Source organism: Acinetobacter legionensis (assembly GCF_048551735.1).
GTDB lineage: Bacteria > Pseudomonadota > Gammaproteobacteria > Pseudomonadales > Moraxellaceae > Acinetobacter.
On sequence record NZ_JBIMBV010000017.1, the window covers coordinates 57,672 to 105,619 of the forward strand.

44 protein-coding genes, 4 tRNA genes and 2 pseudogenes are annotated in these 47,948 nt (G+C 38.4%); 34 read left to right on the forward strand and 16 right to left on the reverse strand.

The annotated features are described in order from the left end of the window. Positions 1 to 74: 74 nt before the first annotated feature. The 9 genes and pseudogenes from bioA to ACG9ZL_RS15430 all read left to right on the forward strand — a co-directional run bounded on the left by bioA (position 75) and on the right by ACG9ZL_RS15430 (position 8,032). Positions 75 to 1,409 carry an adenosylmethionine--8-amino-7-oxononanoate transaminase gene (gene bioA, locus ACG9ZL_RS15390; RefSeq protein WP_336954348.1) on the forward strand — a complete coding sequence of 445 codons (1,335 nt, stop codon included), beginning with the start codon at positions 75 to 77 and terminating at the stop codon, positions 1,407 to 1,409. Further along, a complete protein-coding gene (locus tag ACG9ZL_RS15395) occupies positions 1,406 to 2,575 on the forward strand; it encodes an 8-amino-7-oxononanoate synthase (RefSeq protein WP_419328390.1) in 1,170 nt (389 codons plus the stop codon). Before bioA ends, ACG9ZL_RS15395 begins: the two co-directional genes overlap by 4 nt. 7 nt (positions 2,576 to 2,582) lie before the next feature. Then, entirely contained in the window at positions 2,583 to 3,359 is a 777-nt protein-coding gene (gene bioC / locus ACG9ZL_RS15400) for a malonyl-ACP O-methyltransferase BioC (protein WP_336954350.1), read from the forward strand. Continuing rightward, positions 3,356 to 4,000, forward strand: coding sequence for a dethiobiotin synthase (bioD, locus tag ACG9ZL_RS15405; protein ID WP_336954352.1), 645 nt, complete (start codon positions 3,356 to 3,358; stop codon positions 3,998 to 4,000). The genes bioC and bioD overlap by 4 nt, the downstream gene beginning before the upstream one ends. Positions 4,001 to 4,115: 115 nt before the next feature. Then, positions 4,116 to 4,574, forward strand: coding sequence for a hypothetical protein (locus ACG9ZL_RS15410; RefSeq protein WP_419360665.1), 459 nt, complete (start codon positions 4,116 to 4,118; stop codon positions 4,572 to 4,574). 241 nt (positions 4,575 to 4,815) lie between these two features. Continuing rightward, complete coding sequence (locus tag ACG9ZL_RS15415) at positions 4,816 to 5,157, forward strand: YegP family protein (protein ID WP_336954354.1); 342 nt, start codon at positions 4,816 to 4,818, stop codon at positions 5,155 to 5,157. Positions 5,158 to 5,794: 637 nt separating this feature from the next. Next, complete coding sequence (locus ACG9ZL_RS15420) at positions 5,795 to 6,259, forward strand: YybH family protein (protein ID WP_336954398.1); 465 nt, start codon at positions 5,795 to 5,797, stop codon at positions 6,257 to 6,259. Between the two features lie 177 nt (positions 6,260 to 6,436). Further along, positions 6,437 to 7,605 (forward strand): annotated as a pseudogene (locus ACG9ZL_RS15425) (low temperature requirement protein A). Positions 7,606 to 7,627: 22 nt separating this feature from the next. Beyond that, positions 7,628 to 8,032: an NUDIX hydrolase gene (locus ACG9ZL_RS15430; protein WP_336954356.1), complete on the forward strand. Its 405-nt coding sequence runs from the start codon at positions 7,628 to 7,630 to the stop codon at positions 8,030 to 8,032. 143 nt (positions 8,033 to 8,175) lie between these two features. Here the strand turns inward: ACG9ZL_RS15430 and ACG9ZL_RS15435 are convergent, their stop codons facing one another. The 3 genes from ACG9ZL_RS15435 to ACG9ZL_RS15445 all read right to left on the reverse strand — a co-directional run bounded on the left by ACG9ZL_RS15435 (position 8,176) and on the right by ACG9ZL_RS15445 (position 13,466). Further along, on the reverse strand, positions 8,176 to 10,563 hold the full coding sequence (locus ACG9ZL_RS15435) for a glucose/quinate/shikimate family membrane-bound PQQ-dependent dehydrogenase (RefSeq protein ID WP_419360666.1): 2,388 nt from the start codon (positions 10,561 to 10,563) through the stop codon (positions 8,176 to 8,178). A 153-nt stretch (positions 10,564 to 10,716) separates the two neighbouring features. After that, on the reverse strand, positions 10,717 to 11,970 hold the full coding sequence (locus ACG9ZL_RS15440; RefSeq protein WP_336954358.1) for a carbohydrate porin: 1,254 nt from the start codon (positions 11,968 to 11,970) through the stop codon (positions 10,717 to 10,719). Between the two features lie 377 nt (positions 11,971 to 12,347). After that, positions 12,348 to 13,466: a CaiB/BaiF CoA transferase family protein gene (locus tag ACG9ZL_RS15445; protein WP_336954359.1), complete on the reverse strand. Its 1,119-nt coding sequence runs from the start codon at positions 13,464 to 13,466 to the stop codon at positions 12,348 to 12,350. A gap of 211 nt (positions 13,467 to 13,677) precedes the next feature. Here ACG9ZL_RS15445 and ACG9ZL_RS15450 point away from each other — a divergent pair, with 211 nt between their 5' ends. The 6 genes from ACG9ZL_RS15450 (at position 13,678) to ACG9ZL_RS15475 (ending at position 21,175) form a co-directional block, all read left to right on the forward strand. Then, positions 13,678 to 14,688 carry an AraC family transcriptional regulator gene (locus tag ACG9ZL_RS15450; protein ID WP_004724010.1) on the forward strand — a complete coding sequence of 337 codons (1,011 nt, stop codon included), beginning with the start codon at positions 13,678 to 13,680 and terminating at the stop codon, positions 14,686 to 14,688. Between the two features lie 148 nt (positions 14,689 to 14,836). Further along, positions 14,837 to 15,298, forward strand: coding sequence for a GNAT family N-acetyltransferase (locus ACG9ZL_RS15455; protein ID WP_336954360.1), 462 nt, complete (start codon positions 14,837 to 14,839; stop codon positions 15,296 to 15,298). Between the two features lie 114 nt (positions 15,299 to 15,412). Then, positions 15,413 to 15,931 (forward strand): GNAT family N-acetyltransferase, encoded by a 519-nt coding sequence (locus tag ACG9ZL_RS15460; protein ID WP_419360668.1) that lies wholly within the window; start codon positions 15,413 to 15,415, stop codon positions 15,929 to 15,931. A gap of 153 nt (positions 15,932 to 16,084) precedes the next feature. After that, positions 16,085 to 17,290 carry an acetyl-CoA C-acetyltransferase gene (locus tag ACG9ZL_RS15465; RefSeq protein WP_419360670.1) on the forward strand — a complete coding sequence of 402 codons (1,206 nt, stop codon included), beginning with the start codon at positions 16,085 to 16,087 and terminating at the stop codon, positions 17,288 to 17,290. Between the two features lie 11 nt (positions 17,291 to 17,301). Next, positions 17,302 to 19,434: a 3-hydroxyacyl-CoA dehydrogenase NAD-binding domain-containing protein gene (locus ACG9ZL_RS15470; RefSeq protein WP_336954362.1), complete on the forward strand. Its 2,133-nt coding sequence runs from the start codon at positions 17,302 to 17,304 to the stop codon at positions 19,432 to 19,434. A gap of 745 nt (positions 19,435 to 20,179) precedes the next feature. Further along, positions 20,180 to 21,175: a DUF2804 domain-containing protein gene (locus ACG9ZL_RS15475; RefSeq protein WP_336954363.1), complete on the forward strand. Its 996-nt coding sequence runs from the start codon at positions 20,180 to 20,182 to the stop codon at positions 21,173 to 21,175. A 28-nt stretch (positions 21,176 to 21,203) separates the two neighbouring features. On the opposite strand, the gene ACG9ZL_RS15480 is transcribed toward ACG9ZL_RS15475, so the two are convergent. Both ACG9ZL_RS15480 and ACG9ZL_RS15485 read right to left on the reverse strand, forming a co-directional pair. Further along, entirely contained in the window at positions 21,204 to 22,079 is an 876-nt protein-coding gene (locus ACG9ZL_RS15480) for a metal-dependent hydrolase (protein WP_419360671.1), read from the reverse strand. A gap of 71 nt (positions 22,080 to 22,150) precedes the next feature. Then, the gene (locus ACG9ZL_RS15485; protein WP_336954365.1) at positions 22,151 to 23,026 is read right to left on the reverse strand and encodes a metal-dependent hydrolase; all 876 of its coding nucleotides are present in this window, start codon (positions 23,024 to 23,026) and stop codon (positions 22,151 to 22,153) included. Between the two features lie 154 nt (positions 23,027 to 23,180). Here ACG9ZL_RS15485 and ACG9ZL_RS15490 point away from each other — a divergent pair, with 154 nt between their 5' ends. Beyond that, positions 23,181 to 24,215: an AraC family transcriptional regulator gene (locus ACG9ZL_RS15490; protein WP_419360673.1), complete on the forward strand. Its 1,035-nt coding sequence runs from the start codon at positions 23,181 to 23,183 to the stop codon at positions 24,213 to 24,215. A 159-nt stretch (positions 24,216 to 24,374) separates the two neighbouring features. Here the strand turns inward: ACG9ZL_RS15490 and ACG9ZL_RS15495 are convergent, their stop codons facing one another. Continuing rightward, the gene (locus ACG9ZL_RS15495) at positions 24,375 to 25,706 is read right to left on the reverse strand and encodes a Na+/H+ antiporter NhaC family protein (protein ID WP_336954369.1); all 1,332 of its coding nucleotides are present in this window, start codon (positions 25,704 to 25,706) and stop codon (positions 24,375 to 24,377) included. A 421-nt stretch (positions 25,707 to 26,127) separates the two neighbouring features. Between ACG9ZL_RS15495 and trpA the strand changes: the two genes are divergently transcribed. From trpA to ACG9ZL_RS15515, 4 genes are read left to right on the forward strand one after another with little or no spacing between them, the layout of a single operon-like run. Further along, a complete protein-coding gene (trpA, locus tag ACG9ZL_RS15500) occupies positions 26,128 to 26,931 on the forward strand; it encodes a tryptophan synthase subunit alpha (protein ID WP_004723986.1) in 804 nt (267 codons plus the stop codon). Beyond that, the gene (accD, locus tag ACG9ZL_RS15505) at positions 26,928 to 27,824 is read left to right on the forward strand and encodes an acetyl-CoA carboxylase, carboxyltransferase subunit beta (RefSeq protein WP_419360675.1); all 897 of its coding nucleotides are present in this window, start codon (positions 26,928 to 26,930) and stop codon (positions 27,822 to 27,824) included. Before trpA ends, accD begins: the two co-directional genes overlap by 4 nt. After that, positions 27,821 to 29,110 (forward strand): bifunctional tetrahydrofolate synthase/dihydrofolate synthase, encoded by a 1,290-nt coding sequence (gene folC / locus ACG9ZL_RS15510; protein ID WP_419360677.1) that lies wholly within the window; start codon positions 27,821 to 27,823, stop codon positions 29,108 to 29,110. The genes accD and folC overlap by 4 nt, the downstream gene beginning before the upstream one ends. Next, entirely contained in the window at positions 29,101 to 30,111 is a 1,011-nt protein-coding gene (locus ACG9ZL_RS15515) for an SPOR domain-containing protein (RefSeq protein WP_336954374.1), read from the forward strand. The genes folC and ACG9ZL_RS15515 overlap by 10 nt, the downstream gene beginning before the upstream one ends. Before the next feature lie 10 nt (positions 30,112 to 30,121). Here the strand turns inward: ACG9ZL_RS15515 and ACG9ZL_RS15520 are convergent, their stop codons facing one another. The 5 genes from ACG9ZL_RS15520 to ACG9ZL_RS15540 form a co-directional block, all read right to left on the reverse strand. Further along, positions 30,122 to 30,727 carry a dual specificity protein phosphatase family protein gene (locus tag ACG9ZL_RS15520; protein ID WP_419360679.1) on the reverse strand — a complete coding sequence of 202 codons (606 nt, stop codon included), beginning with the start codon at positions 30,725 to 30,727 and terminating at the stop codon, positions 30,122 to 30,124. Further along, a complete protein-coding gene (locus ACG9ZL_RS15525; RefSeq protein ID WP_419328404.1) occupies positions 30,720 to 31,538 on the reverse strand; it encodes an MBL fold metallo-hydrolase in 819 nt (272 codons plus the stop codon). Before ACG9ZL_RS15525 ends, ACG9ZL_RS15520 begins: the two co-directional genes overlap by 8 nt. Positions 31,539 to 31,643: 105 nt before the next feature. Next, complete coding sequence (locus ACG9ZL_RS15530) at positions 31,644 to 32,099, reverse strand: hypothetical protein (protein WP_419328405.1); 456 nt, start codon at positions 32,097 to 32,099, stop codon at positions 31,644 to 31,646. A 357-nt stretch (positions 32,100 to 32,456) separates the two neighbouring features. After that, positions 32,457 to 33,074 carry an L-threonylcarbamoyladenylate synthase gene (locus ACG9ZL_RS15535; RefSeq protein WP_336954379.1) on the reverse strand — a complete coding sequence of 206 codons (618 nt, stop codon included), beginning with the start codon at positions 33,072 to 33,074 and terminating at the stop codon, positions 32,457 to 32,459. Positions 33,075 to 33,158: 84 nt separating this feature from the next. Further along, complete coding sequence (locus tag ACG9ZL_RS15540) at positions 33,159 to 33,821, reverse strand: elongation factor P hydroxylase (RefSeq protein WP_419360681.1); 663 nt, start codon at positions 33,819 to 33,821, stop codon at positions 33,159 to 33,161. A 97-nt stretch (positions 33,822 to 33,918) separates the two neighbouring features. On the opposite strand from ACG9ZL_RS15540, the gene ACG9ZL_RS15545 reads away from it, so the two are divergent. The 6 genes from ACG9ZL_RS15545 (at position 33,919) to lysM (ending at position 37,720) form a co-directional block, all read left to right on the forward strand. Then, positions 33,919 to 34,482, forward strand: a complete 564-nt coding sequence (locus tag ACG9ZL_RS15545; protein WP_336954381.1) for a YceD family protein — start codon at positions 33,919 to 33,921, stop codon at positions 34,480 to 34,482. A 74-nt stretch (positions 34,483 to 34,556) separates the two neighbouring features. Beyond that, a complete protein-coding gene (rpmF, locus tag ACG9ZL_RS15550) occupies positions 34,557 to 34,742 on the forward strand; it encodes a 50S ribosomal protein L32 (RefSeq protein WP_004723964.1) in 186 nt (61 codons plus the stop codon). 164 nt (positions 34,743 to 34,906) lie between these two features. Further along, positions 34,907 to 35,893 carry an ACP S-malonyltransferase gene (fabD, locus tag ACG9ZL_RS15555; RefSeq protein ID WP_336954383.1) on the forward strand — a complete coding sequence of 329 codons (987 nt, stop codon included), beginning with the start codon at positions 34,907 to 34,909 and terminating at the stop codon, positions 35,891 to 35,893. Beyond that, the gene (gene fabG, locus ACG9ZL_RS15560) at positions 35,890 to 36,624 is read left to right on the forward strand and encodes a 3-oxoacyl-ACP reductase FabG (protein WP_336954385.1); all 735 of its coding nucleotides are present in this window, start codon (positions 35,890 to 35,892) and stop codon (positions 36,622 to 36,624) included. Before fabD ends, fabG begins: the two co-directional genes overlap by 4 nt. 86 nt (positions 36,625 to 36,710) lie before the next feature. After that, on the forward strand, positions 36,711 to 36,947 hold the full coding sequence (gene acpP / locus ACG9ZL_RS15565) for an acyl carrier protein (RefSeq protein ID WP_004723957.1): 237 nt from the start codon (positions 36,711 to 36,713) through the stop codon (positions 36,945 to 36,947). 299 nt (positions 36,948 to 37,246) lie between these two features. After that, positions 37,247 to 37,720: a peptidoglycan-binding protein LysM gene (gene lysM / locus ACG9ZL_RS15570; protein ID WP_336954387.1), complete on the forward strand. Its 474-nt coding sequence runs from the start codon at positions 37,247 to 37,249 to the stop codon at positions 37,718 to 37,720. 202 nt (positions 37,721 to 37,922) lie between these two features. Here lysM and ACG9ZL_RS15575 read toward each other — a convergent pair whose 3' ends face one another. Next, entirely contained in the window at positions 37,923 to 38,561 is a 639-nt protein-coding gene (locus tag ACG9ZL_RS15575) for a peroxiredoxin (protein ID WP_336954388.1), read from the reverse strand. 336 nt (positions 38,562 to 38,897) lie between these two features. Between ACG9ZL_RS15575 and secA the strand changes: the two genes are divergently transcribed. The 8 genes from secA (at position 38,898) to ACG9ZL_RS15615 (ending at position 45,298) form a co-directional block, all read left to right on the forward strand. Then, positions 38,898 to 41,615, forward strand: a complete 2,718-nt coding sequence (gene secA / locus ACG9ZL_RS15580) for a preprotein translocase subunit SecA (protein WP_336954390.1) — start codon at positions 38,898 to 38,900, stop codon at positions 41,613 to 41,615. A gap of 148 nt (positions 41,616 to 41,763) precedes the next feature. Beyond that, positions 41,764 to 42,126 carry a hypothetical protein gene (locus ACG9ZL_RS15585; protein WP_336954391.1) on the forward strand — a complete coding sequence of 121 codons (363 nt, stop codon included), beginning with the start codon at positions 41,764 to 41,766 and terminating at the stop codon, positions 42,124 to 42,126. Between the two features lie 165 nt (positions 42,127 to 42,291). After that, positions 42,292 to 43,512: a bifunctional glutamate N-acetyltransferase/amino-acid acetyltransferase ArgJ gene (argJ, locus tag ACG9ZL_RS15590; protein ID WP_419328406.1), complete on the forward strand. Its 1,221-nt coding sequence runs from the start codon at positions 42,292 to 42,294 to the stop codon at positions 43,510 to 43,512. A gap of 149 nt (positions 43,513 to 43,661) precedes the next feature. After that, complete coding sequence (gene nadA, locus ACG9ZL_RS15595; protein ID WP_336954393.1) at positions 43,662 to 44,729, forward strand: quinolinate synthase NadA; 1,068 nt, start codon at positions 43,662 to 43,664, stop codon at positions 44,727 to 44,729. A 152-nt stretch (positions 44,730 to 44,881) separates the two neighbouring features. Beyond that, positions 44,882 to 44,958 (forward strand) — tRNA-Pro (locus ACG9ZL_RS15600). A 45-nt stretch (positions 44,959 to 45,003) separates the two neighbouring features. Then, positions 45,004 to 45,080: transfer RNA gene (locus tag ACG9ZL_RS15605), tRNA-Arg, on the forward strand. Between the two features lie 41 nt (positions 45,081 to 45,121). Further along, positions 45,122 to 45,197: transfer RNA gene (locus ACG9ZL_RS15610), tRNA-His, on the forward strand. Positions 45,198 to 45,221: 24 nt separating this feature from the next. Next, positions 45,222 to 45,298 (forward strand) — tRNA-Pro (locus tag ACG9ZL_RS15615). Positions 45,299 to 45,439: 141 nt separating this feature from the next. On the opposite strand, the gene yfiB is transcribed toward ACG9ZL_RS15615, so the two are convergent. The 4 genes and pseudogenes from yfiB to ACG9ZL_RS15635 all read right to left on the reverse strand — a co-directional run. Beyond that, complete coding sequence (gene yfiB, locus ACG9ZL_RS15620) at positions 45,440 to 45,919, reverse strand: outer membrane lipoprotein YfiB (protein WP_336954394.1); 480 nt, start codon at positions 45,917 to 45,919, stop codon at positions 45,440 to 45,442. A gap of 15 nt (positions 45,920 to 45,934) precedes the next feature. After that, positions 45,935 to 47,152, reverse strand: a complete 1,218-nt coding sequence (gene dgcN / locus ACG9ZL_RS15625; protein ID WP_151958163.1) for a diguanylate cyclase DgcN/YfiN — start codon at positions 47,150 to 47,152, stop codon at positions 45,935 to 45,937. A gap of 4 nt (positions 47,153 to 47,156) precedes the next feature. Beyond that, complete coding sequence (yfiR, locus tag ACG9ZL_RS15630) at positions 47,157 to 47,660, reverse strand: regulatory sequestration protein YfiR (RefSeq protein ID WP_442892816.1); 504 nt, start codon at positions 47,658 to 47,660, stop codon at positions 47,157 to 47,159. A 105-nt stretch (positions 47,661 to 47,765) separates the two neighbouring features. After that, a pseudogene (locus ACG9ZL_RS15635) lies at positions 47,766 to 47,948 on the reverse strand (hypothetical protein); the annotation flags it as partial.

Consider the following 47,948-nt stretch of genomic DNA (forward strand, 5'->3'; position numbering starts at 1 on the left):
TATTTTTATTGCGCGCAGGTTTAACATCGCTAAACTGTTTTTTGCTGTAATTGTAATGCACATGGAGTGAACGGATGACCGATTTAAACAATGGGTTTGATGATGTCAATCTTGAACAATCAAAGTTAGATGATCTGGACTTTGATCGGCAACATATTTGGCATCCATATACTTCTATGACCAATCCGTTACCGACCTTCAAGGTTAAAAAAGCCTATGCTGCAACTATTGAACTTGAAGATGGCCGCCAATTGATAGATGGGATGTCTTCGTGGTGGTGTGCCATTCATGGTTATAACCATCCTGAGTTGAATCAAGCGGTGACAGATCAGTTAAAGGATATGTCACATATCATGTTTGGTGGATTTACCCATGATCCTGCGATTCAGCTTGGAAAATTACTGGTTCAACTGACCCCGCCTAATTTAGATAAAGTGTTCTTTGCCGATTCTGGTTCTGTCGCTGTAGAAGTGGCATTAAAGATGGCGGTACAGTTTTGGTCTTCACAGGGCTATACAGAGAAAACTAATTTTGTCACTCCGCGATCTGGCTATCATGGCGATACTTGGAATGCGATGTCTGTCTGTGACCCTGTAACAGGCATGCATCAAATTTTTGGTTCAAGTTTGCCCAATCGCTTATTTGTTCCAGCACCCCAAGTCGGATTCTATGAGCAATGGGATCAAAGTGATATTACTGAACTTGAGAAAAGCTTGGCTGAACAACATGCAACGATTGCAGGTTTAATTCTTGAACCGATTGTGCAAGGTGCGGGAGGGATGCGTTTTTACCATCCTGAATATTTGCGTCAAGCCAAACTACTTTGCGAAAAATACAATGTTCTGCTGATTTTTGACGAAATCGCTACGGGTTTTGGGCGTACAGGGAAACTATTTGCTTGGGAGCATGCACAAGTTGAACCTGACATTATGTGTATCGGTAAAAGTTTAACCGGTGGCTATATGACGCTTTCTGCGACATTAACCACCAAACATATTGCTGAAACGATAAGTCAGGGTGAAGTGGGGGTGTTTATGCATGGCCCAACCTTTATGGCAAATCCCTTGGCATGCGCGGTTGCTGTCAAAAGTACACAATTATTAATTTCTCAAGATTGGCAGAGCAATATTCAACGAATTGAAGCTCAGCTTAGACATGCTTTACAGCCCTTACAGTCCTTTAATCATGTTCATGACGTGCGAGTTCTTGGTGCGATAGGGGTGGTTGAATTGACTGTGAATGTCGATATGAAAACCTTACAGCAGGAGTTTGTACGTCGTGGTATCTGGATACGACCATTTGGTAAATTGGTCTATGTTATGCCTCCATATATCATCACAGCACAAGAATTACAAACTTTACTTGAGCAATTGGTTGAGGTGGTCAAGGCTATGGAGCAAAGCGCATGAGCTTGATCAATACACATCTTGAACATTTTTCACAGCAGCTTGATGGGCTTAAGCAGCAAGGCAATTTACGCCAATTTCGTTCGAATGTTCAGCAAGGTCGCTATATCTGCCTTGATCAGCATCAAATGCTCAATTTGGCTTCAAATGATTATCTAGGATTGGCATCTGATCTCACATTACGTGAACAGTTTTTTGATGAAACACCCCATGATCAACGACGAATGAGTTCTTCATCCTCACGTTTGTTGACGGGAAATTTTCCAGAATATGAACTACTTGAAAATAGTTTAAGTCAGGCTTTCCATGGTCGGGCGGCATTGTTATTTAACAGCGGTTATCATATGAATATTGGTATTTTACCTGCACTTGCAGACAGTAAAACGCTGATTCTGGCAGATAAATTGATTCATGCCAGTATGATTGATGGCATTCGTTTATCCTCAGCCAAATATGTACGTTATCGCCATAATGATTTAAATCATTTGACTCAGCTTTTACAAAAATATCATGCAGATGAGGCTTTTGAGCGCATTATTGTGGTGACTGAGTCGATTTTTAGTATGGACGGCGATGAAACTGACTTAGCAGCATTGGTGAGTATTAAGCAACAATTTTCAAAAGTCATGCTCTATGTGGACGAAGCACATGCAATTGGGGTGCGTGGTGAGCAGGGCTTAGGTTGTGCTGAACAATATACAGTGATTGATGATATTGATCTACTTGTGGGGACTTTTGGTAAGGCAATCGCTTCGGTTGGCGGTTATTTAATTTGTCATGCGGTAATTCGGAAATATTTGATTAATTCTATGCGCCCTTTGATTTTCAGTACTGCACAACCGCCAATGTGTATGGCATGGACAAACTTTATTTTTCAAAAAGTTTTAGGCTTAGATCAGCGCCGTCAACATTTACAATCTAAAAGTCAGTATCTACAACAGGCTGTTCAAAACAAAGGTTTTGAGTGCCCCTCAACATCACATATTGTTCCTATTATTCTGGGTGATTCGATTAAAACGGTTGAAAAAGCCAAAGCCTTACAAGATGAGGGTTTTTATATTATGCCTGTACGTCCTCCGACTGTGCCGCAACACAGCTCACGTCTACGAATTTGCTTAACTGCTCAAATCACCCAAGCTGATCTAGATCAGCTGATTCCGTTGTTGTGAGTTGAATGTGACCCCCCCAGAAATTGATAAATCACAGGTTGCCTTGCGTTTTGCACAGGCAGGGCAGAGCTATACCGAGCATGCAGTTGTGCAAAAGAGTATTGCACAACAACTGTTTAATTTAATAAGTGAATATTGCCCAGCACAATATGAAAATGTGTTTGAAATCGGTTGTGGTTCAGGAAATTTAACTGAGCTTTTACTGCAAAATTTTCAAATTAAACATTTGATTTTAAATGATCTATATCCGGAAGTTCAGCAGCATTTTCCTGCGGATAAACCGATTAAATATCGGATTGGCGATATAGAGCAGCTTGAATTTCCAAAACATTTAGACTTAATTAGCTCAAGTTCGGTTTTACAATGGATGAGTGATTTAAATGGTATTTTTCAACAAGCCTTTCATCATTTAAATCCTAATGCGTATTTTTGTTTTTCAACTTTTGGACAGCATAATTTACTGGAAATTAAAAGCTTAACGGGGCAAGGTCTGAATTACTTATCTCTTGACGATCTGCAACAACAATTAAAGCGAAATGGTTTTGAAATTCTACATATTTCCGAGCAAATTGAGCATCTCAATTTTCCACATCCCAAATATATTTTGCAGCATTTAAAAGCCACAGGAGTGACTGCGACAGCATCTGGCTTTAGATGGACAAAGCAGAGTCTCTCCGATTTTTATCATCACTATCAACAGTTTTCACAGGCTGATCAGTCAGGCAATATACGCTACTCACTGACTTATCATCCTATTTATTGTATTTTGCGGAGAATGTCATGACTGGATCGGTTTACTTTATCAGTGGAATAGATACCGGAATTGGCAAAACCTATACCACGGGGTATTTAGCCAAATTATGGAATGAGCAGGGTCAGAAAACCATTACTCAGAAATTAATCCAAACTGGTAATACCGATATTTCAGAAGATATCGAACAACATCGTGAGATTATGGGAATGGGGTGGTTTCCAGAGGATGAAACCAAGCTGACTATGCCTGAAATCTTTAGCTATCCCGCATCTCCTCATTTAGCCAGCAAAATTGACGGACGTGAGGTTGATTTTCAAAAAATTGCAGATGCAACTCAACAACTTACAGAAAAGTATGATGTTGTCTTGTTAGAGGGTGCGGGTGGATTGATGGTACCCCTAACAACTACTTTGCTTTCAATTGATTATGTGGCAGAGAAAAAGTTTCCTGTGATTTTAGTCAGTTCAGGGCGATTGGGTAGCATTAACCATACTATTTTGAGTTTAGAAGCTTTAAAAAATCGTGGGTTAGAACTTTATGCACTTGCTTATAATTTAAATGATGAATCTCAGGATGCTGTCATTTCAAAAGATACTGCAGAATTTTTAAAGCATCATTTAATGAAACATTTTCCGAACAGTGCATGGATTGATATTCCAGTAATCTCTTAATTTGATTTCTTAATTGAGTGCTGAGACACAAGATTCACTATTTTGATTCTCTGTGTTTTTATTGCTTAAAAATTTGAATGCTTTAAAAAAGCGATGTGTATAAAAGGTAATCCTGATGTGTTTTAAAATTCAAATTGAGTTATTTAAAGAACTTGAAATAACTTACCTTGATTTTGAAAGTAATGCGGCGACACAAATCTTGAGTAGTTTTGATCAGATTGATTGGATGCAGCAAGCTGTATGGGGATACATGGAAGAGCACAATGGTGATTTTCCATTTTTTCAGATTGAGCATATTCAAACTGGACGTAAGTTTGGTGGATTATTTGTGGTTTATAGTCGCAATGAATTTAACTTTAATACACATGCTGAGCTCTACCAAAAGCAACAAAAATCGCATTTGTTTGGGCTATTTAAATCTGAAGCGATGCCAAGTTTTGATAATGATGATGTTCCTTTTGCTGTATTTCGAGATTGTTTAGAAAATTTTTTACGTGGCAATGATGTTGAAATAGAGCGTTTAATGAAAACAGTCTATCCAAGTTATACCAATACTGGTTTTTTTGATCATTAAACTTGGAATCAAAATTTAAAGTCATTTTTTGATGGCTTTAAAATTTTATATGATTTTGATAATAAAATGAATTTTCGTAATTTGGGTTTTGTGGCAATGCAGGATTACATAAAGAATAAAGTTATAACAAATTAATCTTTTTTAAACATGCAAAGTCATTTATATTTCATATCAGTAGCGTACTTTATGTTCAATCAGCGCTGTGAAATAAAATAAACCGAAAATAATGAAGAGGTGAAGCATGTCAGGATGGTATGAAATTAGTCAAGCTAAAGATGGTCAATATCGCTTTGTATTAAAAGCCGGAAATGGGGAAATTATTCTCACCAGCGAGCTTTATAAAGCTAAAGCTTCTGCACAAAATGGGATTGCATCCGTGCAAAAAAATAGCCCTGATGATGCACGTTATGATCGTTTAGAAGCGAAAAATGGTAAACCTTATTTCAACTTAAAAGCAGCAAATCATCAAATTATCGGAACAAGTCAATTCTATTCAGGCGATGCTGCTCGAGATAATGGTATTGAGTCAGTTAAGAAAAATGGTCTATCAGAGAAAGTAAAAGATTTAACAGAACAGGCATAGGATCAGCAATAAATTACCCACATCAATCACTAAAAGCATGTCATTGCAATGATGTGCTTTTTTTTGAACCAAAAACAAACGATAAAAAAATGTATTATTAAGTTGTATAGAATAATTACCCTAATCACAATATATTCGCTTTAGGTCGGTATCGGTTTAGAGAGTTTATCTATATTTTTGGCTTTGAATTTCTCCTTATACTCAACAGTTAATATGATTTTTTTTCATGATCTTTTATGATTTTTTTAAAGCTTTTTAAAAGTTTAAATATGTTAGGCTAACTTCAATATTAAATAAAAGGAGAATGATTATTTAATAAAAGATTCAACATTAATTAAAATTATTATTAACTTTAATTAATGAGTTTTTAAAGTATTATTAATCAAATTAAGAGGTAAGTTTTTGATGATGAAAGACTAACTTAATATATCTATTTGTATTATTGAGTGATTTATTTTTGTGAAAGGTTTTGTTTATCTCTAAGCATAATATTGTTGTTTTATAAACTGATTAAATCGAATTAAGTAACTGTGATATTTGATTTAAATTGATTATGCTGGAAAAAATAAACAAAAAACTTCACATAATACTTATTAAGTGTTAAATTCATCACAAACAAGAATAATGAGGTTTTATGATGAAAATAGCAATCGATGGTAATGTGAAAATTGCTGACGAGATAATATCTCAAATTGAATTATGGGATGCTGCTGTTCTTGGTAATAAAATTGATCATCTCTTAGATCAATGTGCCGATGATGTCAATATGTTTGATGTGAGTATACAATTAGACGGTGTTGATGCATACAAAAAAGAATGGGAGAAGTTCAGTCCATATTTTAGTGAAAATGTGCAAATTGTACGTCGAAATATGAAAATTTATGTATCAAACGATTTAGCTGTATTGCATTGCCATTCAAAAGTGGAGAATGCTGTGCTTAAAGAAAAGATACAGATGCCATGGTGCCGAACGACATTATGCCTTAAAAAGAAAGGAGGCCAATGGTTAGTGGTTCATCAACATATTTCTATGCCAATTGATATGAGCACTGGTAAAGCCATCGTGATCAAGGATATTTCTAAATTGAAATTAGTGGTTTAGCCCATTAGATTTATTCGTTATTAAGCCCTTTGATTGGGCTTTTTATTGATGAATTTTTAAATTTTTCCGATACATTTTGGATCATTAACAAAATTGTCAAAAGAACTCAGTTTTTTACTTGAATGAAAGCTAGAGTTTTGAAAAAATCATGATAATAATCCCAATAATGTGAAAATAATGCCAAATTCATTATTTGTAAAATATGGGTGGTTAAAGCCACTTGCTCCACGAAATCCGCACGAACCACATCGCGCAGCAACCTCATTAGAATTATTATTTGACTTAATTTTTGTCGTAGCCATTGCCACAGCAGGGCAACAATTACACCATAGCATTATCGAAAATCATTTATCCCATGGCTAACACTTTATTTTATGGTGTTTTTTGCATTGTGGTGGGCATGGATGAACTTTAGCTGGTTTGCATCTGCCTATGACAATGATGATGTATTTTATCGAATCATGACCTTTGTGCAGATTATTGGTTCACTTGTGATTGCAGCAGGGATACCTAGCGCATTTCAACAACAAGATTTTGATGTGATCATTATTGGTTATGTCATCATGCGTTTGGGCCTCGTTACACAATGGTTTCGTGTTGCTAAAAATGATCCTGAGCGTAAACAAACAGCATTGAGATATGCAACTGGTATTATCATCGTACAGATTGGCTGGTTACTTTTTCATTTTACGCCGATCAATTTCACCCTTTATTTGTTTCTACTTTTGGTGGTCGCTGAACTGACTGTGCCAATCTTTGCTGAAGCACATAATATGACGCCTTGGCATCCACATCATATTTCCGAGCGTTATGCCTTACTTACGATTATTGTCCTTGGTGAATCGATCATTGGTAGTTTTGCTGCAATTTCTGATGCATTAAACAATCAGTTATTAAGCCAAGAGTTAATCTTTTTGATGATTGGTGGGCTACTCATTATGTTTACTATGTGGTGGGCTTATTTTGATCATGATGTTGCTGAACGACTCAATAGCCGTAAGCGTGCATTTTCATGGGGCTATGGTCATTTTTTTATTTTCGTGAGTATTGCAGCTCTTGGCGCAGGTTTAGCTGCTGCCGTGGATGTTGTGACGCATAAAGCTGAAATCTCGGCTGACATTGTTAGCTATTTTGTTGCAATCTCTTTGATTGTCTATACTGCGAGCCTTTGGTTATTGCAGGAAATTCACCATCTTTCAGGGATTAAGAAATGGTTTTATCCAATTACAGCAGCCATCGTACTCTGTATTCCGATGATATTTACGCAAGTGGGTTATGCTGTTTTTGCTATGGCAATTGTTTATGCGCTACGTTTGATTTTTTCAAAATGTTATTTGGCAAGATAATAAATTAATTGGGTTCTGAGCAATGGGATTTCATGATTTTTATCGTTTGAGTTCGCACGCTGTGATTTTTAATGAAAATCGACAAGTCTTATTATTGAAAGCGACTTATGCTGATTGTGCATGGGGTTTACCTGGTGGTGGATTGGATCAAGGTGAAACAGTGCATGAAGCGCTAATTCGTGAATGCCAAGAAGAATTAGGTTGTGAAGTTTCGATCGAATATTTATCAGGGGTTTATTATCATTCTGCAGTAAATTCCCACGCATTTATGTTTAAGTGTACATTGCAGAGCGATCAGCCAATCAATTTAAGTGATGAGCATTCAGAGTATCGATGGTTTGATTTTGACCAACTTTCACCTGTGCAAAAAATTCGTATTGAAGATTGTTTTCATTTTGATGGTCAGGTAAAGAGCAGGGCATTTTAAGGATTGGATATCGCTATCAAACAGGGGATAGAATATCCGTCTCATTCAAAAAGCAGATTCACTTTCAGACAATGGTATGGGTTAAAATAAAGCAATAAAAAACAGGTCATCAAGACCTGTTTTTTATTTACCTCAATTTAATATTATTTATCTGGTAATGCATAAGCAACGATAGAGTCACCCATTTTGGTACCAAATGAACCATGACCACCCGCCATGATCACAACGTATTGTTTACCATTGCTTTCATAGGTCATTGGTGTTGCTTGCCCGCCCGCAGGTAGACGACCTTTCCATAGCTCATCACCATTGCTGACATTGATCGCTCGGATGTAATCATCTTGAGTTGCTCCAATGAACATCACATTACCCGCAGTTGAGATCGAACCACCTAACATTGGCACACCCATTTTAAATGGTGGCAATGGAATACCTGGCATACTGTCACGAATTGTACCAATACGACGTTTCCAAGCAACATCATGCGTTTTCAAATCTACACCAGCAACATAACCCCATGCAGGTTGTTTACACGGTAGGCCAAATGGTGAAAGGAATGCACTGATTTCAACACCGTAAGGAACACCGTACATGGGTTGAACACCCGCTTCTGTGCCTGCACCTTTAGCTGTTTGTTTACGGTTAGGATCAGCAGGAATCAATCGACTGACAAAAGGTAGGCCAATTGGATTCATGACCGCGATTTGACGATCAGGGTTAAGTGATAAGCCACCCCATTCAAATACACCCAAGTTACCAGGGAAAACTAAAGTTCCGTTTTCTGAAGGTGGGGTATAAATACCGTCATAATTTAACTTGTGGAATGACACACGACAAATTAACTGGTCAAACATGGTTGCACCCCACATTTGTTTATCCGTTAATTTTTCTTGAGGAGCTAAGTTAAAGTCTGAGAACGGTTGTGTTGGAGAATAAAACTCACCTTTAGTTTGCGGACCACGTTTTACACTTTGTGGTACTGGACGTTCGTTAATCGGTACAATTGCTTTACCATTACGGCGGTCCAAAACAAAGGCATTTCCTGTTTTAGTCAATACATAGATTGCTGGAACAGTTTGCCCAGTTTTATCTTTGATATCCGCTAAGGTTGGTTGTGATGGTACATCCATATCCCATAAATCATGGTGAGTTGTTTGGAAGTTCCAGATCAATTTACCTGTTGTAGCATTGATTGCTAGCATTGAGTTTGCATAACGTTCATGCAGTTTTGTACGGTTACCACCCCAAATATCTGGTGTACCTACACCTGTTGGTACATAAACGATATCGAGTTTTGCATCATATGCCAGCGGAGCCCATGCATTCGGTGAGTTTTGGACATATTTCTGACCAGGACCCGGAATCTGATTCGGATTTTCAGCACCAGTATCAAATACCCAAAGCAATGCACCTGTATTTACATCATAACCACGGATAACACCAGAAGGCTCTTGAGTAGAATAGTTATCAGTTGTTGAACCACCAATAATAATGGTAGTGCCTGTTACAACTGGAGGTGATGTTGGAATATAACCACCTGGATAAGGGAATGGCATGTCTTTCTGTAAATCAACTTCACCGTTATGACCAAAGTCAGAACATGCTTTACCTGTTTCAGCGTTTACAGCAACAATACGACCATCATTGACTGGTAAAATAACTTTACGAGGACATTCTGTAGAAGCCGATTTTTTAGCTTGTAAACTTGCAGCGAACCCAACGGTATTATCTGCATCGTAATAAGAAACACCACGACAAGTTAAATGTTGGAAAGTATTATCGGCTTTGAGTTTAGGATCAAATACCCATTTCTCTTTACCTGTAGAAGGATCAAGAGAAACCAATTTTTGGTGTGTTGTACACAGGTACATGTTGTTACCGATTTTAATCGGTGTGACTTGATTGGTCGTCTCGCCTGAGTCATTTTCCGTCTTGACTTCGCCTGTACGATAGGTCCAAGCAACTTTAAGATCTTTAACATTCTCTGAGTTGATTTGGTTCAGAGGCGAATAGCGTAAACCTGATTGAGTCCGACCATAAGCTGGCCAGTCTGCATCTGCAATACCATCAATCGCTGCTGGTGTTGGCTGTTTACTGGTTAATGTCCCACGAATTTCTTGTGGATCATTAAAGATAGAATAAGCCATAACCGCTATGGTGATCGCCAATGTACCTGAGAGTGCAATTTTAGCACCTTTGGCATCGAAACCACGTGTCACTGCTGGAATGAGTAGCCATAAGCCAAACACACCTAAAATATCTAAACGCGGTGCAAGCGCGAAGAAGTCTGAACCGACTTCCCATAGTCCCCAGACAACTGTGCCGAGTACTAATGCTGAATAGACGTATAAAGCAGAACTATTTAATTTGCGTAATAAGATTGCTGTTGCAATGAAAAGTATACCGGCAATGATGTAGTACCAAGACCCACCCAGTGCTGCCAGCCATACTCCGCCGCCTAATAGAACTACACCGAAAACAATTGCAATCACAACTGTTAGGGTTCTGAGTCCTGAAGATGGAGTTTGCATATTGACCACCTATCTATTTGATTAATTTTCTACGCTTTACCTTCCCATTAAGGAGTGATGAAGCACATTGTTTAAATTTTTAGATTTTAAATATTTCGATGCGAGGGGAGAGAAAGAGTTAAAATGGCATCGAAATATTTATGATCTATAACACTAGAATGCAGTTTGGAATTTGATACCGCCAACCCATGCATTTTCACCATCTTTATATGCACCTACATGACGAATATATTGCACATTTGGACGGATCGTCAGCCAATTTGTTGCATGTACACCGTAGTAAATTTCAGTGTTGTACTCTTCATCTTGTTGACGAATTTGAGTGTTGTTCACATCATTGTTGATGCTGATACGAGAAAAACCAATTGCGACATCATCTTGAGGACGCGCATCGAAAGGACCTTTATAGACCAATCCAATATTTTGCATATTGTCGACAGTGTTTGTGTCTGAGTCATGAAGGGTTAAATTAATGAAACCCGTTAAGCCACGACGTGCATCACCGTGATGTGCTGTAAGTTGTTGCTTGGCAACCAGCCATCCACCTTGTTTATGATCTGTTTCATTTGGATTTTTAATGCGTTGTGTATCGACAGTACTGTAGTAATAGCCCAAACGGTATTCACCTGGCAATTTTGCAACACTGAGTTTCGGTTGCCAAACGATTTCCGCAGGAATAATTGCACCATGTGAACCATCTGTACTTAAGTTAAATCCTTTGCCACGTTCTAAGTTTTCAGGATTATATTCATAAGCGCCAACTTGAGCATATAAGTCAGATTGGATGTTATATTTAACCCGCGCAGCCCATTGGCTAACAGGCCAGTTATACCACTGATCGCCTACCCAGTTACCCACTTGAGAGCCACAAAGTGCGAGATTTTGAAAATCACAGTCAAAGCTGTTAAAATCCTCACCTTCGCCAAAACGACCCATTTTAATATCTAATTTTTGATCAAAGAATTTTTTCTTGATCCAAAAATCAGTTAAGCGCCAAGTTTGACCACGACCCCAAACTTCTTGGGTTGAGCTGAGTTGTCCTGCAAGGGCATCAGAGGTTTGCGACAATGAACGACCATTACGTTCAGTGATGGTGATTTGGGCTTCAGTGTCTTTCCATCCAAGCACTTTTTCCAAGTCTACATGACTACCAATTGCAAACTGGTCTGCATACTCAGTTCCATGGCTTGAATGGTTTTTTGAATCTAATAAGGTGGCTAATTCGCCAGTGTAGCCGAAGCTGAAGTCATAACCTTTTTGTTGGAGCTCGGTTCTTTTTCCGTTCCAATCACCAAACATCCATGGGCTTTCTGCATTAAATGCTTCAGCTGCATGAGCACTTTGAAAAGAACTACATAAAGATAATAAGCTGATAGCCCAATAAAAGTGACCTTTAGATTTATTCATATTTGGTGACCTTGATAACACTTTGTAACTAATTATTTATAATACTCTCATATTTGTATAAAAATCTATTATTTATGACTTTTAATTGTAATTAATGTGAGTATTTTATCTCATGGTGATAATTTTTTAATAAATGAATATTGGCTTTTTGAATATTTTTGGTCAATTTAATCTATTGTTTTTAAACTACTAAATTTTATTTAAAAATTAATTAAAAACGATGGATTAAAATTGATTCGAGAAAATTAGGCCACCTGTGTAACTTATTTAGAATTAAGATTACACAGGATGCTGAGCTTACAAATTATACAAATTGTAAAGAAAATGACAGAATTGTAATTTTATTTAACTTGAATTGTGTTGTATTAATTGGGTAATTACCATTTCCCTTCACCCAATTGCTGGCCAATATAGTGATATTGCATTTGTGATCTTGAAAACTTAATTGGACAGGCTAACTGTGGTTCAGTTTGATCAGAATTGGGCTTCAATGGAACATTAACCACCCAATTGCGTTGTTGTGAAATTTGGGACTGTAGTGCTTCATCTAATCTCAATACGGGTTCTACGCAAACGTCCAGTTGCTCAAACAGTTGATTCCATTCAGCCAGATTTTTACTTTTAATTTTATCTCGAATCGCTTGTTTGACCATTTGACGATCTTCAGTATCGAAAGAAGCACCTTTTTGTAGAAGAATTGGCAATTCTAAGGCGCTTGCCAGTCCTGTCATAAATTGTGGCTCTAAGCTACCAATAGATAAATAACGAGCATCGGCAGTTTCATAGTAATCATAAAAGGTTCCTCCATTGAGCTGTTCTGATTCACGTTGTTGGTGCTGACCACCAGCTAAACTGGCTGCTGCTGCCATATTATTGAGTCCCACCACACAATCGGTCATGGAAATATCAATATATTGACCCAGACCGCTACTTTGACGTTCCACTACAGCAGCAAGAATGCCAATGACAGCATGTAAGGAGCCTCCTGCCACATCTGCGATTTGAATCCCCATCGGCGGTGGCCCACTGTCTTGACGACCACAATGTCCAGCGATACCAGACAGTGCAATATAGTTAATATCATGTCCAGCTTTGTCTTTATATGAGCCTGTTTGACCATAACCCGTAATTGAACAGTAAATTAAACGCGGGTTAATTTCAGCCAAGGTTGGATAATCTAAGCCCAAACGTTGCATTACCCCCGGACGAAACTGTTCAACAACAATATCAAACTCGGAAATCTTTTGTTTGACTTGTTCAATACTGATAGGGTCTTTTAAATCTAAAGTGACGGATTGCTTATTTCTGTTGAGATAACTGTGTGAAGTTGCTTGTCCATTGGCATAAGGCGGGAACAAGCGAACCAGATCTGGACGCGTTGGTGATTCAATGTGGATCACTTCTGCACCTAAGTCTGCAAGGTATAAAGTTGCAAATGGACCGGGTAATAAAGTGGAAAAATCGAGTACTTTCAATCCCTTTAAAGCTGTTGTCATAATTGTTTTTACCAATAGTGTCTTGATTTTAGACCCATAATAGAAATATAAAATTAACAAAACAATGTCATGTTCAGCCATTTACCTTGATCATTTCGGCAATTTATGATGTAAAAAGGTGATCTGCACTGTTGTAAATCGCCAATAAAACATTTTTTAGCGTCATTTAGGTCAATTGTTAGTGAACATCAAAGAGAGTGAAGGATTTACCATGAGTCGTGATACGATCAGTATCCATTTTGTGAATGCCGCCTTAACAGGTGTGAAGCGTCTAGGAATGGACGTTGACACCTTACTTTCACATGTTGGCATAGAAGCAGAGTTACTCCGCCAACCTAAAGCACGTATTTCACCAGAGCAATATACACGTTTTGTAAAAATGCTGTGGATGGTGACCCAAGATGAACATGTTGGCTTTGATATCCAACCTCGTCGTTTGGGGTCTTTTGCCATTATGTGCCAATTGATTATCCACGCTAAAACTTTGGGTGATGCTTTAGAGTTATCATCACAATTTTATAAATTATTTGGGGATGAGTGGTCGGTCGCAGTTGAACGTGATAAACATGAAGCGCGTTTAGTACCACTGATTCCAAAAACCATGGATCCTGATCATTTTATTACTGAAAGTATGCTGATGATTTGGCATGGTTTAGCTTCATGGTTAATTGAACGTCGTATTCCTTTAGAACGGGTACATTTTGGTTACCCACGTCCAAATCATGCAGATGAGTATGATGCGCTGTTTTTTGCACCTGTGATGCAATTTGACATGCCACGTACTGAAATTACTTTTGCCGCAGACTATTTGGATTTACCGATTCGTCAGGATGAAGCAAGTTTAGAAGAGTTTTTAAAAGCTGCGCCTGCTCAGCTTTTGGTGAAGTTTAAAAATACCAATTCTTTAACTTCGCGTATTCGTGAAGTATTAAAGAGTCAAATTGGTGAAGAAATGCCAACCTTAAATGATGTGGCTTCAATGTTGTATTTATCCCCACAAACCTTGCGCCGTCGCTTAGCTGCGGAAGGGAAGAGTTACCAAGGTGTTAAAGATGCCTTACGTCGTGATGCTGCAATTCATTTGTTATTAAATCCAGATTTAACCTTGGAGGATGTAGCACAACAAGTGGGCTTTAGTGAAACCAGTACCTTCCATCGCGCATTTAAAAAATGGACAGGGGTTACCCCAGGGCTTTATCGTCAATTGCATGGTTATCATTAATCAAACATAGATGAATTCAAAAGTATTTTTGTTGATCCTAAGCCCAAGTATCACTTGGGCTTTTTTATGCCTGATCATTTCAGCTAAAATATCTTGTAAGATATAAGCGATAAAGCAAAAGAATTTTAAACAAATAGGGTATTAAAAAATGATTAGGCTGGCTGAGTTTGATGATATGCAGGTACAAGATTTACTCAGAATTCACTTACATGGTATGCATAAAAACTCACCGATTGAGCATAGTTTTGCATTAGATCTAACTGCGTTACAACAACCAGAAATTAGCTTTTTTACCCTTTGGGAGCAAAATGAACTTTTAGCTTGTGGTGCAATTCAAGAGCTTTCATCTACACATGCCGAATTAAAGTCCATGCGGACACATCCCAAACATTTACGTAAAGGTGCTGCAACAGAAATGCTGAAACATCTTTTAATGATTGCTCAACAACGTAAATACCAAAAATTGAGTTTGGAAACGGGAACACACTTATCTTTTGAACCCGCAATTTGCTTGTATAAAAAATTTGGCTTTATTAAAGGTGCTTCTTTTTCAGAATATCAGGAGTCTGATTTTAATCAATTCTATCATTTAGATTTATCCACTCAATAGCGCATTGAATAATATTAGTGATGATTGTGAAAAAAGAGAATATCGCACCTGCTTATTTTAGATTTGAGCTAAGTAATTAGGTGAGATTTGAATGTTTTTATACTGGATACATAGATGGCATGTTTAATTAGAAAAATTAATCCTTCGGATATAGCGCAACTGATCGAAATAGAAAAATCTGCTACACAAGCATTTTCAAGTATTCCCGAGTTATCTTGGCTTGTCGAAAGCCCCGTATTGTCAGCACAACATCACTTACAATTGATTTCTTCTGCTTATGCATTTATCGCGATTAATCAAAAGAATCAAGCTACAGGCTTTTTATATGCAGAAAGACAAGCACTTGATTTATATATCATTGAACTAGATGTGAGTGCCGCATTTCAAAAACAAGGGATTGGTCGGCAATTGATTGAATATGCGATTACTATAGCTCAGGGAGAGGGCTGTGATGCTGTGACATTAACTACCTTTCATGATGTGATTTGGAATCGGCCATTTTATGAAAAATTAGGCTTTGAAAAGATCAATGCGCTTGAGATGCCTCTCTATCTTGAGCATAAACTTGAGTATGAAGTTGCATGTGGTTTTTCTTGTAACAGCAGATGTGCAATGAGATTGGCACTTAATTGAAATACGCGATTTGTTTTCGTTTTCCCATTCAGAACGAACCAGCCAATTGACAAAAAATATCAACTGACTATTTCGTTCTCGTCATTGAACTCTCAACTTTATAACGTACACTCAAAGCAGATAACAACCTAGAAGTCATAAGAAGGAACAGCTATGAGCGAGGCTTACATCATTGATGCCATTCGCACACCACGCGGAAAAGGAAAAAAAGATGGTTCACTGTATGAAGTGAAACCAATTACATTATTAACCACATTGCTCAATGAATTGAAAGATCGTCATCAGCTTGATACTTCAAAAGTAGACGATATCGTACTGGGTTGTGTAACACCAATTGCCGATCAAGGCGGTGATATTGCTAAAACTGCTGCAATTGCAGCAGGTTGGAACAATGATGTTGCCGGTGTGCAAATCAACCGTTTCTGTGCTTCAGGTCTTGAAGCCGTCAATATGGCTGCACAAAAAGTACGTTCAGGCTGGGAAGACATTGTTGTTGCTGGCGGCGTAGAGTCTATGTCACGTATTCCAATGGGTTCTGATGGTGGACCTTGGGCGTTAGACCCTGAAACAAATTTAAAATCACATTTTGTTCCTCAAGGGATTGGAGCGGACTTAATTGCCACGCTAGATGGTTATAGTCGTACAGATGTGGATGAGTTTGCTGCCAACTCCCAACGTAAAGCTGCTGCTGCACAGGCTGCGGGTCGCTTTGATCAGTCAGTGGTTGCTGTTAAAGATAAAGCTGGTGTTACGATTCTTGACAAAGATGAATTCATTAAACCAACTACAACTGCTGAAGGCTTGGCAAAACTCAATCCAAGTTTTGAAATGATGGGTGGAATGGGCTTTGATGCGATTGCATTACAACAATATCCAGAAGCGCAAAAAATTAACCATGTACATCATGCTGGAAACTCATCGGGTATCGTAGATGGTGCAGCAGTGGTGCTGATTGCTTCTGAAAAAGCAGTCAAAGAGCAAGGTTTAAAACCACGTGCAAAAGTGTTGGCAACGGCATTGGTTGGAACAGATCCAACCATCATGCTAACAGGCCCTGCACCTGCTGCGCGTAAGGCGTTGGCAAAAGCAGGTCTTAGCATAGATGATATTGATCTCTTTGAAGTGAATGAAGCATTTGCATCTGTAGTGATGCGCTTTATGACTGAACTTAAAGTCCCAGCTGAAAAAGTCAATGTGAATGGGGGGGCAATTGCAATGGGGCATCCGTTGGGTGCAACAGGTGCAATGATTCTCGGTACGTTACTCGATGAATTAGAACGTCAAGGTAAAAAACGTGGTCTAGCAACATTATGTGTAGGTGGTGGCATGGGTATTGCGACCATTATTGAGTTGGTATAAGGAGAATAATAATGAGTGCAATTCAATATGAAAAAAATGCGGATGGTATTGTTATTTTAACGATGGACTCTCCCAACCAGTCTGCAAATACCATGAATGCTGATTTTCGTGTGGCTTTAGAAAATATTGTTTCTAAACTTAAATCTGAAACAGACCTAACAGGTGTGATTTATCGCTCTGCGAAAAAAACTTTTTTTGCGGGCGGTGATCTAGATGAGCTGATCGAGGCCACGCCAGAACATGCTACTGAATTCTTTGATATGACTGCAAAGCTAAAAGGTGATCTTCGTACAATTGATACTTTAGGTGTTCCTGTGGTTGCGGCAATTAACGGAACAGCATTAGGTGGTGGATGGGAAATTGCTTTAAGTTGTCATTATCGTATTGCTTTAAATGATCCTAAAACCAAATTAGGTCTACCTGAAGTAACACTGGGCTTACTTCCTGGCGGCGGTGGTGTCGTGCGTATGGTGCGTTTGCTTGGTTTGCAAAATGCATTCCCATTCCTCATGGAAGGTAAGCAATTTGGAGTAGATAAAGCCAAGTCTCTAGGCTTAGTCAATGAGCTTGCAGATAATGAGCAAGACATGATGAATAAAGCGATTGCTTGGATCAAAGCCAATCCAAAATCACAACAACCTTATGATGTAAAAGGTTATAAAATTCCGGGTGGAGACCCAAAAACCCCTGCAGTTGCTCAAGTTCTCGCAATTGCTCCTGCAATGCTACGTGATAAAACCAAGGGCTGTTATCCGGCGCCTGAAGCGATCATGGCTGCTGCCGTTGAAGGGGCCCAAGTTGATGTAGATACAGCTTTCCGTATAGAGGGGCGCTACTTTACTTACCTTGCAACAGGGCAAGTTGCAAAGAATATGATTGGAACATTCTGGCACGGCTTGAATGCAATCAAAGCAGGTGTAAGCCGACCTAAAAATATTGCCAAGTGGCAAGCGACCAAAGTCGGTGTTCTTGGTGCTGGCATGATGGGGGCTGGTATTGCGTATTCGACAGCAATCAAAGGTATTCAAGTCGTTCTAAAAGATGTATCTACTGAAAATGCTGAAAAGGGTAAAGCATATAGCCAAAAACTATTAGATAAACGTGTTTCACAAGGTCGTATGACCGCTGAAAAACGTGATCAAGTTTTAAGTTTAATTACAGCAACTGCATCCGCAGAGGATTTAAAAGGCTGCGATCTGATTATTGAAGCGGTTTTTGAAAACCAAGAATTAAAAGCCAAAGTGACGCAAGAAGCGGAACAATTTCTTGCAGATGATGGTGTTATGGCTTCCAATACATCAACATTACCGATCACAGGTTTAGCTAAAGCTTCTAAAGACGATACGCATTTTATTGGTCTACATTTCTTTAGCCCTGTCGATAAAATGCAACTGGTCGAAATCATCAAAGGTAAAAATACCTCTGCTGAAACTTTGGCAAAAGCCTATGATTATGTGCAACAAATTGGTAAAACACCTATTGTAGTCAATGATAGTCGTGGATTTTTTACCAGCCGTGTGTTTGGTACATTTGTGCAAGAAGGTTTACGCTTGCTGCATGAGGGTGTGCATCCTGCGCGTATTGAGATGGCTGCACTTAAAGCAGGAATGCCAGTTGGTCCATTGGCAATTCAAGATGAAGTGGCACTCACACTTTCTGAACATGTTGCTAAAGAAACTCGTAAAGCACTTCAAGCAGAAGGTAAAGACTTACCACTTTCAGGCGCAGATGATGTCATTGAAACCATGATTCATACATTTGAACGTAAAGGAAAGGCTGCAGGAGCAGGATTTTACGAGTATCCAGAAGGTGGCAAAAAGCATCTGTGGGATGGTTTAAGTCACTGGAAGAAAGATGTTGATATTTCAGAACAAGAAATGATTGACCGTTTCTTATTTGTTCAGGCTTTAGATACTTTACGTTGCTATGAAGAGAATGTATTGGAATCTGTGATTGATGCCAATATTGGTTCAATTTTTGGTATTGGTTTTGCACCATGGACAGGAGGTGCGATTCAATTTTTGAATCAATATGGTTTAGAGAAAGCTTTAGTTCGAGCGAACACGCTTGAAGCAAAATATGGCGAGCGTTTTAAAGCACCACAAAAGTTAATTGATCAAATTCCACATGGAAAGATTATCTGATTTTATATATTGCTTTAAAAGTTGTAGATGAAGAGTCAATTCTAGGTTAGACAATGATTTAAAAAAGAGGCCAAGCGCCTCTTTTTTTGACTAGATTTAACTTTTAATTAAATAAATGTGTGAGAAAAATAGGCAGAACCCGTTAAGATTGACTACAGCTTGAGTGCAAAAACTCTATTAACATATATAACATAAACGGAGAAAATCAATATTACACAATAGAACTAAAAATTAATATAATTCAATCGATTGGTTTAAAAATATCTAAGTAACTACATCAACTTTTCTGAACTCGCTCGCCATAATGAATAAAAGTTCTTGATGTGGATACAGTTGGGTGTGCTTATCATTGTAGTGATTATCTATTCAATCATTTTTAAGAAACTATCGTTATTGTATCTTATCTCTTTAATAGCATTTATAGTGCCTAGAATTTCAGTCCTTTCTTGTCGTTTACATGATGCGTGAAGAGTTGGTGGGTGATACCTGATCGTTTTTATTCCCTTTTATTCCCTTAGGTGTTTGGTATTAATCTACTTGTAAATTTCAGATATCAAGCCTCAGACAAAACTGTGGCGGGCTACAAAGTAATATTAAACATATCAACCAAATGGTCGATAGGTTTAATCATGATAAAAATGGATTGATTGGGTGTGAGATAGTGTTGCTATATTCAAAAAAATAGCAATAATCAAAGAACCGACTAAAGTCTAATATTTCCCTTATAAAAGGATTGGGAATTCACATGGATTTAATACAAAGCAATGGTCAACCCCGTTATGGGCGTTTTAAAGATATTCCAAGTAAGATTAATGTCAATCAATACATCTACAAAACACCGTATGGCAAAGTATTAACTGGTTGGCGTAAGCATTTAAAATATAAAAAATTTAAATTTTGTGGTATCCAGCATGAACATTATTCAATTGGTATCGCAATTGCAGATATTGGTTGGGCTGGGCATGGTTTTATTTATATATATGACCATTCTAATAATGACGTTTTTGAATGGAATGCCAATACAATCTTAGGGCGTGGCACAGCTTTAGATGAACAACCTTTATACAGCCAAAGCCACTTTAATAAGTCACCTTTTGAATTTGAAATGCAACATGCGAATGGTGTGCGTTATATTCGAGCGACAAGAAGTGGAGAAGAGCAGTTAAAAGCCCGCATTTTCTGTGCAGGAACAGAACCTTTAAGCTTATGTAGCCCCAACGGCATTAATGGTTGGACCTATACGCAAAAAAAAACAACATTGGCTGTAGAAGGTTTCTTTATCAATAAAAATAAAGTGCGTATAGATTTTAATGAAAAAACATTGGCATCTCTAGATGATACTTGTGGGTTTTTAAGACCAGAAACAGCGTGGTTTTGGCTATCGTGTAACTTTTGGGATACGCAAGGAAATCGTATAGGGTTAAATCTAGCTTCAGGGGTGAATGAGAGTTTTGGCAATGAAAATTGTCTTTGGGTCAATGGTATTCTATACCCAGTTGCAGATGTGCTTTTTGAAAAGTTAGATGTAAACGTGTGGTCAATTCGTTCTTTAGATCATAAATTAAATCTGACAGTGGAAACAGGCTGGCGTAGGTTTGAAAATCTAAATTTACGTTTGGTAGGAAGCCAGTTTAGTCAATGGCAATCACGTATTAGTGGAACTGTAGAATCTGAAATTGGTGAGTGTATTCAATTAAATCAAGTCTATGGTTTGTTGGAACAGCATTATGCTAAATGGTAAAGCTGTTCCGACTCTAAGGTTTTTAATTTTATAAAGCTGCTTTCCAAAAAGCTTCACCGGCTTGAATAGGATCATTGGTTTCAGCCAACACATCTATCCAAACCTGATATTGTCGTATCACAGGATGTTGGCTAGGATGAAAATTAGGCTTAAACCAGTCTAGATATTGTTCACGCATTGCAGATAATTTACCTTGTTTCCCAAAAAACCATGGAATGCCTTTGATAGCAAATTTAGCGCGTTGGAAACGACTAAATCCATCATATTTGAGCATGACATTGGCACGGTAGAAGGTAAATCCAAACATTTGTAAAGTGACAAAGGCAAGCGCAAATTTACGTAAGTTTTCAGGGACTTCTCCAACCTGTTTCATGACATCAAAAGCAACATCTCGATGTTCCATTTCTTCAATTGCATGCCAAGCAAATAGGGCCCGCACAAAAGGATGAACATCGGCTAAAGTTTCCCTTTTACTATAAAAAGTTTCTGCCATTAACGCTGTGAGATGCTCTGCTGCGGCAGTCATAGCAATGTTGTACTGTTTGGAACGATGTTTGAGTATATGTTCGAAATGCGCACTCATAAATTTTACAAACTGGTCAACAGGCATGCCTTGGTGCAGCATTTCTTCATTCATTTTGTCATGTGCAATACCATGCTGTGCTTCCTGTCGAATAAAATCTGTGACACGTTGCTGTAAATTTGGATCGGTAATTTTGTCACGCAGTGCCCGAACACTTTGAATGAAATATCTTTCCCCTACAGGAAAGGTCAAACTCAGGGCATCAAACATACGGGTACGAAAAGGGTCATTATCAAACCAAAAGCGTGGAACTTCATTCAATCTAAAATCTAAATTGTTGCGAACCACAGGATCAACTTGGTGTTTTACATATGCATTCATTGTTTTATTTCTCGCATTATTCAGTTCAAAGCCTTATTCAAGACAGAACTGATCAGTTTATATCAAGACGGCTATAATCCAGCCTGCCAAAATGCTTCACCTGCTTGAATAGGATCATTGGTTTCAGCCATCGTATCGACCCAAACTTGATATTGTCGAATTACAGGGTGTTGACTAGGATGAAAATCTTTTTTAAACCAGTCCAAATATTCACCTTTCATTGCAGATAAAATCCCTTTTTTACCGAAGAACCAAGGTAATCCTTGTGTTGCCATTTTTAAACGTTCTATACGGCTGAATCCATCATGTTTAAGCATGATATTGGCACGGTATAGGGTAAAGTTGAACATCATTATTGTGGTAAAGGCTAAAGCAAATCGACGTAAGTTATCTGGCACTTCTCCAACCTGTTTCATGACATCAAAAGCAACATCACGATGTTCCATTTCTTCAATAGAATGCCATGCCAGTAACGCTCGTACATAAGGATGTGCTTCAGATAGCGTTACTTTATGGCGATAAAATGTTTCTGCCATCAAAGCAGTTAAGTGTTCTGCTGCTGCTGTCATAGCAATATTGTATTGAGGCGAGCGCTGAGTCAGTTCAAATTTAAAAATTTTACTTAAAAACTGGATAAATTGATCAACAGGCATGCCTTGATCTTTCATGACTTGATTCATTTTGTCATGGGCAATGCCATGTTGTGCTTCTTGACGAATAAAATCCGCAACACGTTGTTGTAAATCTGGATCGGTGATTTTATCACGAAATAGACGGACACTTTCAATGAAATAGCGCTCACCATCTGGGAAGGTAAGACTTAGTGCGTCAAATAGTCGCGTGCGGAATGGATCTCCTCCAAACCAGAAGCGCGGTACTTCTTCAAGTTTAAAGTTGAGCTTGGTTCGAACCACAGGATCGACCTGATATTTAACTAATGCATTCATTTTATTTTACTTGCATTGCTGTTGATGAATTCAGTATGTCGGGAATTTGCAAGTTTGTTTTGACAGATATTGCCATTTTTTATACATTTTACGACAAAATGAAAATTTGGAATGTCAGTTTTTTACTTTAATGATCATAAAAGAGTGCAAGACTATGCATGAATTACAGATCCCTAATGGTTATTTTCATCTCTGGCAGATGTATTTGTCTGAACAAGGGATTGATCTTGCGACCCTTGATTTCTTACAAGCGGATGAAAAAAAACATTTAATTGAAATTCTATCGCAGCCGATTGATACACAATCTTCCTATTTCTTCTTTCATCAACTGATTGAAAAAACCAAACAAGTGCTAGATTGTCCTCAGATTGTTTTTGAAATGGCAGAATATGTTCGACCTGAACATTTTGGGGTTTTGGGCTATATGGCATCGCGAAGTACAACTGTCGCAGAAGCGTTACAAAATATTATGCGTTTTAGCCGTTTGGTGATTGATGGTGATGAAGTTATTCCAATGCAAATGCGGCTCAAGGGGGAATATGTACATTTAATTTGGCCCTTTCATCATGAAAAATACATTCTTATAAATGAATTTACCAATGCGTTAATGATGCATCTCGCACGTAAAATTGTACCGCCAAATCAATTTCCATTACATGCGGTGCGTTTTGCTCATGCACCACAAATGGCAATGTATCATTATCAAAAGTTCTACGACTGTGAAGTCTCTTTCCATCAACCGCAATACAGTTTTGTCTTAGCCTCAGCAGGTTTAAATTTAAAAATCCAACAGGCAGATCCATCCTTAATGCAGTTGTTGGTCAAGCAGGCAGAGGAGGCCATTGCGTCTAAACCTCGTTATGAAACCATTGCTCAACGCTTACATTTGATTGTGGCGGAATATTTAAAATTAAAACAACAAGCACCAAAAATAGAAGAACTCACTCAAGAACTTCATATATCTACACGGACTTTACAACGACAGTTAAGTGACTTACAGACATCGTTTAAGAAAATTGTAGAAATTGAGCGAATGAAACGTTCTGAATTTTTATTGGAAAGCCAAATGCCATTCAGTGAAATTGCAATGCATTTAGGTTATTCAGATCAGTCTGCTTTAACCAGAGCATATAAGGCTTTTAGTGGGCAAACCTTATTAGAGAAAAAACAAAAGTTGAAGTCAACATAAAAAACCAGTGCAAATAAAGTTAGCTTCAAAAGTCAAGCACCTTAGATCGCGTTACTGCGATCAAAGTGCTTAGTATGATTGTATTTTTTTAATTTATGTACAAAGCGCTGGTTGATCTGATTGTTGAATTGGTTTTTAAAACCCTGATTTAACATGGTTTCAAGTTCTTTTTAACTTAGGAAATCTAAATACGATTGCCAATACTGCAAATATCGCCAATACCCAACAATAATAAATTGAACCAATTAGTTCAACAGGGGACAGTTTGGCAATTGAGCATGCAAGTAAAAGTTGAGCGCCGTATGGAATCAAACCCTGAACCACACAAGAGAAAATATCCATAAATGCGGCTGCACGTTTGGGATCAACAGCATATTCTTTGGCAACTTCTCTTGCCATGTCTCCAGATAAGATGATGGCAACCGTATTATTTGCAACAAACACATTTGAGAAAACCACAAGAAAGCTAATTCCAATTTCTCCCGCATGTTGCTGACCGATTTTAAATCGGCGGGTTAAGGCATAAATATGTTGAATTAACCATTCTAACCCCCCTTCTTTTTGCATAATGGCAGATAAACCACCTAAGAACATAGAAAGTAAGGCAACTTCAAACATACCAACAAAACCATCATAAATAGCGGCATTGTATTTAAGCAGGGTAAATTCAGGATTTTCAATGATGCCAAGACAACCAGAAAGTACTATTCCAATGGTCAGTACTGCAAGCACATGCAAACGTGTAAATGCTAAAAAGAATACGATTACATAAGGCAAAATAAGCCATAGGTTATAACTTTTATATTCAATAGTTTGTGCATGATGGCTGGTCAAAATATAAATTAATATGGTGATGATCGCAGCAGGAAGTGCAATCCAGATATTTACCCGAAATTTATCACGCAGTTCTACATTTAGGCTTCGAGTAGCTGCAATGGTGGTGTCTGAAATCATGGACAAATTATCACCAAACATTGCCCCACTGACCACAGCACCAATTGCATAAATAGGTTGAATGTCCGTTGCTTGAGAAAAACCAAAAGCAATCGGTGCACATGCTGCAATGGTTCCCATCGATGTTCCCATTGCTGTGGCAATAAATGCTGAAATGATGAAAAGCATCGGAAGGACAAATTCAGATGGAATAATTGATAAACCAAATTGAACAGTGGAGTCCACACTACCGATTGCACTGGTTACGCTGGCAAAGGCCCCTGCAAGCATAAAGACCATAAACATCAAAATTAAATTGGGATGGCTTGCACCATGCAAAAATGTTTCTATAGCGGCATTGATTTTCCCTCTATACAGCAGGATGGCTAAAATAATTGCAGGAAGAGCAGCAATAGGGGCTTTCACTTGATAAAAAGCAAATTCAGTACCAATGATCGTGTGATAAATACCACTGCCTAAAAAAATGGCTAAAAAAACAATAAGCGGCAAGAGCGCAAGCACGCTGGCTTGCACTTTAGCCTGAGAATGTGTGGTCATAAGAGGAGATAAAAAATCAGAATCCTGACTAGTATAAACAGCTTTTGCAATTTCTGAAAAATAATTAAGTAATGTGGGTGATAAGGTTTTTAGTTATAGGATTATGATTTAACTTTATTTTTTACTTATATTGATATTTTTTCACAAGCTTGAAAATAGGTAGCTTTGATCATTGTCCTCAACTTGAAAATAGCGCTAAATGTATCCATGGGTTGTTTTATTATTTGTGATATAAAACAAGATATGCGAGAGCGACTATGTGACTCTATCCTTTGAGTAAAAAATAGCGTTACAATGCAGTGTCTTGTATTTATACATTTGGATGATTAAACCGTAAATAAATCTATTTTGAGTTTGTTTACTGGCGTTTAATGATCTAAAAACTCCTCAAGTTTGAACAATTCAAGGAATGTACAATCCTATGTCACGTTTAGCCACTCGTTTTGCACAGCTTAAATCTCAACAGCGTAAGGCTTTGGTTTCTTATGTTATGGCGGGTGATCCTCAACCACATGTAACCGTACCATTGTTACATCAAATGGTTGCAGCAGGCGTAGACGTAGTTGAACTTGGATTGCCATTTTCCGATCCTATGGCAGATGGTCCAGTGATTGCACTTGCAGCAGAGCGCGCTTTAGCTGCGGGTACAAATACCTTTGATGCCTTGAATATGGTTAAAGAATTTCGCCAAAAAGACACGACAACGCCGGTTGTTTTAATGGGGTACTTAAACCCTGTTGAAGTGATTGGTTATGAAAAGTTTGTGGCTTATGCGAATGACTGTGGTGTTGATGGGGTACTTCTTGTGGATTTACCACCTGAAGAAGCACAAGATTTAGATGAAGTATTGCAAAAGTACAATATGGATCAAATCTTTTTGCTTGCACCAACCTCTACCGATGAACGTATTCAGCATGTAGTGAAACAAGCAAGTGGCTTTATTTACTATGTGTCTTTAAAAGGCGTAACGGGTGCAGCAACATTGGATACAACGGAAGTTGCAGCACGTATTGAAAAAATCAAAACCTTTACCGATATTCCAGTTGGGGTAGGTTTTGGGATTAGTGATGCCGCTTCTGCAAAAGCAGTAGGTCAAGTTGCTGATGCAGTGATTGTCGGAAGTGCTTTTGTCAAACCATTTGCAAATCTTGCACCAGAACAAGCTGTTGAAGCAGCAGTGAATAAAGTCAAGGAGCTTCGAGCCGCGCTCGATGAGTTAGTATGAATCAAGAAGTGAAATCAGGGAAAATCCTCAGCGCAACAACGCCGTGGACAGATCGTACAGTTCCAGGCATTCATATGCCTGACCAACAACAAAAACTCAAAGCGACGTTTACAGAACCAACCATTGAGTGCCCTGAATGTCATGCACTCGTGACTCGTACTGCAATGTCTTTCAATGCTTATGTTTGTCCATCATGCGATGAACATTTGAAAATGAAAGCACGTGATCGTTTAAATTGGTTTTTTGATAATGTGACCACTGAACTTGGTCAAGAATTTGCTGCAAAAGATCCTCTGCATTTTGTAGACAGCAAGCCTTATCCAGAGCGTATTAAAGAAGCGCAGGAAAAAACAGGTGAAACTGAAGCCCTTGTGGTGATGCAAGGTCAAGTTAAAAATATTGCAATGGTTGCATGCGCATTTGAATTCGACTTTATGGCTGGATCAATGGGTACTGTGGTCGGTGACCGTTTTGTACAAGCTGCTGAAAAAGCGATTAAAGACAAGCAACCACTGATTTGTTTTGCTGCTTCAGGTGGTGCTCGTATGCAGGAAGGCATGTTGTCTTTGATGCAAATGGCGCGTACCTCTGCGGCGATTCAAAAAATGAAAGATGCGCATCTTCCTTATATCGTGGTATTAACCCATCCTGTGTATGGTGGTGTAACAGCATCATTGGCAATGTTAGGTGATGTACATATTGCTGAACCTAAAGCGATGATTGGCTTTGCAGGTAAACGTGTGATTGAACAAACTGTACGTGAGAAGCTGGAAGAACCATTCCAACGTGCGGAATTTTTGCTTGATCATGGTGTAATCGATCAAATTGTTCATCGTCACGCATTACGTGATACTGTATATCGTATTGTAGCGAAACTGATGAATTTGCCTTGAACAACCAAACAGCACCTTTAAATACTGATGATTTAAAAACATGGCTCAATTATTGGAGCCATGTTCACGTTACAGGGATTGATTTAGGCTTAGAGCACGTGATTCCTGTGGCAGAACAACTTGGAGTGATTAACCCCAAAGCCAAAGTGATTACCGTTGCGGGAACAAATGGCAAAGGTTCAACCACAACTACACTCGCTGCGATTCTCAATGCCCAAGGATTGAATGTTGGTTTATACCAGTCTCCACATATTTATCGTTTTAATGAGCGGGTTAAACTGGCTGGACAAGAAGTTGATGATCAAACTTTGATTGATGCTTTTGTTGCGGTTGATCAAGCCCGCCGTATTTGTGATTTATCTTTATCTTTTTTTGAAGCCACAACTTTGGCTGCATTTGTTATTTTTAAACAAAAACAATGTGATGTTTGGGTACTTGAAGTTGGTCTTGGTGGTCGTCTGGATGTGGTCAATGTGATTGATCCAGATGTGGCTGTGATTACCAATATTGGCTTAGACCATACCGATTGGCTTGGCGATACGATTGAAAAAATTGCTTTTGAAAAAGCGGGCATTATTCGGGCAAATATCCCCGTTATTTTTGCGGGTGCACAAGACATACCACAAGCTATACAACATAAAGTACAAGAAACCAATGCTACGCTATATGCGTTAAACCACGATTATTTTTATGATAACTCAGAAGATGGCCAATCTTGGAATTTTGCAAGCTCAGGAACGACTTTAAAACTTCCTTTGGGACACTTGGCACTGGAAAATATTTCTGCGGCTGTCGCTGCAATTTTGGTGAGTGGTTTAACAGTTTCACAACAGGCGATTTCGCAAGGTATCCTGAACGCACAATTGTCAGGGCGCTTTGAGATTAGAAAAATACACGATAAAACAGTAATTTTTGATGCGGGACACAATCCGCATGGTGTAGAATTTTTGTTAAAGCAATTGCGAAAATTCCTAGAATACAATAAACAGTACACAGAAGTTGTCTCTGTTTTTTCAATGTTGTCCGACAAAGATGTAGATTCTGTGGTCAAGTTGTTGAAAAATACTGTATTAAAGTGGAAAATTGCACCATTAACTGTGCCTCGTGCGGCATCATTGGAACAATTACAAACTGCTTTACAGTATGAGACAGTTGAACAGTTTGATTGTGTACAAGCAGCATTTCAATCAGCGCTTGCAGAAACCAATAATAATCAGCTGATTTTGGTGTGTGGTTCATTCCATACCTTAGAAGCGGTCTGGGAGTATTTAGACGAATGTCAATGAATAACAAACAACGCTGGATGGGTGGTGTTGTTTTATTAAGTGGTGGTGTTCTATTGGCGGCATTGCTTCTAAAAGGTAAAGAAGAAATCCACCAAAGCCAAGTAGAGACACAGCCGACAAGCCAAGCTCAGCAAAATAAAGCGACACCTGCAGGTGAGCCTGTACAATTGCAGCCGTTGACTGTCGACGTTGCGACTGAAAAACGTCTGTTAGAAGAGCAGAAGCGTGCCCGTGAAAAAGCGGTTGCTGAACAAGAAGCAAAAGCAGCTGATTTTTTACGTACGCAACAACAGGCAGAAGCAGATGCTGCACGTAAAGCAGCTGAAGAGTATGCCGCTGCAAATGCAAGACGTGGTGCAGCTGCTGCGGCAGCACAGGAAGGGGCTGATATTCCTCCTGAGCTGGTACAGGATGAAAAAGCCAAAGCGCAACAGAAAGCAGCAGAGCAGAAAAAACTTGAACAGCAAAATGCTCAATTAAAGCAAAAAGCCGATGCTGAAAAAAAGTTAGCTGAGCAGAAGCGTCAAGCTACCGCAGAAGCAGATAAAAAAGCCGCTGAAGACAAGAAACGTAAATTAGAAGAACAACAAAAAGCAGATGAAAAACGTAAGCTAGATGCTGAAAAGAAAGCTGCTGCTGAGAAAAAGCAAGCGGAAGACAAGAAAGTAGAAGCGGATAAAAAACATAGAGCACAAGAAGAAGCAAAGAAAAAAGCGGAAGCTGAAAAAGCACGTGATTTGCTTGAAAATGGTGATAAGCAATGGATGGTACAAGTTGCGCTTGCCGCCAATGAAGCCAATGCAGATGCTGTCGCTGCTAAACTACGTGCCAAGGGCTACAAAGTGACTAAGAGTCCAACCTCAAAAGGTATTCGTATTATGGTTGGACCATCGAAAGATCGAGAGACTGCTGATTCAGCACGTAAGAAGATCAATTCTGATGCGAGTCTAGGCATGAAGTCGGCTTGGGTAATCGAGTGGGTACCTCTAGACCGACGTTAAACGCTATGAATTAGGTCTTTGTGGTTAAAGATGGATTCGCGAGTTGCTCACGGATCCATTTTATATTTTCAGGGGTAAAAAGTTTTTCAATATTGCCCCAGATTGGATGGAAGCCATAACCGCCATGCTTCATTTCATTTAAAGCATCCTTCACAGACCAGTTCTCAAAAATAATTCGGTACATTGCAACACTTGCCCCAGTACGATCAGAACCATGATAGCAATGGATTAAAACCTTCTGGTTTTGGGCTTTTGCGATTTGAATTGTTTTCATGACATTGAGTAGATCATGACGATCAATTGCCCAAGTATTGATCGGGATATGAACCAATTGAAAGTTTTGTTTTGAAAAGACGGTTTTATCTTTATTGTGACTTCTTAAATTAATAACGACATCAATATGATTGGTTTTTAACTCAGGAATAAGTTCAGCACTGGGTTGTTCACTACGAAAAACGGTGTCACTGATTCGATAAAAATTATACTGTGGAGCAACAATAGTTCCCCATTGTTTTGGGCGCTCATGATCTGGAAGTGCAGCTGTTGTCATACATGCTGAAAGCTGTACGCTGAGTGCGAAGATAGTGGTATAACGTAATAATTGAGATTTAAGCATGTTTTAAATATCGGTCTAGTTCAACAGGATCGTGGGCACAGATAATTTCAATTTTTGCTTTATTCTGTGCAAGCTGTTGCAGTTGTGATAATGTTTTTAAGCGCAATGTATTATCTTCTGCTAGGAGATATTCAATTTTGTCGAGCGCGCGTAATTTATTCTTAGGGTTGAGTTCTAGATGATTAAAATAAGCATCGCCACAGAACAATAACCATCTCTTTTGTTGTTTGATCGCTATACCGCAATGTCCTACAGTATGACCGACTAAAGGAATTAATAAAATTTCATCATTGAAAATATTAAAACCTTGAACTTTTTGGAAGTTAAACCATGCTTCGCCATTTATAGGTTCAAGAAAATTCCAGTAGCGATGATTTTTAAATTGTTGTGGTCGATAGCGCAATTTATTCATGACTGAAAGTTTTTGTGCAGCATTAAACTCACTGGATAAGATGTGAACCGTGGCATTGGGAAAGTCTGAAATACCACCTGCATGATCTAAGTCTAAATGGCTGACCAAAATATGTTGAACATCGGATGGTTTAAAACCCAATTGTTGAATTTGAGAAATGGCTGTGAGATTGAAATCAGCTTGTATGCCACTTATTTTAGTAAAAGCTTTACCTAAACGTGTTTGTGGGTGAAGGTAGTCTTGCATCCCAAAACCGGTATCGACCAAAACAAGCCCCTTGTCTGTTTCAATCAATAGGCAATGACACACCATTTTTCCATACAAACCTTTTTGTCCGTATAGTGGTGCACACATCGGACACATGGTTCCACAATGTAAATGATGTACCTTATAAATCATAATTAAGCATTTGTTTTTAGGATTGTGCTTTGTTTATAAACTGAATTGAGAAAAATACCAATCTAAAAATACAATTGTTGTGTTTAATAGAGCTCAAATCACAGCTCATGGAATGAAGATTTTTAAGCGTTTACGTGTTGAAAAACCAGAGCCGTTGTTTCCCCAGATTGAAACAATATAAGTTTCATTTTTTAATAGGCACGGTTTTACTGTGGGGTGTTGAAATGCGCTTCCCCAAATACTCAGTTCATCATTGATCCCTTTTTTGAGTCTGATCTGTTGCTTATTATTTGCTTGATGAATGCTTACTTGATGAGTATTAATCTTTTGCCGATCTGCAGGGTAAAGAATGTGAGGGTGTTCAATTTCACAAATAAGGGTATGATTTTGTATAGATTGAATTTTTAGTTTATTGAAACCTAAATAATACTCACCTAAGAAAATGTTTTCTAAAATGATTTCATGCTCTTCATGATAAATACGAACATTAGGTGATTTAATAAAGGGATAACTGATAAGTAATCCAAGAATAATGACCAAGACATAAAGAATTTTTTTCATATTTAATCTAAGTTTTAAAGATGTTGAATAATTTTATTTTTTTCAAGGACATGTTCGATAATTAAATAGCACAGCTCTATTAAGCAAACATTTCGAGTTTCAAACTGCAAGACTAAGTGTTTTAGTTCTTTGACTACTAGATAGAACTGAAATTTTTTTGCTAAGGGATTTTTTAGCGAAAGAGACATGTAACACAGTAACTTGTGATTCAGGTGTCCAAGGCTTTTCAATAAAGAAAATTTGATCATTTTGTACGTTATTAATATTTAATAACGTGGTGAATAAATCCATCGCATCTTACTTCTATCAAGCCTTGATTCTTTAATCACGTATCGGCGATTAAATGCAGTTTGGAGCTTACTCAAAAGCGCTTACATCGCCTACACCACGACGAATAATTTCAGGGTTCGCTCCTGATAAATCAACGATACTAGTGGTGGTTAAGGTACCTAAACCACTGTCAATAAACACATCAATACGTTTTTCCAGTAATTGTTCAATATCGTAGGGATCATCCATTGGTGCATCTTGACCAGGTAAAATCAAAGTACTGGTCAGTAAGGGTTCTCCCAACTCTTTTAATAGTATCTGACAGACGGGATTACTTGGAACACGTAAGCCGATAGTTTTTTTCTTGGGATGCATCAAGCGTCGTGGAACTTCACTGGTTGCGGGTAAAATATATGTGGTTACGGCTGGGGTATTGGCTTTAAGTAGACGATACATTGCATTGTCTACTTTGGCATAGGTTGCAATATCAGATAAATCTGCACAGATAATCGCGTACTGATGCTTTGCCCCTAGACCGCGGATCTGAGCAATACGCTCCATTGCACTTTTATTTCCAATTTGACAGCCGATTGCATAAGCGGCATCAGTTGGGTAAACCACAACATCACCTGCTCGAATTCTTTCGACTGCTTGGCTGATTAAACGTGGTTGAGGATTGTCAGGATGTACTCTTAAATGCAGCATATTTATTCTCCTGATTTATTGTTAATTCAATTATTACTTGGGAAAGTAAATCGTTGCAATCAATGTTTTAAAAAAATTACGGGTTTAATCAAGATCGTTACGATTAAATTCAGTGCTTTGTAATGTTTTGCCACCTCGAGTACATAGACAAATACACTGAATTAAATGTTTTGCATCGCGTGGAAGTTTGGCTTTACCCGAAAAAAATTCCTGAACTTGTACATAGACATTGTCTTTAAATGTCGAGCCGTCACCACCTTCACCAGTCAGATTATCCAGCGAAACTCGAAATTTTCGTCCAAATGCTTTGGAAAATAACCATTCAATGGCTTGAGGCTTGATTTCAACTTGCTCAAATAAGGCTTGTTGTTCAGCTGTACGACCATCGGGTGCATACCAGTAACCGAGATCAGGCAATAAACGGCGTTGTTCTCCGGCAATGCTCCAATGACTGATTTCATGCAGAGCACTGTTGAAAAAACCATGTGCAAACTGAATACGGGCAGGGCTGTGTTCGCTAGCAGGGAAATACTCTGGTTCAAAATCACCACGAACAAGCGTCACATTTAGGTGGGAAAACCAGTGATTAAAGTGTAAGATAAGCCAATCAACGTGTTGTACTTCTGTTTGTAAGTTAGCCCATGATAAGCGTTGCACATCGGCGGCTTGCAATATGTTTTCAGAAGTTGAATGCGTATTGAATTGTAATGAAGTAGTGACTTCAGGTTGCGGCTGCAACTGATGCATGGCTTGTATTACTCAAGAGATCTGTCTAAATAAGTACAAAATTGTATCTTAATCTTTGACAGAGTACCTATGAATTTGTAGAATTGCCGCCTTAATTATGTCAGCAAATACCTTTCCGGCACAGATAGAGCCGTTTAAATGGGCTGAACAAGGCTTTACATGGTCAGGTACCCTGCCATTGTCTCGCTTTGTTCGTATTTCCCGTGAAGCTGTTGGATCAATTGATGATCAATTGATCAATATAGACTGTAAGCTATCAATGGATGCGTATCATCGTATTGTTTGGCTAGATGGTCATGTAGATACTAAAGTTCCAATGGAATGTCAGCGTTGTCTGGATTCTGTTGAAATTACACTAGTTTCTGATTTCCATTTAGCTTTAATAGATGATGAGTCACTGATAGAGCGCTTGGATGAGGATGCTGATTTCATCGTACTAGGTGAAAGTGAAGCAACAATTAAAGGGGATTATTTAACCAATACTCCTGCAACTGTTGATTTACTTGCACTTTTAGAAGATGAATTGTTATTGTTGATGCCTCTGTCTCCTAAGCATGATGCTTGTGAACATAAGCACCAACCAGCCGTTCAGGACACTGTTGAAGAAAAACGGGATAATCCGTTTGAAGTTTTGGCAGGTTTGAAGGGTAAACTTAACTAAATTTTGTGTTATACTGTTAAGTTAAGACAACCGAATTTGTTCTGATCCATTTTTTCGATTTGTAAGGAGCCATCATGGCCGTTCAGCAAAACCGTAAAAGTCGCTCTCGCCGTGACATGCGCCGTTCACATGACGCTTTAACCGAGAATGCACTAACTGTAGACCAAACTACTGGTGAAACTCACCGTCGTCACCATGTGACTAAAGATGGTTTCTACCGTGGTCGTCAATTATTCGCTAAAGCAGCTGATGCTGAATAATTGGTAAGTATTAAGCGCAAGCTTAGTAAAAAATGGGAGCGAAAGCTCCCTTTTTTTGTTTTGAATGACTGGTTTTTTTGTTGTATTTCGCAATTAAATTAATTTTTTTTTAATGTAAAATTGCGCCATCGGAAACGATCAAGATTAAATAAGGGACTTTTTATATGTCTGCCAAACGATTCGAACAAGCAGCTCAAGCAACAAAAACTGCATTTTTGTTTCCAGGTCAAGGTTCACAAAAAGTGGGTATGCTTGCTGAACTTGCAGAACAGTTTAGTGGTGTACAAGAAACCTTTACTGAAGCATCAGATGCCATCGGTTTTGATTTATGGCACATTGCACAAAGCGGTGAAGGTTTAGATCAAACTGAAAATACCCAACCTGTTTTATTGACAGCAAGTATTGCTTTATGGCGTGTATGGTTAGATCTTGGTGGTGTTGTACCAAAATACCTCGCAGGTCATTCATTAGGCGAATACAGTGCTTTAGTTGCTGCAGAGTCGATGACTTTGGCAGATGCAGTCAAGTTGGTAAATTTACGCGGTAAATTGATGCAAAGCGCTGTGCCTCAGGGGCAAGGCGCAATGGCCGCCATTCTCGGTCTAGATGATGCGAAAGTACTTGAATTGTGCGAGCAAGCCAATGTGCAAGGTCGTGGTTCTGTTGAAGCTGCAAACTATAATGCGCAAGGTCAAGTTGTTATCGCAGGTGACAAAACTCTAGTCGAAGCTGTCATGATCGTTGCGAAAGAAAACGGCGGTAAAGCAATTGCATTACCTGTATCTGTACCATCACATTGTTCTCTAATGAAACCTGCTGCTGTACAGTTTGCAGAAGCTTTGGAACAAACTGCCATTGAGCTACCAAGCATTCCTGTAATACAAAATGTCAATGCTGGAATCGCGACAGATACAAGCCAATTGCGCTTAGCGTTAACAGCACAGTTGTATCAGTCAGTACAGTGGACTAAAACCATGCAATTCATTCAAGACCAAGGCATTCAGTATGTTGCTGAATGTGGTCCAGGGAATGTATTGGCGAATTTAGCAAAACGTTTACCAAATATCGAAAAAGCATTTCCACTCGATACACAAAGTCGTATGGAAGATGCACTGAATGCTATCTTAGTGGCTGAAGGGAAAATTGCATGACACAAGAACGCAAAGTCGCATTAGTGACAGGCGCGAGCCGAGGGATTGGTGCTGCCATCGCTCAGCAATTAATTCAAGATGGTTATTTTGTTGTAGGTACAGCAACATCGGCAGCGGGTGCAGAAAAACTTTCAACAGTTTTTGCTGAAAATGGTGCTGGTGCATTACTAGATGTACGTGATGGTGCAGCAATTGATGCATTGGTATCAGACATTGAACAAAAATATGGTTCAGTGATGATACTGGTGAATAATGCTGGAATTACCAAAGACAATTTATTGTTGCGTATGTCTGAAGAGGATTGGGACGATATTCTCAATATCCATCTAAAAGCTGTATTCCGCTTATCTAAACGTGTATTGAAAGGTATGACCAAAGCTCGCTTTGGACGCATTATCAATATTAGTTCTGTTGTTGCACATTTTGCTAATCCAGGGCAAGCCAACTATTCTGCTGCAAAAGCAGGGATTGAAGCTTTCAGTCGCAGTCTCGCAAAAGAAATGGGAAGCCGTCAGATTACAGTCAACTGTATTGCACCAGGTTTTATTGCAACAGAAATGACTGAGCAGTTGAGTGAAGATATTCGCAAAAAAATGAGTGATCAAGTTGCGTTAAATCGATTTGGTCAACCAGAAGATATTGCAAATGCAGTAAGTTTTTTGGCTTCTGACAAAGCCAGTTACATTACAGGCACAGTATTACACGTAAATGGTGGTTTATACATGGCGTAATGCGATGTATAAACTTTGAAAAAAGTAAATATTCAATTAAACTATCAGGCAATTAAAAGCCGCCACAAGCAATGAGGAGAATTCCTGTGAGCGATATCGAACAACGCATTAAACAAGCTGTTGCAGAACAATTAGGTATCAAAGCTGAAGAAATCAAAAACGAAGCATCTTTCATGGATGATTTGGGTGCTGATTCTCTAGACCTAGTAGAACTTGTTATGTCTTTCGAAAATGACTTCGACATCACTATTCCAGATGAAGATTCTAACGAAATCACAACTGTTCAATCAGCTATCGACTATGTAACTAAAAAACTTGGTTAATGTGTTGATTGTATAACACGGTGTTGTTATACGTAAAAAGACCACCTTTGGGTGGTTTTTTTATGCCTGAAGTTAGGGTTTCGAGCGAATCTTTGATTGGCGATGACTCAACCATTAATAACAACTAAATAAGTTTAAAATCAAAACATTGGTTACATATCGTTACCTTTTTATCACCAATGACAACGCACATCCTGATACTTTTTAGCTATAAAAATAGAGTTCGTAAATTTGTATAACAGTTCACAGTAATACATTCTCAGTAAAACAATTTTCAATAATGATATGGAGTACTAAATATGGGTCTTTTTGATTTTATTAAAGGAATTGGTAAGAAAAATACAGCACCAGCTGAGCCACAAGCAGCACCAGCAACGCCATCAGAACCATCTGCACAAGAAATAGCCAATAAGTTATTGGGACACATTAAAGCGTTAGGTTTACCAGTAACAGGACTTTCCGTAAGTTATAACGGTGCTTCTGATTTGGCGACAATTCATGGTCAAGTACAAACTCAGGCAGATAAAGAGAAAATCATTCTTGCTGTGGGAAACATTGATCATGTTGCGCAAGTTGATGACCAAATGACAGTTGCAACACCTGAACCTGAAAGTAAGTTTTATACGGTTAAATCAGGTGATAATTTGTCTAAAATTTCAAAAGAATTTTATGGTGATGCCAACCAATATAATAAAATTTTTGAAGCGAACCGCCCTTTGTTAAAAAATGCGGATGATATTTTCCCAGGACAAGTTTTACGTATTCCTGCATAATATTTGTTCGCTGATCTTTGATCATAAAAGGCACTTCGGTGTCTTTTATATTTTTTAATGATTTTATTGTTGTTTGAAGTGTTTTTTAAAGTGTATTGAAAATATTTTTTTATAACAAAAGGATGTAAAAAAAGATCACATAAAATTGCTATGTGATCTTTTGAAGTTAATCGCTTTATTCTAAAAAATTCAATATTGTATATTATTTATTGGGTTGTGGAGTAAGACGAAGATAGGGCTTAACCGCCGTATAACCTTTTGGGAAGCGTTGCTTCAGCTCCGCTTCATCTTTGATCGACGGGATAATGACCACATCTTCACCATCTTGCCAATTTGCAGGTGTGGCAACTTTATAATTGTCAGTCAGTTGTAATGAATCAATCACACGTAGAATTTCTTTAAAATTACGTCCAGTTGATGCAGGGTAGGTAATGATTAAGCGAACTTTCTTATTGGGATCAATAATAACTAAAGACCGCACGGTGAGAGTTTCACTGGCATTTGGATGAATGAAATCATACAGCGTCGACACCTTACGATCTTTGTCTGCAATGATTGGAAAGTTTACAGTGGTATTTTGCGTTTCATTGATGTCGTTGATCCAACCTTTATGCGATTCCACATCATCCACTGAAAGGGCAATGGCTTTTACCCCCCGTTGTTCAAACTCATCTTTTAGTTTTGCGGTATAACCCAACTCAGTGGTACATACTGGCGTATAATCGGCAGGGTGTGAGAATAAAACACCCCAACTGTCGCCCAAGTAATCATAAAACTTAATTGGACCTTCACTAGATTCCTGAGTGAAATCTGGTGCAATGTCACCTAATCGTAAAGTCATTTTGAAACCTCAATATCTAAAAATGTTGTTTGTTATTTGGCTCGTCCAAACTACTATTACCCAGTTTTTTTATAATTAAAAATAGTGTTTTTGTATTTCTTTATGAAGAAAATAGATATTAATAAAAGAAGCATATGAAAAAAAACATATAATTGATCTCTACCTCACTGCAAATATCGGTTAAATTTGCTACATTAATGCGCCTTAGCTGATACGTGCTAGAACTAATCGTCAGATTTTTTTGATTGGATTTGTGCAAAACCCTTGTACTTCAAATTTCTACCACCATAATATCGTCTGAGAAAAATTTATTTCACAAAGATTTAGAGAGTTTATATGTTGGCAAGTCTGATCGGAGGAATCTTCGGTACTAAAAACGAGCGCGAACTAAAACGTATGCGTAAAATTGTCGATAAGATTAATGCGCTCGAGCCGACGACATCTGCACTCAGCGATGCAGACTTATCTGCAAAAACTGAAGAATTCAAACAAAGATATAAGAAAGGTGAAAGCCTAGATAAATTAATGCCAGAAGCGTTTGCGGTGTGTCGTGAAGCAGCAAAACGTGTCATGGGTATGCGTCATTATGATGTGCAGCTCATTGGTGGTATTACTTTGCATGAAGGAAAAATTGCAGAAATGCGTACAGGTGAAGGTAAAACCCTGATGGGTACTTTGGCTGTATATTTAAATGCAATTAGTGAGCAAGGTGTTCATGTCATCACGGTCAACGATTACTTGGCACAACGTGATGCTGAATTAAACCGTCCGCTTTATGAGTTCTTGGGTTTAAGCGTTGGTGTAATCTATTCGATGCAATCACCGATAGAGAAAGCTGAAGCATATCGTTCAGATATTACTTACGGTACCAATAATGAATTTGGTTTCGATTATCTGCGCGATAACATGGTTTTCTCTATGGCTGAGAAAAAGCAACGTGGTTTGATTTATGCGATTATCGATGAGGTCGATTCGATCTTGATCGATGAAGCACGTACACCGTTGATTATTTCGGGTCAAAGTGATGACTCATCACAGCTTTATGTTGCAATCAATAGTATTCCACCGAAGTTGCATGCTCAAAAAGAAGAAAAAGTCGCAGATGGCGGTCATTTCTGGATTGATGAAAAGCAACGCCAAGTTGAAATGACTGAAGTCGGTTATGAAACTGTTGAAGATGAATTGATTAAAATGGGCTTGTTGGCTGAAGGCGAAAGCTTATATTCACCATCAAATCTAAATCTCGTTCATCATGTGTCTGCTGCAATTCGTGCACATTTCCTTTATCAACGTAATGTTCATTACATCGTACATGATGGTGAAGTAATTATTGTTGATGAGAATACTGGTCGTACCATGCCAGGTCGTCGTTGGTCTGAAGGTTTACATCAAGCCGTTGAAGCCAAAGAGGGCTTAGAAGTTCAACCTGAAAACCAAACTTTGGCAACTACGACATTCCAAAACTATTTCCGTTTATACAAAAAACTTTCAGGTATGACAGGTACTGCTGATACTGAAGCTGCGGAAATGAAAGAAATCTATGGTTTGGATGTGGTGCTTATTCCAACCCATCGTCCGATGATTCGTAATGACCAAAACGATTTAATTTATTTAAATCGTAATGGTAAATACAATGCAATTATTGAAGAAATTCAGAAAATTCATGAAGCAGGTGTTGCACCTATCTTGATTGGTACTGCAACCATTGAAGCATCAGAAATTTTATCTGATAAGTTGCGAGATGCAGGTATTACCCATGAAGTCTTGAACGCTAAACAACATGAGCGTGAAGCAGATATTATTGCTCAAGCAGGTTCACCACGTGCAGTAACCATTGCAACGAATATGGCTGGTCGTGGTACAGATATTTTGCTTGGTGGTAACTGGAAAGCAAAACTTGCCAAAATTGAAAACTATACTGCTGAAGACGAAGCTCGTCTTAAAGCGGAATGGGAACAAAACAACGAAATGGTGTTGAGTTCAGGTGGTTTACACATCATTGGTTCTGAGCGCCATGAATCGCGTCGGATCGATAATCAGTTGCGTGGGCGTTCTGGTCGTCAAGGTGACCCCGGTGTTTCACGTTTCTTCTTGTCATTAGAAGATGATTTGATGCGTATTTTCGCAGGTGATCGTGTTGTGGCAATGATGCGTGCGATGGGATTACAAGAGAATGAAGCCATTGAACATAAAATGGTGTCACGCTCTATTGAAAATGCACAGCGCAAAGTTGAAGCACGTAACTTTGATATTCGTAAAAATTTATTGAAATACGATGATGTAAATAATGAACAACGTAAAATTATTTATTCGCAGCGTGATGAAATCTTAGAGGAAAGTTCACTTCAAGATTATATTGAAGAAATGCACCGTGAAGTCGTGAAAGGTTTAATCGAAACCTATATTCCACCTGAATCTATCCATGATCAATGGGATATTCAAGGGCTTGAAAATGCATTGAATGAAGATTTGGGGATTAATCTTCCTGTAAATCAATGGTTGGAAGAAGATCGTCGTCTAGATGAAGAAGCCTTGGTTGAGCGTATTTCTGATGAGATCGTTACACGTTACCGTAATCGTCGTGAACAGATGGGGGATGATACTGCTGCGACACTTGAACGTCACTTCATGTTGGGTTCATTAGACCGTCATTGGAAAGACCATTTGGCTGCGATGGACTATTTGCGTCAAGGGATTCACTTACGTGGTTATGCACAAAAGAACCCTGAACAAGAATATAAGAAGGAAGCCTTCAATTTATTCGTCAATATGTTGGGTGTGATTAAGTCAGACGTGGTTACTGATATTTCTCGTGTGCATATCCCAACACCTGAAGAGCTTGCTGAAATGGAAGCTCAACAACAGGCTCAAGCTGAATCTATGCGTCTTAACTTTGCACATGATGAAGTGGATGGTTTAAGCGGTACGGTCAGTAATGAAATTGTTGATGCACAATTCACTGATAGTGATGAGGTTGTTGCACCAGAAAGCCGAAATGCACCTTGTCCTTGTGGCTCAGGTTTGAAATACAAACAATGTCACGGCAAAATCTAATTAGTGAATAGACCCTGAAAGTGTTACGAAAAAGCAGAACAATTGTTCTGCTTTTTTTACAAGTTATTACCATGCGTTAATTTTTATTGCAGGAAATGTGATTAAGTGGTATTAAGTTGCTCAATTGGAAAAGATCTTTGGGAAGATAATGAAAAAATTATTAAAACCTTTATTTGTTGCAACTTTAGCAGTTCCAGCATTGGCATTTGCAGATACAGCACCACAAACGACGACAGTGGAAAAAGTACAAGCTGCTACAGGCGCAGTGACAGCCCAAGCAGAAGTAAAAAATGAAACCACGACTGTAATCAGTCCACGTACTGGTATTCGTTATACTTTAGGTAATACAGGCGGACGCCCAATTATTTTAAAAACTGCGGCAATTGCTGCGGTAACACCGGCCACGATTAATCGTGTTGTTGCTTCGAATCCAGCCTTGTCAGTATCTAGTCAAGAAAAAGTAAAGCAAGCATTGTTGGCTGCAGATACAACAACTGCTATTCAACAGTGATACGTTGCTGATGTAAAGCCAGTATATTTACTGGCTTTTTTATTTTATATTCAAATGAATAAGCTTTTCTTATAGTAAAAATAAATAAGCATTTTAATAAGCTCGATTTTTATGGAGAATTCTAATAAGCTGTATTTTCATTTTAATTCATGTGGACATTTGAAAATGGCTGTTGGTGACGTGTCTATGCCGCATATGCATGTGGTACAAGGTGTAAAAATTGGCTCTGCTGAGGCGTATGTCCGTTATCCAAATCGACGAGATTTAGTTATTTTTGAATTTGCACAAGGTACCAATGTTGCGGGTGTATTTACCCAAAATGCATTTTGCGCAGCGCCAGTTCATGTGTCGAAAGCGCATTTAGCACAAGCTAATCCGCGCTATTTGGTCATCAATACTGGGAATGCTAATGCGGGTACAGGCAAATTGGGCATGCAAAATGCACAATTGACCTGTTTAAAGCTTGCTGAGTTAGCGCAGGTAGAAGAATTTGAGGTATTGCCATTCTCTACAGGGGTTATTGGTGAACAACTGCCCATTGAGCGTTTAACGCAAGGTTTACAGCCTGCACTAAATAGTTTGAATGACTCCACTTGGACAGACGCTGCGACTGGGATCATGACCACGGATACTACACCAAAAGGCACCTCAGAACAGTTCGAGCTTGATGGTATAACCTATACAATGACTGGGATTTCTAAAGGTGCAGGCATGATTCGCCCCAATATGGCGACCATGTTGAGTTTTGTTGCAACCGATGCGCCAATTGCACGAAATCTTGTGCAAAAAATGTTAAAAATTAGTGCAGACCAATCATTTAATCGGATTACTGTGGATGGTGATACTTCTACCAATGATTCATGCATCTTTGCTGCAACCGGAATGGCTGGTGGTATAGAAATTAGCAGTGAAGATGATGCTCGTTATACTGTGATCTTGGATGTTTTATCGCGTGTGATGAAGCGTTTGGCGCAACTGATTATTCGTGATGGGGAAGGGGCGACCAAATTCATTACTATCACGGTTGATGGTGGAAATGACACACAAGAATGCTGTGATATTGCTTATAGCATTGCCCATTCACCATTGGTTAAAACGGCAATTTTTGCGTCTGATCCAAACTGGGGGCGTATTCTTGCTGCGATTGGTTATGCTGGCGTGAAAGATTTGGATGTTGAAAAAATTCAAGTCTGGTTAGACGACGTGCAAATTTGTAAAGATGGTGGTGCTGCTGAAGACTATACCGAAGAAGCTGGTGCGCGTGTAATGTCACAGACAGAAATGACCATTCATGTAAACCTTGGTCGAGGGCAGGCCAAAGATACGGTATATACCTGTGACCTATCATATGATTATGTGAAAATTAATGCGGACTATCGTTCTTAACTACTGATTTTTTAAGGAGCCTCATTCGTGAGGCTTTTTTATAACAAAACATTTTTCGTGGTGAATTTATGTGCGCTAAACCGTACAATCAATTCACAAGTGTATAAACGCTAGCATGATGCCAGCGACAAGGAAAGAGAAGACCTCTTATGAATGATGCGAATAATTTAATTGCCAACGAAGCAAAATCGGTTGTGCAAGCGCATTTAGATCGTTTAGGTGAACCTAAGGACAATAGTCTGAGTCCAGTGGTAAAACAGCAGAAGTTTGCGCAAATTAAAGCTGAGTTGCAAAAAAACAATGCTGTTTTGGTGGCACATTATTATTGTGATCCAGATGTACAAGAACTTGCGGAAGCGACGGGTGGTTGTGTTTCTGATTCTTTGGAAATGGCACGTTTTGGACGTGATCATGAGGCAACTACTCTGGTTGTCGCTGGGGTTAAATTTATGGGAGAAACCTCAAAAATTCTTTCTCCTGAAAAAACAGTACTTATGCCAACTTTGGAAGCAACCTGTTCGCTTGATCTAGGTTGTCCTGTAGATGAATTTACTGCATTTTGTGATGCGCATCCTGAACATACTGTTGTGGTCTATGCCAATACCTCAGCAGCAGTTAAAGCACGTGCTGATTGGGTGGTGACTTCAAGTTGTGCTGTAGAGATCATTGAACACTTAGACAGTTTGGGCGAGAAAATTATTTGGGCACCAGACCAACATTTAGGCCGTTATATTCAAAAGAAAACTGGTGCTGATATGTTGCTTTGGGATGGTGCCTGTATCGTGCATGAGGAGTTTCGTGCCCGTGGTATTGAAAAGATGAAAGCACTGTATCCGAACGCAGCTGTATTGGTACATCCTGAGTCACCAGAATCAGTGATTGATATTGCGGATGCGGTGGGAAGTACTTCACAACTAATCAAAGCAGCTCAAACATTGCCACAAGACACTTTGATTGTGGCTACAGACCGTGGCATTTTCTATAAAATGCAACAAGCTGTACCGCATAAGACCTTGATTGAAGCACCTACAGCAGGTGAGGGTGCAACTTGTCGTTCTTGCGCACATTGCCCGTGGATGGCAATGAATGAATTAGATGGCATTTTGTCAGTTTTGCAAAAGGCTGATCAAGAAATATTCGTAGATGCAGCTTTGGCTGAACGTGCTAAATTACCTTTAGATCGTATGTTGAACTTTAGTGCTCAATTAAAACGATAGAAATTGTATAAAAAACATCTGAAATGTTTGATTAATATACATTTGACGTGTTTTTTTAACTTTTTTTCAAGATAGGTGTTGACGTCTTGTGGCGTCACGCCTAGAATGCACACCGTACCGCACGATGTGCGATACACAAAAGCTGAGATGAACGGAGCATAGCACAGCCTGGTAGTGCACCTGGTTTGGGACCAGGGGGTCGTAGGTTCGAATCCTACTGCTCCGACCAATTCTTCAAGGCAAGTTAATCTGTGATATTAGTATCATTGGTCATGCGCCTGTAGCTCAGTTGGATAGAGCATCCGCCTTCTAAGCGGATGGTCACAGGTTCGAATCCTGTCAGGCGCACCATATGTTGCTTGATACTATAGATCCTAAAACTTAATGTGACGGTGGATGTAGCTCAGTTGGTAGAGCCCCGGATTGTGATTCCGGTTGTCGTGGGTTCGAGCCCCATCATTCACCCCAATTCCCTTAAGTTTGTTGTAAATTCGGAGCATAGCACAGCCTGGTAGTGCACCTGGTTTGGGACCAGGGGGTCGTAGGTTCGAATCCTACTGCTCCGACCATTTAAGTATTAGCTTAAGTATAAATTATCCGCTTAGATGCGGTTTTTTTATACCTAAAATTTGTGCTTGTCAACGAGTGTCAAATTCTATAGATCTAAAAAAAGATCTCCGTAGAGATCTTTTTCAATAAAGAGAAGATTATCAAGGAATAATAATCACAGCAACACGACGGTTTTCGGCTTTATTTTCTTCTGAATCATTTGCTTTAAGTGGCTGGTCAGCCCCTTTTCCAATCACTTGGATATTTTGTGGATTGAATTTTTGCTCAATAAATATATTTGAAACATTTTGAGCACGTTCTTTGGATAATTTTAAATTGTATTCAGGATTTCCGATATTATCGGTATGACCTACAATTTTAAGCTTATCGAGATGATATTTGTTTAATTGCGTGGCTAAACGAACCAATTCAGTTTGTCGCTCGGTATTAATATTCGATTCATTAAAACCAAACAATAAACGTTCTGGTAGTCCTAGACTCCAGCCTTCATCCGTTAATACAAAACCTTCTTTCTTGAGTACACGAGCTTGTTTATAGCTCAATCCACCTAGATTCATACAACCCGTAAGTGCTAGGCAGAGTATTGCAAGAATAGAAAGTTGTACGTTTTTTAAAGTCATAAAAACCCCCTAATATTATGAATGGTAAATAAACCAATGATGCTGTAAAGATTTTGCTTTGTACATGGCTTGATCTGCTTGAGAAATTAAGTCTTCTGGGCTTGATGCCTGACTAGAGATGGCAATACCGATACTAAAGCTAAAAGAAATCGATTGTCCTTTGTAAATTAAAGGATCTTCACAACATTTAATCAGATTTTCCGCAATAGAGATGAGGTGTTCAATTTTAGAAATGGAACGTAATATAATTGCAAACTCATCTCCCGCAAGGCGCGCGACAAAATCATCTTGACGAATATGGCGTCTTAATCGTGAAGCCATTTCTTTTAAAACTTCATCACCGACCAAATGTCCATATTGATCATTAATGGCTTTAAAATTATTATTATCAATAAATAATAAAGCTAAATTCTCACGTTGATTGGTATCTTCATATAGATTACATAACACTTGATAAAAATAATTACGATTAGGTAATTCGGTTAAATGATCATGTTGAACTTGATAAGAAAGTTCACTATTCTCGTTTTGAAGATGGGTGTGCCAAGATTGAATTTCATCTAAGAGTTGGTTGAACACACTGTTTAAGTCTTGAAATTCTTTTACATCACTTTTGGGGAATCTTAAGTTGTATGCTTTCTGATTCCTTAATAGTTGTGCAATTTGTATAATCGGTAAAAATGACCCCATAATATGGCGATAAGTTAAGTTTACTGACCACCATACAGCAAAAACCATAAATAGCATGCCAAATGCTAAGCCCGTAAAAATTTTAAAAATAAACATTAAAATTTCATTGGAACTTCCATAGAGCACAACTTGGCCGACAAGCTTTCCTTGATGTTGCACGTTTAGCTTGATGGCATCTTTTAAAAAGATATGGTCAAAAAAGTTTTGAATATAGGAATAGTGTTCAACATTTTTTAGGCTTTCAGCAACTTTATGACCTTGATTATCATAAACCTCAATCAGACGTACTGAATGTTGAAAGGTATATTCATTGATAATCTGTGAAATCGCGATTCTATCAGAGAAGACTAGCGCAGGTTGAACACGTTCAGACACGGTTCGACTGATTAATAATAGGTTTTGTTTCGCATAAGATTCAACGGTAAATACTGAAATCGTGACAAAAGTAGACGTACTAATAAATAAAGTGATTGCAAAGGTCGTAAATTGAGATTTACGAAACAATGTTTGTAAGGAACTCGATTTAAAAAATTTATTCATCATTATTTTAATCCGAATTCTTTGCCAGCAATAAAACACGTGGATCAACATGTATTTTAGACTGAGCTAAACTATCTAAATTCACTTTAAAAATAGTATTTCCTGTTTTGTTGGTGGATAAGCAAAAAACGCTGCCAATTTCACATTCAGAATTACTTGAACTAAACGATAAAATAGATGAATTTAATGATTTCCCAATAAGGGCCTGTTCGGTTTGTGCTGAAGTATTCGAAAAAAATACCGCATCACAATGACGATTTTTTAGATCAGCGGAATGTATTGAATTTATATTAAAAGGAGACTTATTTGATTTGATATAAGCAGAAAATTGGTTTGCATAGGATGCATTATCAACGACGCACAATTCTGGATTAGGAGTGTTCCATTTGGCATAGCTTAATATAGACAATGTCATCATGAAAATATTATGTGACGAATTGGCTGAGGAATAGTTGCAACATAAGAGCAAAATTCCTAAACAGAAGCTTCTTCTATTTATAAAACGGGCCATATTCGACTTAATTTATTAAATGATAAAATTATTTCAAATAGTTTAAAGAAAAAAAACAAATATAAATAGCTTAAAATTTAAATAAAAACATGAAAGGGGTTGCTCTTATGATGAAAAAAGCGACAAAAAATAGCGGAAAAAGGACTTATTTTGCCATTTTGGTCGAAAAAATGTCCAACTGATAAAAAAGTTTAAAAAAAGGGGTTGTGTTGGGAATGGAATGCTGTAGAATGCACATCCATCGGCGGTGATGTTAAATAAAACTTCTGATAAATCAGGCACTTGATT

What these genes read in the sequence shown, in the direction of transcription:
- bioA (WP_336954348.1), top strand. Translation starts at nt 75, where the DNA reads ATGACCGATTTAAACAATGGGTTTGATGATGTCAATCTTGAACAATCA.
- ACG9ZL_RS15395 (WP_419328390.1), top strand. Translation starts at nt 1,406, where the DNA reads ATGAGCTTGATCAATACACATCTTGAACATTTTTCACAGCAGCTTGAT.
- bioD (WP_336954352.1), top strand. Translation starts at nt 3,356, where the DNA reads ATGACTGGATCGGTTTACTTTATCAGTGGAATAGATACCGGAATTGGC.
- ACG9ZL_RS15410 (WP_419360665.1), top strand. Translation starts at nt 4,116, where the DNA reads ATGTGTTTTAAAATTCAAATTGAGTTATTTAAAGAACTTGAAATAACT.
- ACG9ZL_RS15415 (WP_336954354.1), top strand. Translation starts at nt 4,816, where the DNA reads ATGTCAGGATGGTATGAAATTAGTCAAGCTAAAGATGGTCAATATCGC.
- ACG9ZL_RS15420 (WP_336954398.1), top strand. Translation starts at nt 5,795, where the DNA reads ATGAAAATAGCAATCGATGGTAATGTGAAAATTGCTGACGAGATAATA.
- ACG9ZL_RS15430 (WP_336954356.1), top strand. Translation starts at nt 7,628, where the DNA reads ATGGGATTTCATGATTTTTATCGTTTGAGTTCGCACGCTGTGATTTTT.
- ACG9ZL_RS15435 (WP_419360666.1), bottom strand. Translation starts at nt 10,563, where the DNA reads ATGCAAACTCCATCTTCAGGACTCAGAACCCTAACAGTTGTGATTGCA.
- ACG9ZL_RS15440 (WP_336954358.1), bottom strand. Translation starts at nt 11,970, where the DNA reads ATGAATAAATCTAAAGGTCACTTTTATTGGGCTATCAGCTTATTATCT.
- ACG9ZL_RS15445 (WP_336954359.1), bottom strand. Translation starts at nt 13,466, where the DNA reads ATGACAACAGCTTTAAAGGGATTGAAAGTACTCGATTTTTCCACTTTA.
- ACG9ZL_RS15450 (WP_004724010.1), top strand. Translation starts at nt 13,678, where the DNA reads ATGAGTCGTGATACGATCAGTATCCATTTTGTGAATGCCGCCTTAACA.
- ACG9ZL_RS15455 (WP_336954360.1), top strand. Translation starts at nt 14,837, where the DNA reads ATGATTAGGCTGGCTGAGTTTGATGATATGCAGGTACAAGATTTACTC.
- ACG9ZL_RS15460 (WP_419360668.1), top strand. Translation starts at nt 15,413, where the DNA reads ATGGCATGTTTAATTAGAAAAATTAATCCTTCGGATATAGCGCAACTG.
- ACG9ZL_RS15465 (WP_419360670.1), top strand. Translation starts at nt 16,085, where the DNA reads ATGAGCGAGGCTTACATCATTGATGCCATTCGCACACCACGCGGAAAA.
- ACG9ZL_RS15470 (WP_336954362.1), top strand. Translation starts at nt 17,302, where the DNA reads ATGAGTGCAATTCAATATGAAAAAAATGCGGATGGTATTGTTATTTTA.
- ACG9ZL_RS15475 (WP_336954363.1), top strand. Translation starts at nt 20,180, where the DNA reads ATGGATTTAATACAAAGCAATGGTCAACCCCGTTATGGGCGTTTTAAA.
- ACG9ZL_RS15480 (WP_419360671.1), bottom strand. Translation starts at nt 22,079, where the DNA reads ATGAATGCATATGTAAAACACCAAGTTGATCCTGTGGTTCGCAACAAT.
- ACG9ZL_RS15485 (WP_336954365.1), bottom strand. Translation starts at nt 23,026, where the DNA reads ATGAATGCATTAGTTAAATATCAGGTCGATCCTGTGGTTCGAACCAAG.
- ACG9ZL_RS15490 (WP_419360673.1), top strand. Translation starts at nt 23,181, where the DNA reads ATGCATGAATTACAGATCCCTAATGGTTATTTTCATCTCTGGCAGATG.
- ACG9ZL_RS15495 (WP_336954369.1), bottom strand. Translation starts at nt 25,706, where the DNA reads ATGACCACACATTCTCAGGCTAAAGTGCAAGCCAGCGTGCTTGCGCTC.
- trpA (WP_004723986.1), top strand. Translation starts at nt 26,128, where the DNA reads ATGTCACGTTTAGCCACTCGTTTTGCACAGCTTAAATCTCAACAGCGT.
- accD (WP_419360675.1), top strand. Translation starts at nt 26,928, where the DNA reads ATGAATCAAGAAGTGAAATCAGGGAAAATCCTCAGCGCAACAACGCCG.
- ACG9ZL_RS15515 (WP_336954374.1), top strand. Translation starts at nt 29,101, where the DNA reads ATGTCAATGAATAACAAACAACGCTGGATGGGTGGTGTTGTTTTATTA.
- ACG9ZL_RS15520 (WP_419360679.1), bottom strand. Translation starts at nt 30,727, where the DNA reads ATGCTTAAATCTCAATTATTACGTTATACCACTATCTTCGCACTCAGC.
- ACG9ZL_RS15525 (WP_419328404.1), bottom strand. Translation starts at nt 31,538, where the DNA reads ATGATTTATAAGGTACATCATTTACATTGTGGAACCATGTGTCCGATG.
- ACG9ZL_RS15530 (WP_419328405.1), bottom strand. Translation starts at nt 32,099, where the DNA reads ATGAAAAAAATTCTTTATGTCTTGGTCATTATTCTTGGATTACTTATC.
- ACG9ZL_RS15535 (WP_336954379.1), bottom strand. Translation starts at nt 33,074, where the DNA reads ATGCTGCATTTAAGAGTACATCCTGACAATCCTCAACCACGTTTAATC.
- ACG9ZL_RS15540 (WP_419360681.1), bottom strand. Translation starts at nt 33,821, where the DNA reads ATGCATCAGTTGCAGCCGCAACCTGAAGTCACTACTTCATTACAATTC.
- ACG9ZL_RS15545 (WP_336954381.1), top strand. Translation starts at nt 33,919, where the DNA reads ATGTCAGCAAATACCTTTCCGGCACAGATAGAGCCGTTTAAATGGGCT.
- rpmF (WP_004723964.1), top strand. Translation starts at nt 34,557, where the DNA reads ATGGCCGTTCAGCAAAACCGTAAAAGTCGCTCTCGCCGTGACATGCGC.
- fabD (WP_336954383.1), top strand. Translation starts at nt 34,907, where the DNA reads ATGTCTGCCAAACGATTCGAACAAGCAGCTCAAGCAACAAAAACTGCA.
- fabG (WP_336954385.1), top strand. Translation starts at nt 35,890, where the DNA reads ATGACACAAGAACGCAAAGTCGCATTAGTGACAGGCGCGAGCCGAGGG.
- lysM (WP_336954387.1), top strand. Translation starts at nt 37,247, where the DNA reads ATGGGTCTTTTTGATTTTATTAAAGGAATTGGTAAGAAAAATACAGCA.
- ACG9ZL_RS15575 (WP_336954388.1), bottom strand. Translation starts at nt 38,561, where the DNA reads ATGACTTTACGATTAGGTGACATTGCACCAGATTTCACTCAGGAATCT.
- secA (WP_336954390.1), top strand. Translation starts at nt 38,898, where the DNA reads ATGTTGGCAAGTCTGATCGGAGGAATCTTCGGTACTAAAAACGAGCGC.
- ACG9ZL_RS15585 (WP_336954391.1), top strand. Translation starts at nt 41,764, where the DNA reads ATGAAAAAATTATTAAAACCTTTATTTGTTGCAACTTTAGCAGTTCCA.
- argJ (WP_419328406.1), top strand. Translation starts at nt 42,292, where the DNA reads ATGGCTGTTGGTGACGTGTCTATGCCGCATATGCATGTGGTACAAGGT.
- nadA (WP_336954393.1), top strand. Translation starts at nt 43,662, where the DNA reads ATGAATGATGCGAATAATTTAATTGCCAACGAAGCAAAATCGGTTGTG.
- yfiB (WP_336954394.1), bottom strand. Translation starts at nt 45,919, where the DNA reads ATGACTTTAAAAAACGTACAACTTTCTATTCTTGCAATACTCTGCCTA.
- dgcN (WP_151958163.1), bottom strand. Translation starts at nt 47,152, where the DNA reads ATGATGAATAAATTTTTTAAATCGAGTTCCTTACAAACATTGTTTCGT.
- yfiR (WP_442892816.1), bottom strand. Translation starts at nt 47,660, where the DNA reads ATGGCCCGTTTTATAAATAGAAGAAGCTTCTGTTTAGGAATTTTGCTC.